The sequence below is a fragment of the Pantoea sp. alder81 genome (assembly GCF_020179835.1).
Lineage (GTDB): Bacteria > Pseudomonadota > Gammaproteobacteria > Enterobacterales > Enterobacteriaceae > Pantoea.
The window spans coordinates 115,147-172,817 of the sequence record NZ_JAIUDA010000005.1 but is presented as its reverse complement, the minus strand read 5'-3'; the positions used below and the strand labels follow the sequence as shown (position 1 = coordinate 172,817).

Annotated in this window: 49 protein-coding genes and 3 pseudogenes (2 of these 52 only partly in view); 27 read left to right on the top strand and 25 right to left on the bottom strand. The window is 52.2% G+C overall.

Annotation, left to right across the window (positions count from 1 at the left end):
- On the bottom strand, positions 1-1,014 hold the 5' portion of the coding sequence (locus tag LBW88_RS15495; protein WP_224933204.1) for a M24 family metallopeptidase. It extends 381 nt beyond the left edge of the window; 1,014 of the gene's 1,395 nt are visible here — the first part of the coding sequence; the start codon lies at positions 1,012-1,014; its stop codon lies off the left edge, out of view.
- Positions 1,015-1,320: 306 nt separating this feature from the next.
- On the opposite strand from LBW88_RS15495, the gene LBW88_RS15490 reads away from it, so the two are divergent.
- From LBW88_RS15490 to LBW88_RS15480, 3 genes are all read left to right on the top strand, one after another.
- Positions 1,321-2,313, top strand: a complete 993-nt coding sequence (locus tag LBW88_RS15490) for a sugar phosphate isomerase/epimerase family protein (protein WP_224933205.1) — start codon at positions 1,321-1,323, stop codon at positions 2,311-2,313.
- 414 nt (positions 2,314-2,727) lie between these two features.
- Positions 2,728-3,375 carry an N-acyl amino acid synthase FeeM domain-containing protein gene (locus LBW88_RS15485; RefSeq protein ID WP_224933206.1) on the top strand — a complete coding sequence of 216 codons (648 nt, stop codon included), beginning with the start codon at positions 2,728-2,730 and terminating at the stop codon, positions 3,373-3,375.
- A 387-nt stretch (positions 3,376-3,762) separates the two neighbouring features.
- Complete coding sequence (locus LBW88_RS15480; RefSeq protein ID WP_224933207.1) at positions 3,763-4,686, top strand: substrate-binding domain-containing protein; 924 nt, start codon at positions 3,763-3,765, stop codon at positions 4,684-4,686.
- 31 nt (positions 4,687-4,717) lie between these two features.
- Here the strand turns inward: LBW88_RS15480 and LBW88_RS15475 are convergent, their stop codons facing one another.
- The gene (locus LBW88_RS15475; RefSeq protein ID WP_224933208.1) at positions 4,718-5,110 is read right to left on the bottom strand and encodes a tautomerase family protein; all 393 of its coding nucleotides are present in this window, start codon (positions 5,108-5,110) and stop codon (positions 4,718-4,720) included.
- 104 nt (positions 5,111-5,214) lie between these two features.
- Between LBW88_RS15475 and LBW88_RS15470 the strand changes: the two genes are divergently transcribed.
- The 3 genes and pseudogenes from LBW88_RS15470 to LBW88_RS15460 all read left to right on the top strand — a co-directional run bounded on the left by LBW88_RS15470 (position 5,215) and on the right by LBW88_RS15460 (position 6,578).
- Positions 5,215-6,093 carry a LysR family transcriptional regulator gene (locus tag LBW88_RS15470; protein WP_224933209.1) on the top strand — a complete coding sequence of 293 codons (879 nt, stop codon included), beginning with the start codon at positions 5,215-5,217 and terminating at the stop codon, positions 6,091-6,093.
- A gap of 16 nt (positions 6,094-6,109) precedes the next feature.
- Positions 6,110-6,334: pseudogene (locus LBW88_RS15465) on the top strand (TonB-dependent receptor domain-containing protein); the annotation flags it as partial.
- 10 nt (positions 6,335-6,344) lie between these two features.
- Positions 6,345-6,578 (top strand): hypothetical protein, encoded by a 234-nt coding sequence (locus tag LBW88_RS15460; protein ID WP_224933210.1) that lies wholly within the window; start codon positions 6,345-6,347, stop codon positions 6,576-6,578.
- Between the two features lies 1 nt (position 6,579).
- Here LBW88_RS15460 and LBW88_RS15455 read toward each other — a convergent pair whose 3' ends face one another.
- The 3 genes from LBW88_RS15455 to LBW88_RS15445 form a co-directional block, all read right to left on the bottom strand.
- A complete protein-coding gene (locus tag LBW88_RS15455) occupies positions 6,580-7,818 on the bottom strand; it encodes an aromatic amino acid transporter (protein ID WP_224933211.1) in 1,239 nt (412 codons plus the stop codon).
- A 111-nt stretch (positions 7,819-7,929) separates the two neighbouring features.
- Positions 7,930-8,718, bottom strand: coding sequence for a hypothetical protein (locus LBW88_RS15450; protein ID WP_224933212.1), 789 nt, complete (start codon positions 8,716-8,718; stop codon positions 7,930-7,932).
- 9 nt (positions 8,719-8,727) lie between these two features.
- Positions 8,728-8,922, bottom strand: coding sequence for a hypothetical protein (locus LBW88_RS15445; RefSeq protein ID WP_034830156.1), 195 nt, complete (start codon positions 8,920-8,922; stop codon positions 8,728-8,730).
- Between the two features lie 71 nt (positions 8,923-8,993).
- Between LBW88_RS15445 and LBW88_RS15440 the strand changes: the two genes are divergently transcribed.
- Entirely contained in the window at positions 8,994-9,221 is a 228-nt protein-coding gene (locus LBW88_RS15440) for a hypothetical protein (protein ID WP_224933213.1), read from the top strand.
- On the opposite strand, the gene LBW88_RS15435 is transcribed toward LBW88_RS15440, so the two are convergent.
- The 4 genes from LBW88_RS15435 to LBW88_RS15420 form a co-directional block, all read right to left on the bottom strand.
- Positions 9,215-10,225, bottom strand: coding sequence for a Gfo/Idh/MocA family protein (locus LBW88_RS15435; RefSeq protein ID WP_224933214.1), 1,011 nt, complete (start codon positions 10,223-10,225; stop codon positions 9,215-9,217). The genes LBW88_RS15440 and LBW88_RS15435 overlap by 7 nt on opposite strands.
- A 33-nt stretch (positions 10,226-10,258) precedes the next feature.
- Positions 10,259-11,080, bottom strand: a complete 822-nt coding sequence (locus LBW88_RS15430; protein ID WP_224933215.1) for a TIM barrel protein — start codon at positions 11,078-11,080, stop codon at positions 10,259-10,261.
- 143 nt (positions 11,081-11,223) lie between these two features.
- Positions 11,224-12,669, bottom strand: a complete 1,446-nt coding sequence (locus LBW88_RS15425) for a sugar porter family MFS transporter (RefSeq protein ID WP_224933216.1) — start codon at positions 12,667-12,669, stop codon at positions 11,224-11,226.
- 320 nt (positions 12,670-12,989) lie between these two features.
- Positions 12,990-18,539: an autotransporter outer membrane beta-barrel domain-containing protein gene (locus LBW88_RS15420; RefSeq protein ID WP_224933217.1), complete on the bottom strand. Its 5,550-nt coding sequence runs from the start codon at positions 18,537-18,539 to the stop codon at positions 12,990-12,992.
- A gap of 576 nt (positions 18,540-19,115) precedes the next feature.
- Here LBW88_RS15420 and LBW88_RS15415 point away from each other — a divergent pair.
- Entirely contained in the window at positions 19,116-20,459 is a 1,344-nt protein-coding gene (locus LBW88_RS15415; RefSeq protein WP_224933218.1) for an MFS transporter, read from the top strand.
- A 136-nt stretch (positions 20,460-20,595) separates the two neighbouring features.
- Positions 20,596-21,753 carry an alpha-hydroxy acid oxidase gene (locus LBW88_RS15410; protein WP_224933219.1) on the top strand — a complete coding sequence of 386 codons (1,158 nt, stop codon included), beginning with the start codon at positions 20,596-20,598 and terminating at the stop codon, positions 21,751-21,753.
- A 217-nt stretch (positions 21,754-21,970) separates the two neighbouring features.
- Here LBW88_RS15410 and arnF read toward each other — a convergent pair whose 3' ends face one another.
- The 7 genes from arnF to arnB are packed head-to-tail and all read right to left on the bottom strand — an operon-like array spanning position 21,971 to position 29,343.
- Complete coding sequence (arnF, locus tag LBW88_RS15405) at positions 21,971-22,339, bottom strand: 4-amino-4-deoxy-L-arabinose-phosphoundecaprenol flippase subunit ArnF (RefSeq protein WP_224933220.1); 369 nt, start codon at positions 22,337-22,339, stop codon at positions 21,971-21,973.
- Positions 22,336-22,668 carry a 4-amino-4-deoxy-L-arabinose-phosphoundecaprenol flippase subunit ArnE gene (arnE, locus tag LBW88_RS15400; RefSeq protein ID WP_224933221.1) on the bottom strand — a complete coding sequence of 111 codons (333 nt, stop codon included), beginning with the start codon at positions 22,666-22,668 and terminating at the stop codon, positions 22,336-22,338. The genes arnF and arnE overlap by 4 nt, the downstream gene beginning before the upstream one ends.
- A complete protein-coding gene (arnT, locus tag LBW88_RS15395; RefSeq protein WP_224933222.1) occupies positions 22,665-24,326 on the bottom strand; it encodes a lipid IV(A) 4-amino-4-deoxy-L-arabinosyltransferase in 1,662 nt (553 codons plus the stop codon). Before arnT ends, arnE begins: the two co-directional genes overlap by 4 nt.
- A 31-nt stretch (positions 24,327-24,357) precedes the next feature.
- Positions 24,358-25,242 (bottom strand): 4-deoxy-4-formamido-L-arabinose-phosphoundecaprenol deformylase, encoded by an 885-nt coding sequence (gene arnD, locus LBW88_RS15390; protein WP_224933223.1) that lies wholly within the window; start codon positions 25,240-25,242, stop codon positions 24,358-24,360.
- Positions 25,239-27,218, bottom strand: a complete 1,980-nt coding sequence (arnA, locus tag LBW88_RS15385) for a bifunctional UDP-4-amino-4-deoxy-L-arabinose formyltransferase/UDP-glucuronic acid oxidase ArnA (protein WP_224933224.1) — start codon at positions 27,216-27,218, stop codon at positions 25,239-25,241. Before arnA ends, arnD begins: the two co-directional genes overlap by 4 nt.
- Entirely contained in the window at positions 27,215-28,201 is a 987-nt protein-coding gene (arnC, locus tag LBW88_RS15380) for an undecaprenyl-phosphate 4-deoxy-4-formamido-L-arabinose transferase (protein WP_224933225.1), read from the bottom strand. Before arnC ends, arnA begins: the two co-directional genes overlap by 4 nt.
- Before the next feature lie 5 nt (positions 28,202-28,206).
- Positions 28,207-29,343, bottom strand: coding sequence for a UDP-4-amino-4-deoxy-L-arabinose aminotransferase (arnB, locus tag LBW88_RS15375; RefSeq protein WP_224933226.1), 1,137 nt, complete (start codon positions 29,341-29,343; stop codon positions 28,207-28,209).
- 516 nt (positions 29,344-29,859) lie between these two features.
- On the opposite strand from arnB, the gene LBW88_RS15370 reads away from it, so the two are divergent.
- Positions 29,860-30,069 (top strand): hypothetical protein, encoded by a 210-nt coding sequence (locus LBW88_RS15370; protein ID WP_034829841.1) that lies wholly within the window; start codon positions 29,860-29,862, stop codon positions 30,067-30,069.
- Positions 30,070-30,091: 22 nt separating this feature from the next.
- Here the strand turns inward: LBW88_RS15370 and LBW88_RS15365 are convergent, their stop codons facing one another.
- The gene (locus LBW88_RS15365; protein WP_224933227.1) at positions 30,092-31,237 is read right to left on the bottom strand and encodes a phytanoyl-CoA dioxygenase family protein; all 1,146 of its coding nucleotides are present in this window, start codon (positions 31,235-31,237) and stop codon (positions 30,092-30,094) included.
- Between the two features lie 150 nt (positions 31,238-31,387).
- On the opposite strand from LBW88_RS15365, the gene LBW88_RS15360 reads away from it, so the two are divergent.
- The 4 genes from LBW88_RS15360 to LBW88_RS15345 all read left to right on the top strand — a co-directional run bounded on the left by LBW88_RS15360 (position 31,388) and on the right by LBW88_RS15345 (position 36,367).
- A complete protein-coding gene (locus LBW88_RS15360; RefSeq protein ID WP_224933228.1) occupies positions 31,388-32,404 on the top strand; it encodes a substrate-binding domain-containing protein in 1,017 nt (338 codons plus the stop codon).
- Between the two features lie 121 nt (positions 32,405-32,525).
- Positions 32,526-33,290, top strand: coding sequence for a prepilin peptidase (locus LBW88_RS15355; protein ID WP_224933229.1), 765 nt, complete (start codon positions 32,526-32,528; stop codon positions 33,288-33,290).
- A gap of 215 nt (positions 33,291-33,505) precedes the next feature.
- Entirely contained in the window at positions 33,506-34,888 is a 1,383-nt protein-coding gene (locus tag LBW88_RS15350) for a diaminobutyrate--2-oxoglutarate transaminase (RefSeq protein ID WP_224933230.1), read from the top strand.
- Between the two features lie 12 nt (positions 34,889-34,900).
- Positions 34,901-36,367, top strand: a complete 1,467-nt coding sequence (locus LBW88_RS15345) for a pyridoxal phosphate-dependent decarboxylase family protein (RefSeq protein ID WP_224933231.1) — start codon at positions 34,901-34,903, stop codon at positions 36,365-36,367.
- Between the two features lie 126 nt (positions 36,368-36,493).
- Here LBW88_RS15345 and LBW88_RS15340 read toward each other — a convergent pair whose 3' ends face one another.
- A complete protein-coding gene (locus LBW88_RS15340) occupies positions 36,494-36,886 on the bottom strand; it encodes a RidA family protein (RefSeq protein ID WP_224933232.1) in 393 nt (130 codons plus the stop codon).
- 131 nt (positions 36,887-37,017) lie between these two features.
- Here LBW88_RS15340 and LBW88_RS15335 point away from each other — a divergent pair, with 131 nt between their 5' ends.
- On the top strand, positions 37,018-37,626 hold the full coding sequence (locus tag LBW88_RS15335) for a TetR/AcrR family transcriptional regulator (protein WP_224933233.1): 609 nt from the start codon (positions 37,018-37,020) through the stop codon (positions 37,624-37,626).
- Here LBW88_RS15335 and LBW88_RS15330 read toward each other — a convergent pair.
- A complete protein-coding gene (locus tag LBW88_RS15330) occupies positions 37,601-38,518 on the bottom strand; it encodes a LysR family transcriptional regulator (protein ID WP_224933234.1) in 918 nt (305 codons plus the stop codon). The genes LBW88_RS15335 and LBW88_RS15330 overlap by 26 nt on opposite strands.
- 97 nt (positions 38,519-38,615) lie before the next feature.
- Here LBW88_RS15330 and LBW88_RS15325 point away from each other — a divergent pair, with 97 nt between their 5' ends.
- On the top strand, positions 38,616-39,473 hold the full coding sequence (locus LBW88_RS15325) for an aldo/keto reductase family oxidoreductase (protein ID WP_224933235.1): 858 nt from the start codon (positions 38,616-38,618) through the stop codon (positions 39,471-39,473).
- 55 nt (positions 39,474-39,528) lie between these two features.
- Here the strand turns inward: LBW88_RS15325 and LBW88_RS15320 are convergent, their stop codons facing one another.
- Positions 39,529-41,022, bottom strand: coding sequence for a PLP-dependent aminotransferase family protein (locus LBW88_RS15320; protein ID WP_224933236.1), 1,494 nt, complete (start codon positions 41,020-41,022; stop codon positions 39,529-39,531).
- 109 nt (positions 41,023-41,131) lie between these two features.
- Between LBW88_RS15320 and gabT the strand changes: the two genes are divergently transcribed.
- Complete coding sequence (gene gabT, locus LBW88_RS15315; protein WP_224933237.1) at positions 41,132-42,394, top strand: 4-aminobutyrate--2-oxoglutarate transaminase; 1,263 nt, start codon at positions 41,132-41,134, stop codon at positions 42,392-42,394.
- A gap of 96 nt (positions 42,395-42,490) precedes the next feature.
- Positions 42,491-43,885 carry a GABA permease gene (gabP, locus tag LBW88_RS15310; RefSeq protein ID WP_224933238.1) on the top strand — a complete coding sequence of 465 codons (1,395 nt, stop codon included), beginning with the start codon at positions 42,491-42,493 and terminating at the stop codon, positions 43,883-43,885.
- Between the two features lie 35 nt (positions 43,886-43,920).
- Here the strand turns inward: gabP and LBW88_RS15305 are convergent, their stop codons facing one another.
- Positions 43,921-44,247, bottom strand: coding sequence for a hypothetical protein (locus tag LBW88_RS15305; RefSeq protein ID WP_224933239.1), 327 nt, complete (start codon positions 44,245-44,247; stop codon positions 43,921-43,923).
- Positions 44,248-44,385: 138 nt separating this feature from the next.
- Between LBW88_RS15305 and LBW88_RS15300 the strand changes: the two genes are divergently transcribed.
- Positions 44,386-45,726 carry a glycoside hydrolase family 10 protein gene (locus LBW88_RS15300; RefSeq protein WP_224933240.1) on the top strand — a complete coding sequence of 447 codons (1,341 nt, stop codon included), beginning with the start codon at positions 44,386-44,388 and terminating at the stop codon, positions 45,724-45,726.
- 47 nt (positions 45,727-45,773) lie between these two features.
- On the opposite strand, the pseudogene LBW88_RS15295 reads toward LBW88_RS15300, so the two are convergent.
- Positions 45,774-46,708, bottom strand: a pseudogene (locus tag LBW88_RS15295) (LysR family transcriptional regulator).
- 146 nt (positions 46,709-46,854) lie between these two features.
- Between LBW88_RS15295 and LBW88_RS15290 the strand changes: the two are divergent.
- The 8 genes and pseudogenes from LBW88_RS15290 to LBW88_RS15255 all read left to right on the top strand — a co-directional run bounded on the left by LBW88_RS15290 (position 46,855) and on the right by LBW88_RS15255 (position 54,435).
- On the top strand, positions 46,855-47,805 hold the full coding sequence (locus tag LBW88_RS15290) for a PDR/VanB family oxidoreductase (RefSeq protein ID WP_224933241.1): 951 nt from the start codon (positions 46,855-46,857) through the stop codon (positions 47,803-47,805).
- Positions 47,802-48,998, top strand: coding sequence for an amidohydrolase family protein (locus LBW88_RS15285; protein ID WP_224933242.1), 1,197 nt, complete (start codon positions 47,802-47,804; stop codon positions 48,996-48,998). Before LBW88_RS15290 ends, LBW88_RS15285 begins: the two co-directional genes overlap by 4 nt.
- A complete protein-coding gene (locus tag LBW88_RS15280; RefSeq protein WP_224933355.1) occupies positions 48,988-49,443 on the top strand; it encodes a RidA family protein in 456 nt (151 codons plus the stop codon). Before LBW88_RS15285 ends, LBW88_RS15280 begins: the two co-directional genes overlap by 11 nt.
- A gap of 14 nt (positions 49,444-49,457) precedes the next feature.
- Positions 49,458-50,336: pseudogene (locus LBW88_RS15275) on the top strand (creatininase family protein).
- A 13-nt stretch (positions 50,337-50,349) separates the two neighbouring features.
- A complete protein-coding gene (locus LBW88_RS15270; RefSeq protein WP_224933243.1) occupies positions 50,350-51,321 on the top strand; it encodes an ABC transporter substrate-binding protein in 972 nt (323 codons plus the stop codon).
- Positions 51,318-52,154 (top strand): ABC transporter ATP-binding protein, encoded by an 837-nt coding sequence (locus tag LBW88_RS15265; protein WP_224933244.1) that lies wholly within the window; start codon positions 51,318-51,320, stop codon positions 52,152-52,154. The genes LBW88_RS15270 and LBW88_RS15265 overlap by 4 nt, the downstream gene beginning before the upstream one ends.
- On the top strand, positions 52,151-52,948 hold the full coding sequence (locus LBW88_RS15260) for an ABC transporter permease (RefSeq protein WP_224933245.1): 798 nt from the start codon (positions 52,151-52,153) through the stop codon (positions 52,946-52,948). The genes LBW88_RS15265 and LBW88_RS15260 overlap by 4 nt, the downstream gene beginning before the upstream one ends.
- 98 nt (positions 52,949-53,046) lie before the next feature.
- Positions 53,047-54,435 carry an FAD-binding oxidoreductase gene (locus LBW88_RS15255; RefSeq protein ID WP_224933246.1) on the top strand — a complete coding sequence of 463 codons (1,389 nt, stop codon included), beginning with the start codon at positions 53,047-53,049 and terminating at the stop codon, positions 54,433-54,435.
- A 69-nt stretch (positions 54,436-54,504) separates the two neighbouring features.
- Here LBW88_RS15255 and LBW88_RS15250 read toward each other — a convergent pair whose 3' ends face one another.
- From LBW88_RS15250 to LBW88_RS15240, 3 genes are all read right to left on the bottom strand, one after another.
- Complete coding sequence (locus LBW88_RS15250; RefSeq protein WP_224933247.1) at positions 54,505-55,464, bottom strand: hypothetical protein; 960 nt, start codon at positions 55,462-55,464, stop codon at positions 54,505-54,507.
- Positions 55,465-55,476: 12 nt separating this feature from the next.
- Entirely contained in the window at positions 55,477-56,373 is an 897-nt protein-coding gene (locus tag LBW88_RS15245) for a hypothetical protein (RefSeq protein WP_224933248.1), read from the bottom strand.
- Positions 56,374-56,716: 343 nt separating this feature from the next.
- Positions 56,717-57,671: the 3' end of an autotransporter outer membrane beta-barrel domain-containing protein gene (locus LBW88_RS15240; protein WP_224933249.1), read on the bottom strand. It continues 1,016 nt past the right edge of the window; 955 of the gene's 1,971 nt are visible here — the last part of the coding sequence; the start codon falls outside the window, past its right edge; the stop codon is at positions 56,717-56,719.

Sequence of the window (57,671 nt, the reverse complement as noted above, 5' to 3'; positions counted from 1 at the left end):
CACATTTTCGATCAAGTCATAAAGCTCACCGCCGGACATACCAACACGGATATTTTCAAGCCAGGCTACCTGCGCGGAAAAGTAAGGCTTAGCGATTCTCTCCAGCCAATCCTTCTGTGCATCGGGCAGTTCGGAAGGATGAGCAATTACGAAGGCAGATCGGCTGGACAGGCCGCCTTTGAATCCCGTGGTCAGCGACAGAGGATCGCCCTGCTGCACCTTTTTGTATGTAGGATAAAGGTTCGCATGATCGAAGCGAACGCCCGTGGCAGCAATGGATACCACAGTGTTGTATTGACCTTCTGCAGCAAGAAGCGCGCCTAAATCAACTTCTCTTACACCCACTTCAACCGCGTCTAGCGCATCAAGGATACAGTTGGATGCCAGATTGTCTCCATATTCATAATGTGCGATTTCATTGACGTTATTGGTCACTCTTGCACCGTTATCTCCACCAATGAACAAATGCGCCGCATTAAGCAATTCAGCCTCTTTGCTTAGCGTGCGTTGCACCGCGTCAACAATAAAATAAGGTACATCGAAATAGGCAGAACCATTGCCTGCGGCTGGGGTGAACATTTTCCATCCCACCAGGCCAACTTTGCCTTTATCACTCAGACCGGCAGATGCCAGAAGGTCTTCAAGTGGTGTTTCGTGGTCCATGGGCTGATTAGGCAGTGAAAACAACGGGCAATGATACAACGTGACAGGCAGGCGTGAAAATCGCGCCAATTTGAGATTCTCATTCCCCAGAATGACGGCGCAATGCCCACTGGCATCAATAATCAGCAGCCCTTCTTCAAAGCGCGGGATGAAACCGGTTAAATATTCAAAATTCCCGCCATGTTCTTTGTCTGCATAAATCACCAGCGCATCAAAACCGGCCTTGTGCATCTCCCGCAAAACCTTATTTTTTCGCTCCAGCATAGTTTCGTCGGTGAGGAAAACAGGTTCAACCTGGATAAATTTTATCGGTGATTTTGTCGGGCCAAGCTGGATTGACGGAGACTTCATGATGAATGACCTCAGGTTAACGTATTGAATGCTTCACTGACGTGCTTTGTATTGGCAGCAGGTTGCCAGATGTTTGAGCAAGTTAGCATCTGCGGATTTTAATTGTGCGCGGATAATGTCATGTGCGGTTCGTTGCCCACTTTAAGATTCGCAAATTTTGTGTGAGGCCACCCTCAATTTCTTCAATCAATGCTGGTTAAGCAAGAAGCTCAAGGCGCAGAATGGAATATATAACCGTTAGTGAATATATATTCAATCCATCATCGTAGCGCCTCGGATTACCCTAATCCCTAAGGAGAATGTCTTATGAGTGGTTACACCTACCCGAAATTTGGTGCCGGTTTATGGCATTTTGCTAACTATATTGATCGTTACGCCGTCGATGGATATGGTCCGGCGCTCAGCACGTTAGACCAGATCAAACTTGCTGGCAGTGTTGAAGACTTATCCTATGTTGATGTGCCCTATCCCTTCACTGAAGGCGTCACCGTTGCTCAGGTAAAAGAAGCATTAGCCGAGGCGGGTCTTAAAGCGATTGGCGTGACACCTGAAATCTATCTGCGCCGCTTTTCACGAGGTGCCTTTACGAATCCCGATCCAGCAGTACGCCAGCAGGCATTCAATCTGATGCATGAAGCCGCCACAGTCGTACGTGAGTTAGGTGCCAACTACGTGAAAATCTGGCCGGGGCAAGATGGCTGGGACTATCCCTTCCAGGTTGACCATAAAAACCTTTGGAAACTGGCAGTTGATGGCATGCGCCAATTGGCAAGTGCCAATCCTGATGTCAAATTTGCCATCGAATATAAGCCGCGTGAACCACGCGTTAAAATGACCTGGGATTCCGCTGCACGCACCTTGCTGGGAATTGAAGATATTGGCCTCGATAACGTCGGTGTGTTGCTGGACTTTGGCCATGCGTTATTTGCCGGGGAATCACCAGCAGACTCAGCCCAACTGATTATCGATCGTGGCAGACTGTTCGGCATGGACGTGAATGATAACTTACGCGGCTGGGATGACGATCTCGTGGTCGGCACGGTACACATGACAGAAATTTTTGAGTTCTTCTATGTGCTCAAAATCAATAACTGGGATGGCGTGTGGCAGCTGGATCAATTCCCCTTCCGTGAAGATCATGTTGAAGCCGCTAATCTATCAATTCGCTTCCTCAAGCATATCTACCGTGCGCTGGATAAGCTGGATATTGCCGCCCTGCAAGCGGCACAGAGTGAACAAAACCCGCTCAAAGCGCAGAGAATCATTCAAAATGCGCTGTTAAGCAGTATTGAAGACTAATCCCGCCGAGCCCGGCATTCTATGGCCGGGCAAGCTCATACCCTCCGATTCCCATCATCGAAATAGATAAATACAACTTACCTGTAAACCTGCGAAAATATAGGGTTTCATCACACTTATAGCTTCAGACCGGGTTTTAACTGGCCCAACCCCACCAAATACATAAGTGGATCTAATTTTTCATCTCAAAGTAATTCCATTGTTCATTTTTGTTTATTATATTAGCGATACTTTAACGTGGATGGGTTGAGGTATACCGTGAATTTATCAAGGAAATCAGTTATTACCAGCGCTATATCTGATGGCGTACTCAATAAGAGAACGCATAGAATCTGTAAAATACTTAATGATATTGATGACAGGATCAGCATTGCGCCTGCCACTGGTTTCATAGAGTTTCTTCAGGGAATGGAAATGACTAACGGCGAATACCGCCGAACTGGAATAGTAAAAGACAGCCGTTCTATTTTTCTCTACAACGAAGGACTGCTTAATCCCAACAGCACCCTATTCCTGGCGCGCAAAGAACAAGATATCCTGGGCACCATCAGTGTGATAGGCCGCCATGAAAACCACATCCCCTGCGCCAGATTATTCCGTGAAGAACTCGATGCACTGCGGCTGGAACAACGCAAGGTCGTTGAGTTAGGAACCCTATCCGTTAAACACCAATCGGAAAGTGAGAATCTGGTGTTTATGCTTTACCTTAAGATTATGATCTACACCATTTTCGTTGAGAAAGTGGATGATATTTTCATTCAGGTTAAGGCCAATGTTGCCTCATTTTACGTGCGTAATTTTTTGTTCAAGAAGGTAGGTAAAAGCAAGCTGCATCCGGATTACAGCAATCTTGAAGCTTCCCTGCTGCGTGTGGATGTGAAAAGTATTCGCGAAAAAATTTACGTACAGAAGTGTTATGGTTCAATGGGTTGGCTGCGCATCCTGAATGAGCTTGGGTTGCTAAAGCAATACAGGGTGATCGCTCACCAATGCCGGCAGTGCTCTCGATTCACGCCGGACAAACGCGATGCAGAGGTCTATCAATACCTGTGTAATCTTTAACTGCCCTTCGATATTTAGCCCTGCTTAAAAATATTCTCTATGCGCGCTTTTGCTGCTGGTCAACTTAATACGGCTCAGTAGCTTCAAGGTGCGTATTTAAGAGTTCACAGCACTGTATGTTGTAACTTTAAAGTATGATGAGCATGAGGACAATGTTACAAACTTTGCACCCGGTAGCATTTCTAGGATTTTCTCTCCATTTATCCATTGGTTTTTGTGATCCGGGTGAAGGAATCGATTTTCACCACGTTGACTAATTTTCAACCTCCCCTGAAAGTAAAGAGGAGTGCTCAGGGCAACGGAAAAAATGCAGGATATGAAATATTATCAGGCATTGATTTGCACCCGGGTGCATAAAACCCCCTCCCACCCTACAGAGATATAAAAATGAATATAATCAAAGCAATAATCATCGCCTGTGGTTTACTTAGCGTGTTTGATGTTCAAGCTAAAACGTACATGGTGGGCGTTGCCCTGGCCAATCTGGATCTTAACTTCGTTTCGATCCTGCGCAGCCAAATGGAAACGCAGTTGAAGGAGAAAGGATTGAACAGCCAGTTTGCGGATGCCAAAGGGGATGTCTCACTGCAAATCCAACAGGTCGACGATTTTATCAATCAGGGTGCGGACGCCATTATCGTCAACCCGGTAGACACGCAAGGTGTCATGCCTGTGATTGCTGCGGCGAAGAAAGCCAATATTCCGCTGATATTCGTCAACCGTAAACCTGAAGTGACATTGAGCGGTAAGATGGCTTACGTTGGCTCTGACTCTGCGTTGAGCGGAAAAATGGAGATTGAAGCGCTGGCAAAACGCATGAACAACCAGGGGAACATCGCCATCCTGATGGGGTCACTCTCCACCGAAGAAGCCCGCCAACGCACCAAAGCGGTCGAAGATTATGTCAGCGCCCACCCCGGTCTTAAAGTTATTCAAAAACAGACAGCCAACTGGCAGCGTAACGAAGCTGTCGATAAAACCCTTTCGTGGCTGCAAGATGGCAACACCATTAATGCAATAGTCGCAAACAACGATGAGATGGCAATTGGGGCGATTATGGCACTGGATCAGTTGAAGAAGAGCGATGTGTTAGTGGCAGGAATCGATGGCACACCGGATGGATTGCAGTTCATCAAGAACGGCAAAATGGCTGTCACCATTTTCCAGGATGCGAAAGGTCAGGCTATCGGAGCAGTCAATGTGGCAAGCGACATGCTGAACGGCAAGCAAACCGAAGCCTATAACTGGATACCCTATCAGACCGTGACGAATGAAAATTATCAGTCGTTTACTGACAAGAATCAAAAATGAGACGGAAGGCGGCCCGCTGGGCCGCCGAGAATTACGGGTGTTGATGACGCCATTCCTGAGTACGGCCACCATAGCCATACGCCGCCGCACGTGCATCAATGAGATGAACATAACTTTCCTGATGTAACTCAGGTCGCAAAGCGCTAAGTGCATTAAAGACTTCTCGCACATAACGCGATTTTTCAGCTTTGGTATTGGTTTCATCGGTGATGCTGATATCCAGATGAAAAGCGCTTCCTCCTGTTTCATCCAGTGCAACTCCGCCGATAAACCACTGGTCGGCGGGAATAAACTCTACAGCGGTTGCCATTATTGCACGATCTTTACCAAGCACTTCTGCGGTTAAATCGTTAATGGTTTTAACTGCCTTTCTCATCAAATCACTGTCACGTTCGCCGGATAACTGCAAAACAATATGTGGCATGTTAATGCTCCTCATTGTGGGTTCATCACCACTATTGCGCATTGCATTACCATCTGTAAAACCGGATTATATGATGTCATCCAACCAATTAACCGATGGATAAAATGAACAGCTTCGATATGGAACAACTACGCAGCTTCGTCACCGCTGTTGAATCCGGAAGCCTGACTGCGGCGGCACCGCTGCGCTGCCTGTCGCAATCAGCACTGAGTGAGCAGCTGCGTAAATTAGAACAACATGCCAATCAAACCTTACTGATTCGAAGTAAAAGTGGCGTTGTTCCCACGGTTGCCGGAGAAAAACTGTTACCGCATGCAAGGCAGTTGCTGGCGCTTGCCGATGCGGCATGGCGCGATCTGCAAGGCGTTTCGCTCAGCGGTGAAATTTGTCTCGGCATCACGGATTATTGTCGACCCGCAGATATGGTGAATTTACTGGCGGGGTTTGGTCGCCACTATCCGCATTTAAGACTGCGAACTTTGATGGGGAAAAGTAGTGATATCGAAAACGCCTGGCAACACGGTGAAATCGACCTCGCGATAGTCATGCGAATTCCTGGGATTCACCCCGCCACCTCTCACCCGCGAGAAGTTTTATTAATGCGTGAGGCTATGATGTGGGTGGGTAACTTACCCGCCGTGGCAAACGAGCCTGTACCGCTAGCCTTATTACCTGAAGGTTGTTCATTGCATCGCCTGGCTTGTCAGACCCTGAAACAGCATCAACGACCCTTTTTTATTCGTCACATAACTTCGGGTGTTCGCGGACTGCAAACAGCGCTGGTCGCTGGGCTGGGCATTGGCTGCCTTAATCAATCAGCTGTTCCCACAGGTTTGCACAACGTTGAAGCAATGAATTTACCTTCGCTTCCGCAGGCAGAGTTTATCCTGCTTCAGGGACCTGATGATGATAGCAGCAAAGCAAAAACGTGTGCCGCTTTCAGTGAGATTTTGAAGAGCACCTTGTCAGGAAGGATGACTTAAAGGCAACCAGAAAGTGAGTGGTGAATTGACCTCTACTGCCAGTCCTTACGATCGCGACAAGCGTTCCGGAACTGAGACGCACGCCTGGTATATTGATGACCGCATTGATATTGGCAACTGGACCATCACGCCTGGCATGCGTTTCGAACACATCAGCTCCTATCAGCGCAATGCGATTCGCGGCACTCAACAGGACGTCAGTTACAACGCGCCACTGCCTGCGTTGTTAGATATCAATCATAATGAAGTTGATGGTGGAACTCAAAGCACAGGTTAAAACCGTGATTACCGTGCTGCATGACCTCAACCAGGCCGGTCGCTATTGCGATCACCTGGTGTTATTGAAACAGGGGCAATTGGTGACACAGGGCACACCGACAGAAGTATTAACGCCACCGGTATTACGTGAGGTTTTTCAGATCGAGGCCAGCGTGGTGGCCGATCCATTATGCGGCGCACCACTCTGTTTATTTCACGATGTCTGAATTAAGCGCTGCCAAAGGTGGGCAGCCAACCCAGCCAGCTCAGTGACCAGGCGAGGATATTCAGCACACCGAAAATCATCACCAGCACAATTGAGAGCGTGGAACGCGGCATCCCGGCAAAACGCTGTTGTGCCTTCCATGCCAGCATCGCCGGGATAAAAACAGCCCAAAGCGTAGCAAACAGCCCCGCAAAGCCAATCGCGGCGACAAAGCCATGCGGCCAGAGTAATGATGCGATTAACGGCGGCAGAAAGGTCAGACAGGCAGTTTTCAGACGTGCAACAGGCGAATTGCCCCAGCCTAAACGATCGGTGATGAAGTCAAACAGTCCGGCGGTTACGCCAAGAAAGGACGCAATCACAGCAAAATGCGAAAAAATGGACATCATTAATGCCAGGGCGCTGACATGCAGATGATTGCTCAGGGCCGCCATCAGCGCGGCGATGTCGCCACCTCGCTGCACGATCGCGGGGAAGGCCGCGCGGGGTAGATTGCCCATGGTGCTGGTAATCCAGAACAAATAGAGTGCCAGCGACATCAGAGTACCTAACACTAGCGCTTGTGTGATATGCCGTTTGTTGCCGTCGTAGTAGCTTACCAATCCGGTGATATTGCCGTGATAGCCAAAAGACGCCAGACAAAACGGCAATACACCGAGGGCATAAGGCCAATAGCTTTCTCCCGTTGGTGCAGTGCTGATTAAGGAAGGCAGACTGACCTGAGTGAGTAAGCCACCGAATAGCAGGATCAGCAGCAGGATTTTCGCCAGGACGCAGAAAGTCATTAAGCGGCTCACGCCGGTCGTGCCAAGCCACACCACGGCGGCAACGCAGAGCGTAAGCGCAATTTTCGCGCCTGCGGTGGAGAGCGGCAGCCCCGCCAGGTTCAGCGAGTGTTGATAAACCGGACCGCTGGCGGAGATGTAGGCATAAGTCAGGATACCTAATACAAATAAAATGCTCAGACCGTTAAGCACTGCCCAACCGCGACCCAATAAATCTTTGGTTAAGGTGTCGTAACCGGATCCCTGTGGATAGTGCAGGCTGGTGCGCATGAACAGCAAACCGGATAGCAACATCGCGCCCCACGTCACCAATAACAGCAGCAGCGCCCAGCCAAACCACGCACCGGCCATCACAATCGGCAATGTGAACATACCCGCGCCCACCACTGTGCCGCAGATAATCATCGCGCCCCACCAAACGGATGGCTGGCGACGGCTAAAGGTTAACTCCGTCATAATTAAATCCCTGCAAACATCAAAGGCGGCGATATTACACGGAAAGAGGCTTGAGGGAGAGGCAACGGCATCAGGTCGTGGTGCGGTGAGTGTCAGCTTAGGGTGACAGCGTCACTCGCTGGTGGCGTGTTCAGACTTGTTGTTGATGAATTCATCGAAACATTGGTAAGTGCTGGTATCAAATAACGAAATGGCTTCAACCTCATTCATTGGAATCACATGCCGGAAATGTTGCAGGTTCAATCCCTTTGAGTCCGCCGTAATCCCCTTCTTGAGATAGAGTTCGTAATAACGATGTTGTTCGTGATAATACAACGTGTCCTTATCCCGGTAGCCACTGATGCAAGGGATGATAGAAAGGTGCTGGGTGAGACTGTGCTCTATACGGGGTGCGGCGACATAACCAATGTAGACCTTGCGTGATTTAAGCGTAACGAAAATCAACATGTCCTCATCAATAGCCTGAACCAGCAGGGATTCAATCGCATCCATGGCAGCCATTTCACGATAGGCGGCCTGACGGACGCGTTCGTCACGCAAGGATTTTTGTGCGGCATCACCTGCCCTCCAGGCGATAAAACATCCTGCACACAAAGAGAGAATGAAAAACAGTGGATATGAGAGAGCCGTTTTGTTCGTTAACCACGAATAGAAGTCTTTGATGCCATAGGTGGACACAAACAGATGGGGAATTGAAATAATGAGACTAACAATCAGTAAAAACAGGTAGATGAACAGAATCAGGCAAAATCCCTGAATGACAAACTTGCAGCCATGCATGGCAACATAAAAGTACGATGTCCAGCCATTAGTTCTGGCCTGGCGTATGCGTGATTGATAATGATTTTCTGTAAACCAAAAGCCACAGACCAATACCACCATAATCACCAACGGACCCATCGTTAATCCTTAACGTTTCGCGGCCAATTCCTTCATGCGAGCCTGCATGGAATCGCGGACCTGCGGATTACTCATATTTAACCAGGCATTACCGTTCGCATCAGTGATAATTTTGCTGTCATTTGACTGCTCAATATCCTGCTGGTTGATTGATTGCATCAATCGCCCCGGCATGCTGAGAAAACGCTCCAGAAATTTTGGCATATGATCTCCTGACTTCACGAAGTTTAAACCGTCAACGGGCATCAACCGTTTCAACATGATGCCTACTCAAAGTGAAAACTCAACCTTTCCTTAAATTTCGACATTTAAATGTGGGCAACATTCAATCTAAGTCTGAAAAAGTAACCCTTTTAGAAGGCAAAACAAGCCATCTCGCTTTAAATGAACTGAATATTTATACAGCACTGAGCGGTGAATCTCCAACGATAAATCAAGCACACTTGCTGACGCTGGCTACTGACAAGGGCGCACCAGGGGTGCGCCCTTGCATCCATCATTGATAAAACGCGGGGCGTGGAGGCATAGTAATCGGCACAATTTCACCGTTATTCTGTGCGGCAACACAAGCATCAGCGGCAACAGCAGCAGCATAGCCATCCCAGGCAGATGGGCCAGTCATGTTGTCAGACAACACATTGTTAATGAAATCCTGCAATTCCACATCATAGGCATCGATGAAGCGCTTTTTCCAGTCGGTCAGAATTCCCGTGGAGAGCTTAGCCGCACTGCGCGTCTGGATAGACATCGGCTCAGGCAAGCTGGCAATTCCGGTTTCACCCACCACTTCGCACTGGATGTCATAGCCGTAGGCGCAGTTGACGAAAATTTCGACGTCAATGCGTACGCCCTTCGCCGTTTCCAGCAGCACTATCTGTGGATCCTTTAGATGGGATGAGGCTTTACGAGTTTTACGCGGATAAATCACCTGAGCACTGACGTAATCGTCTTTAAGCAACCAGCGCAGAACATCCAGCTCATGAATCAGCGTATCGGTAATCGCCATGTCTGTGGTGTATGAATCGCCGACTTCCGGGTTACGATGCGCGCAGTGCAGCATCAAAGGCTCGCCAATTTCACCGCTATCAATCACGTTTTTCAATGCTCGATAACCACTATCATATGGACGCATAAAGCCAACCTGCACCCGTTTTTTCCCCCCGGCGATTTCCGCTTCCACAATATTCATACAGCCCTGCGCTGTCACCGCCAGCGGCTTTTCACAGAACACGGCTTTACCGGCTTTAATCGCTGCCAGCACAAATTCTTCGTGCGTTGGGCCCCATGATGTCACCAGAATAGCCTGCACGTCCGGGGCATTGATCAGGTCATGTGCATTGTCATAGATCTCGGCTTTAAGCCCGAGATCGCTAATGATCTGTTCACAGTTCGCACGGTTGATATCATTCAGTGCAACTACGCGGGCATTTTGCAGTACCTGACTGCAACGGCGAATGTGTTCGCGGCCGATTGCGCCAGTGCCGATTACACCAATATTGAGCGTCATGATTTGTTCCTTCGATCTTCTGTACAAGTAAAATTAATGGTTCAGATAGTCAATGCTGGTACGAATTTCACGCGCGATATCCGCTTCGCTCCACGCATCCATCGCTGACGAGAAGGGTTCGAACGCGTAAACTCCGGTGTAACCCATCTCCTCCAGGCGCTGGACTTGCTGCTTCGATTGCAGCCGATCATCAGCACTGAGCATGATGCGTTCTTCATCGGTCAATACTGCGACTGGACGTGCATCTGTCACGCCCGACAGGTGCACCAATCCGATATTGTTGACGTCAATGCCTCTGGCGAAGTCTTGCTCTGCCCCTTCATACAAATGATGATGGAAGGTATCGAGTACGATTTTGAATGGCACACCCGCCTGCTTAATCAGTTTTTGTGCCAGCGCGGCTGAACGCAGTGAACTCTGCGGAAAGCCCAGCGGCTCCACCAGCCCTTCGATGCCATATTCGTCAAATAGCGGTGCGAGGGTTTTTAATGCCGCCACCGTTTGTTCGCTGGAGATAACCGTGCCGTCATTTAACGGACACAACACCAGCGCTTTCGCACCCGTTTCACGCGCGTCTTCTAATAAACTCCGCGTTTTTTCTAATACCTGATCGGATAATTGGTTAAATGGATAGACGGCATTAATCGTTTCAATAGTGAGTGCGTTTTCAACGGCAAGCTTGCGAATTTCTTCGCCACCTAAACCATCCGTTACACTCCCACCCTTCATATCATTACGAATTTCAACTTTATTTAACCCCAGGTCTTTCACCAGGGTGAAAAACTGATTGATAGTTAAATTAGGTGCAATTTTACGGTTCACACAAAAGCGGTCATTACTTATTTTATACGTCATGATATTTCCTGAAATAATGATCAGTTTTTTAAATTTTTTTCTGCAGCGCTTAACTGATTTGATAGTAATTTATCTTTTTCATCTGTACTGCTTAAACGTTGAGTGATTTACATCAACGTTATGCAGATACAGAATCCTCACCGTTAAGGCTTACCGTCGTACAACGCAAAGAAGTAATGCTCGACCTGTTCGAGACTGCGACCACGCGTTTCCGGGATGGTGCGCAGTACAAACATCGAGCCGCCAATACCAATGATTGCGAAGGTGAGGAAAGCACCAGCCAGACCAAAGGCAGCCAGCAATATCGGGAATGCCATTGAGATAGCAAAGTTGGCCATCCATAAAGCAAATACCGCGCCTCCCATGCAAATTCCACGCATTCGCGCGGGGAAGATCTCCGACAGCAGCAACCAGGTTACCGGAGAGAGTGCGCCTTGCTGGAAGCACAGGAACATCAGCATGCCAGTCAATACCAGATAAGCGCGCAGCAGATTAACCTCTCCGCCCGCCAGATATTCCGGCATGAAGAAGCACACGGCGGCAATAAAGAACAGGCACGCCGTGCAGCCCATTTGCCCTACCAACACCAGTGGCCGGCGGCCGATTTTGCCTATCATCCAAATGCCTACCAGGGTCATCAGCACGGAAATGACGCCGTTCGCTATGGTGGCAAACAGTGCGGCATCATTACTCAGCCCGGTCGCAGTCAGCATAGTTGGCGCGTAATACATAATGGTGTTAACGCCCGTCAACTGCTGGATGGCGGCAATGCCAATCCCTAACAGAAATACCTTACGCAGCCAGGGAGTGCGCAGATCGCGCAGTCGGCCTTTGCCTTTCTGACGGTTTTCCTCAATGGTCTCTTCAATTTCCTCCAACTCCCACTCAACATCTTCAGCCGCACGAGTCTTCTCCAGTACTCGCCTGGCTTCAGGGGTATTGCCTCGCATCACAAGCCAGCGTGGACTCTCCGGCATGAAAATCATACCCAGCCACAACATCACTGCGGGAACCGTAGAGAGTGCCAGCATCCAGCGCCACGTATGTTCACCACCCCAGATTTCATTGAAGGTCGCATTCGAGACATAGGCCAGCAGTTGACCCGATACAATCATCAACTCCTGCAGGGTCACCAGTTGGCCGCGTTTGTTGGCGGGCGCGATTTCAGCGATATAGACCGGCACGGTCGCCGCCGCACCGCCCACGGCAATACCGAGAAAAAGGCGTGAGACAATCATCGACACCACATCCGGTGCAAAGGCGGAACCGACTGCGCCAAGGGCAAAAATAAATGCCAGTGAAATGATGATTTTGCGACGGCCCATGGCATCAGCAAAGTGCCCGGCGAGCAGAGCGCCGAACGCAGCACCAAACAGTAACGAGCTGGTGACCAGCCCGGTAGTAAAAGGGGTTAATTGCAGGTCACTGCGCATAAATAACAGCGCACCCGATACCACCCCGGTATCGTAGCCAAATAATAATCCGCCTAAGGTTGCCACCAGTGCAATAATCTTCACAAAGGGCTCAGTTCGCGTCACGCTATTTGGACCTGACGCGGTGTTCGTCGAGATATACAGTTCTTTTTCCATAACCTCTCCTGGTAAAATGCATTTGGAAATACAGCAGAACAAAACAGAAATGACGCTATCGGTATTTTTATTTCATGTTAATTTTTATTTGAAATTCATTTTTCGAAATGTGACATCAAGCATTCTGGCTGATTTATTTTGATGGTTAAACATCAAAAGGGAGCGTTAATTTAAAGAGAGAGAGGCGAAGAAGGATTCGAATAACCCTGGATTGAGGTGGGCGATATTAATTAATGGCGGCGTGTATGTATTTAAACATTCGAGCGAGGAAATAAGAAAACCCTTACGCCAATGCCTATTGGCGTAAGGGGTGAATAGAATCAGAATTGCCAGCGAACACCGCCGTTGTAGCGCCAACCTTTGGTGCCGTTACCATCAATTTCCTGGCGATAGTCCGCCTCGGCGTACAATGAGAGATTCCCTTTCAGCGCAGCCGTGCCACCGATGCCAACGTCCCACATCTGACCAAACTTCCCGCTGTCAAAACTGACGCTATCCGCGCTGCCGTTAATGCCCGCTCGCGTGGTCGCTGCCCCTCCCCAACCGCGCGTGTAATTGGTACGGATGTAAGGCGTGTATTGCTGCCCAGCTGCATCTTGCCAGCTTCGATCCAAACGCGCGCCAATGCGACCAATGGTTTGATCGTAATCGCCCCAACTGACGCGGGTGTTATCTCGATCCACCAGATCATCCATGTTGAGCTGCAGGTACATTAATTGCGCCTGCGGTTCAAGGCGAATGCCGTTGCCCAGCTGCCATGGATAGCCCGTTTCCAGGGACGCGCCCCAGCCATTGCCTTTCAGTTTGCCCACCTCTTTTTGCCGCGCAATATCGGTATCGCCACGATGCCAGTCGAATGACAGCGCCCCATCAACATAGAAGCCACTGTCACGTAGCCAGGTGCCGTAAAGCGACAAGGTATCGCTATCGAAGCTGGTTGAACTGTAACCGTCCGCTGCATCGGGACGAATACGGGCATTACCGCGGGTATAGGCCACGCCGGCTCGCAAACTGTCGCTGGCGCCCTGCAGATGAATCAGATTGCCGCCCAGTTGCACCGCGCTGTAATCAAGATCGAAATCGTAGCCGTTTTGACTCAGGCTGCGATCCGTCTTGTAAGTCAGATTGGATCCAAGATAACGAATAAACATCTCGCCGCCGTTACCCGCGCTGCTGCCTGAATCCTGGCGCAATTCGCCCAATCGCTTATGCAGATCGTCCATCACCGCCATGTTGTAGTAGGCCAGCCCGACCGGCGCAGAAATATATGATGGCATCTGAGGCGTAAGTTGTGGACGCACCGCATTACCTGCCGCATCGCTGACAAAGTTGCTCGCAAGACGAAAATCCTGACCGGTTCCGTTTGAACTGTTGTAAAGGCCATATTGATAGGGACCGGATGCGACATAGCCATTCGCCAGCACGAAGCTGTTAGCACCGGCGTTGCCTGTCACCTGCGCCAGTGTAATACCTTGCTCCGGCGTAATAACCGCCAGGCGGTTCGCCACCGGGTTAACATCCAGCATTGTGGTGCCGCTGGTATTGCCATTCACGCGCACGCTGTCGCTTACACCATTGTCAATCTGCGTGTTCAGCTTCACATGACCGCCAGCTGAATTGAGATCCCCATCAATGGTCAGCGTGTTGCCCGGCACCCCATTGCCATTGGTCAAATCCAGCGTACCGGCATTATTCACTACCAGCGAACCATCCGTTGCCCCACTCAGTAGTGGATTGACGCCATCACCCGCATACAACGTTGAACCTTCATCGATATTGATGGTGCTGTGCGCCAGTTTCAGATTATCGGTCAACGTCCACTGGGTGTTATTAAAGTTAATGGTGCTCCAGCCGCCGCCAAGATTGGTCCCTTTACTCAAGTCATCGGCAGAGAATGACCCGCCGCGCGCATTGATGTCATTAAAATACAGCGTACTGCCTGCACCATTCTGCGTGGTGATGTGCCGGGTGTTAGCCAAATCTACTTTTTCCACCAGCGCCTGGTTGGTGCCGTTCCCCATAGTCACGCTGCCATTCAGCGTACCGCCAGACACCTGCACGATGTCGTTACCGGCACCGGTATTCACATCCCCCACCACGCTACCTGACATCAGCGCAATCCGGTCGTTGGTCGCGCCGCCCGCCACCACCTCAATATCCGGGAAAGTCGCGCTGATTTGCCCCTGGTTGATAAACAATGTCTGTCCACCGCGCAGATCAATCACTGGTGACACTTTACTGTTTGAAACGATATTGCCCCGGTTAATTACCTCACTGGCCGTGTCAGTAACAATCGCCGATCCACCAGTAAAGTCATACACGCCGATAAAGCCTTCGTTGATCACTTTGCCGGTCGTATTGGCGCGTACACCGGTTGTGTTGGCACCCGAAAGGAAAATGTAATAATTGGGACCGAGGGTTAAATCGTTATGGGTGACAGAACCATCCTCATTGGCAAACAGATAGCCGATGCCCGGCGCGTTGGTCTGGCTGTTACTGCTGACATTGAGATAAACATGGTCGTCATAGCCGAACGAGGTTGCCGAGCGAATACCATTACCGCCATTGACGTCCAGTCGCACATAATTCAGGGCAATATTGCTGGTTTCTGCACGGTTATTAATAAGATTGCGGGCACCACTCAATTCCACATGATCGGCGCTAAATCCTGCGGCACCGTTATCAATCAACACCGTGTCTGCGTCACCGCTGGACCAGATATTGCTGCTGTAGCTGTTGTACTGATCGCCTTGCCCATCCCCAATGATGTTGAGCGAACCGCCATTGCCGACGCGAATGGCAGCCGTTCCTTCAGAATAGATTTGTCCGCTGCTTTGCCGATAAGTCGAGGATCCTGATGAGGCATCCAACGCCACCCCTTTATACGCGGAAATCGAACCACTGTTGATCAGCAGGCCGCCGTCCGTCAGTGCAATCGCGCGGCTGTTATTGCCATTGACGGTGATGGTGCCCTGGTTATTGATATTGCCGTAGCTGCCAGCGCTGAATAACGAGATATTCTCAGCATCCGTCGTCAGATTGGCGCTGTTACTGATGCTACTAAAGCCTTCAAGCGCCTGATAACCGATTTGATTGGCAGCATGGAAGGCAATTTGACTGCCTTCACCAATCTCCACCTTACCGCCATTAGCCGCCTGTGCGCCTACCGCATGTTCACCGTACAAATTAATGGTGCCATTTTGGTATAAATAAGCTGCGTCACCATAAGCCACGCCACCCACGGAAGGCAGTGCCGCGCTGGCATTACCTGCGGAGACATTGATCGTGCCGTTGTTGGTTGCACTTGCGCCAACCGAGTAGGTGTAACCCTCGACGTAAAGCCCGCTACTGCCATTGGTAATCGACACCGATCCATTATTGGTGGCATTACCGCCAAGCGATGCGATCCCGGTGGTGTTGCTGCCTTGCAGCGTGATATCACCGTTATTGATCAACTGTCCCTGGCTACTGGCAATAAAACCAACCTGCCGATCCTGCGAGCCATGGATGTCCGCATTGTTTGTCAGCAAGGTGTTGGTGTAAGGAAGCCTGGTGGAATTGGTAATTAAGCCGTTGAGGTCGGTTCGATTGCCCTGTACCTGAGCCACGATGCTGTGTATGCCATTCATATTAATGGTCGTTGCCGCGTCGATTGTGCCCTGAGCCGCGCCCTCAATACGCAGGCCGATGCCATTTTCGCCGAGATTAAAGATCGCATTGCCGGTGCTGACCGTGGTGTTATCGCCACTGCCAAGAACGGCGGTGGAAAGGTTACCGTTTGAGTTTAGCGTCATGCCACTGCCATCAAAGTTCGCGCCATCCTGCACACGAAATATTGATGCGTTATCACCCGTTACGCCGTAGTGGCCATTCTCGGGCAGCAAGATTTTCGCGTTCGGGCCCATAGCGAGAAAGGTGATTTGATTAGCACCGCTGTTACCCGTAGGAACTGCCGCCTGCGCCACATTGACCGTGGCATTGCCTTCAGCGCGTATCCCAATCGCGCCCGCACCGTTTAAGGTGATCGGTCCGGTGATATCCGCCGAAGCGACGCCGCTATCGATACCTTTCACCCATACTGCGGTGTTTCGTGTCCCTGCTGTGACATTAGCATTCCCGGCAATATTGATTGGGCCACTGGACCAGGCGTGCGCAAGGCCACCGTCATTCGCCGTCACCAACAGGCCGGTGCCGTTATCGCCGTTAAGGTTAATCACCCCGGCGTTGCCCACCTGGCCGCCGCTGCCGGAATCCACCACTGCCAGCCCCGTGCCGCGACCGTTGACATCAATCACGCCATTGTTACGGGTGATAGCATCCCCGCCGCCGCTGACGCTCATCGCCGCGCCACCTTGTACACCAGACCCCATAACGATGTGGCCGTTATTGATTGCACTGGAGTTATCCAATTGAAGGATACCGTTGGCGCTATTCAGCAGAATGTCAGAGGTCGCATCACCCGGGTGATTTTGCGGCGTACGGCCAAGATAGATCGTGCCATTGTTGGTGAAGGTGCTCGCAGCGCCACTCAGCGTCACCGCTGTTGCGCTGCCGTTGTCACCGACCAGATTGATAGTGCCGTTGTTCACACCAGCGCTGTTATCCAGCAGGACGGCTGATCCCGTGCTATTGATAATGCCGTTGTTGATAAAATGACTGTCGCTGGCGTTGACGGCTAATCCGTTTATGCCGAGCGTGCTGTTATCAATCCCAGTGCCATCGGCATTATTGAAGAAACCGCTATTGATCACACCGTTATTGATGCCGCTGCTGCCATTGGTTAAGACCAGCGCATCATTATCGGTGATTCCGCTGCCGGTACTGGCAAGCTTGCCGTTAATGGTTGCGCTGGCACCATTGTCCGCACGCATTGCTCCACCGTTGGCATTGGCCACCTCAAGGGTTTTCCCCGCCTCAACGGTAGCATGCGCATTGGCACCATCCGCGCTGAGTACCACGCGTTCCCCAATTGGCAGGAAGGCTTCATCCTCATCCGGAGTATTCACTCCCCACACCACCTGTCCGCTGCTGAGCGTTACCGCTTTATTAAACTCGTTGTTGTAGTCAGCGGAACTGATTTGGCCGTTTCGCAGTTGATCAATCAGCCAGTCGTTGTAACTTTGCAGGTCACCCAACGACGTCACGTTGAAGTCGGTAGTATCGCCATACAGGCTGGTCACACTGAATGCGCCGTTATAGGTCACCAGATTGTCCACATTCAGGCCCCAGCGCGACACGGCAGGAATCTGCGTCGCGGTGAAAGTAATGCGGTTATCCGAATCCCAGTTCATATTGCCTTTATTACTGGCGGTAAATAAGCGGCTCTGTTTTGCCGCCATCTCCCAGCCATTGGCTACCGTGCTGGCTCCGTCAGTGCCTAATTGTACGTTAATGGTGCCATTACTCACTGAGGCGACACGCGCATCAATGTACTGTTGATTCTTCACCTCTTCGAAATCGGTGACCAGGGTGCTGCTATCGACTGGAGCAAGATTGCTCAACGCGGCAGTGTTGTAAGTCTGAAAATTGCTGTAAGAGCGTTGATCTTCATTAGGCACGGAGATAGTGAAATCCTGCGCACCTAAACTCAGCCTCTCTTTGCCTAATAAGTTGTTATCTGTCACCAGCCTGCCTTGATCCTGCAACTCGCCAATGGAGACCTGCAGTTCGCCACTTTTACCCGGCGCAAATTGCGGCAAACCCGTTAGCGACTGGGTGCTGCCATTACACACGCAAAACACCCCTACTTTGTTATCATTTTTCGCAGGGTCAAAGGGTTGAATAACGGCGGCATTGATTTGCATCGCAGGAATAATAATGCCTTGTGCAGCCAGCAAGCTGATAACCAGCGGTTTTAATTTAAACAACATCCTTTCCTCCAGAGAGAAAATAATATTTATCGCGCGGCAGCCAGCGCCGTGCATGACGGTTCATTTAATAAACGCGAGAACAAGAATGGAGAACGTATTATGTCGAGTTATCTCACCATTTCGTAAAGAAAACGTCTAGCTGGAGTTAAGGTGAATGGAGGGGTTTAAGTCAAATTAAGAATTAACCCTTTAATATCAGAAAGTAATGCGGGATTGATTTGTGATTACCTCCTCATTTATATCAATGTGTTAGCTTCAGTTTAAAGTCCAGGCTTTACTGAAATTATTATGATTTATACATTCTCATTATTAATGATCAAAAAAAACGAAAGGCGTCATTTCCAGTGAAATAGATCCATTCTATTTTTAACTTTAACGTCATTAAGATTAATAAGCGCAGCGCTATGACGGGCCGAAAATAATAGAGACTAACTTGATGACGTGTCGATTTTCGATGAGAGGTTTTAACGCGAGGATGTAAAATCGCGCCATCCTAAATCTGTGATCATTCGCGCAACAAACGAGCAAACATCCTTGTATGGTAGTCTAACATTATAAACCTGCAGGATTTTGGCTATGGCATCTTCTACCCTTACTCAGACCCAAACGGCACAGGGAAATCACACCTCACTTATCCGTCGTGTCGCTAGTGCTTCAGCGATTGGCACCGCCGCGGAATATTATGATTTCTTTGCCTATGGCACGGCTGCAGTGCTGTTTTTTGGCCACCTGTTTTTCCCCAGCCACGATCCTTTGATTAGCACCCTCGCCGCGTTTGCCACTTATGCTGTTGGCTTCCTCGCGCGGCCGATTGGCGGCATTGTGTTCGGCCATATCGGCGACAAAGTTGGGCGTAAAAAAGCATTGGTCGCCACTATTCTGATTGTCGGTCTCGGCACTTTCTGCATTGGCCTGCTGCCAACCTATGAAAAGATTGGCATCTGGGCGCCGGTGCTGCTGATCGCTATTCGCTTGCTGCAGGGTTTTGGCGTGGGCGGTGAACAAGCTGGCGCCGTCCTGATGACCGCCGAATATTCTCAGGCTTCACGACGCGGTTTCTTTGCCAGTTGGGTACAAATAGGTGCGCCGGTGGGGTTCCTGCTGCCGCTGGCATTGTTTGCCATTCTCAATGCCACTCTGAGCGCGGATCAAATGATGGATTGGGGTTGGCGCGTGCCCTTCTTACTAAGCGCACTGCTGGTGATTGTGGGTCTGTTTATTCGTTTACGTATCGATGAATCACCGGTGTTCGCCGCTATTCGTGAAACCAAAGCGGCCGAATCACGTCCTTTAAAAGAAGTGTTACGCGGCAATCCGCGTCTGGTGGTCAATGGTGTGGCCGCTAAGTTAATCGAGGCCTGCGCCTTTGCCCTTTTCACGGTGATCATCCTTGCGTGGGGCAAAGCCAATAACCTCGACGCTGGCATACTGATGAACAGCATGATCGTAGCGGTGATTCTCGAGATATTTGCTATTCCGCTGATGGGTGCCTTATCCGATAGGATCGGCCGCAAACCGGTATACATGATGGGCGCGCTGCTGATTGTGATTTCCATTGTGCCGTTCTTTTATGCCTTGTCGCAAAACAGCTACTGGCTGACGCAAATTGCGATGATTGTGGCGCTGACGCTCGGCCACAGCATGTGTTACGCCCCACAGGCGTCCTGGTTCCCGGAACTGTTCCCGACGCACATTCGCTGTAGCGGGATTGCGGTGATTTGGCAGGTGGGATCGTTAATTGGCAGTGGCGTACTCGGATTAGTGGCGGTGAAAATCCTGCAGGTGACCGAAGGGCACTGGTACGGGCTGGCACTGTATGTTGCGGTGCTGGGAGTCATTTCCGTGATTGGCCTGTTGCGCTTGCCCGAAACGGCACCGGGACGTCGCAATGGCGAATACCATACATGGGAGCAACACTAATTTTTTGATGGGCGCGCTGAGGTGCGCCCATATGCTTTATTCAGATAAACAATTCCACTTAAAGCATTTGTCAGATCCCATCATTGCAATAGCATGACTTTTCACTCTTTTATTCTCTCAGCTGAATCGCTATCTCATGCGCAAATTGCATCAACGTTGTCTCTCATTAAATGACTTCGAGAAATATGCCCAAAAACGTCTGCCCCATCCGCTGTTCGCCTATGTCTCCGGCGGTGTTGAGGACAACATTGCGCTACGTCACACTCAGCAGTCCTATGCCAGCTATGGCCTGATACCGGAAAATATGGTGGATGTATCGCAGCGCAATACAGACGTTGAGCTGTTTGGCCATCGCTATGCTGCGCCAGTCGGTATTGCACCGATGGGTATTTCCGCCATCACCGGTTTTCAGGGTGATATCGCCTTAGCGCGAGCGGCAGCCAGTAAAAACGTGCCCTTTATCATGAGCGGTTCATCTCTGATTCGGTTGGAAGACGTGGCCGCGGTCAATCCGGCGATGTGGTTTCAGGCCTATTTGCCTAAAACACTGGAAGAGATTGATGCATTAGTCGATCGCGTCAAGCGTGCGCACATTCCGGTACTGGTGGTCACGGTGGATACTCCGGTCAAAGCCAACCGGGAGAACAATGTGCGGGCCGGATTTGCGACGCCTTTTCGCCCCAGTCTGGCATTGGCGTGGCAAGGCGTCACACATCCCCGCTGGCTTTACGGCACGTTGCTGAAAACCCTGCTCGCTACGGGCATGCCCTATTTCGAAAACAATAACGCAGTGCGCGGCGCACCGCTGTTTTCAAAAAATGCCGTGCGTGATTTCAGCGGGCGCAGCCATCTGACATGGCAGCATATCGAACATATTCGTCAGCGCTGGACGGGCACCATGGTGATAAAAGGCATTCTCAGTCGCAACGATGCATTACGTTGTAAATCCATCGGCATCGACGGCATTGTGGTCTCAAATCACGGTGGGCGTCAGTTGGATACGGTGATCCCGCCAATTTATGTCTTGCCCGAGATTGTCGCCGCAGCGGGGAATATGACGGTGATGATGGACAGCGGTATCCGGCGCGGAACCGATGTGATTAAAGCGATGGCGCTAGGAGCAAAGGCCTGCTTTGTCGGCCGGCCTTTTAACTATGCTTGCGCAGTCGGGGGGACTTCTGGTGTTGAACTGGCTATTGACCTGATCGTGAATGAAGTGAACCGCGATATGGGCATGCTGGGTACGCCATCGCTGGCATACCTTAATGAAAAGCATTTGCGCAGGATAAAGTGACAATGTCACACAGCCTTACCCACTGATGATGTGTTATGGCTGATGAGCTAATGTGCAATACAACTTTAGCGCCAATATACGTGAGTTAAAAACCGCTGAGCGTCAACAGCCTATGGCTGAGTGACGCAAAAGCGGTCTGTTAGACGTGAAAAAAATTACGCAGCCGCTGGGTGTCCCGAGCGCTTCGGTTTTGCACATGCGAATGAATAACCCGTAGCTATGGCTTACGCGGCAGCGAAACGCACAACAATCCGAAGACAATCAGTAAAACGCCAGCAAAACTGCTCCAGCGGAAAGCTTCACCAAACAAAGAAATGGCCGCCAGCCACACCAGCACATAGCTCAGGCTCAACAACGGATAGAGCCGGTTTAGCGGCAAATGGCGCAGCGCCAGCATCCAGCACAGCATCGATAACGCATAAGCTCCCAGCCCAATACACAGCAGGAGCAGCGGCTGAAGATGCTGCCAGAATTGCGGGCTGAGTAACGCGGCTAATGGCGGGAAATCCAGCATCGCGGCACGCAGAACCAATTGCGCCAGTGACACCAGTAGCACGCTGCACAGCGCAAGAATCACCCCTTTCATAGGTGGCTCCCCATTAGCGCTACCCCGGCAACTATGGCCAGCGTGCCAAACCACTGTTGTAAGGTGTATGTCTCACGCCAGATCAACTTCGCCGCGAGGGCGACTAATACGAAGTTAAGACTTAGCATCGGATAGGCCACACTGACCGGCACCACCCGCAACACCAGCAGCCATAGCAACATCGCCACGCCGAGCAGAAAGATGCTCAGCGCGATCCACATAATGAGCCGTTTTTTACCGTGGCGCGTGCCCAGATACGCCGCCTGCTTTTGACAAAGCTGGGCGGCGCAGCTCAATAGACTAACCAAAAGAATGAGCAACAGATTCATGGCGTCGCGTTATAACCGTAATAGACCAGCCGGCCTTGACGATAGACATCATCCGGCGTTGGCATTGCAGGATCAGGTCCGTTCTCGCCCGAGTTGAGCATCATCACCACGGACACTTTGCCATGGCGACGATGTTCGCGCAGCCAGTCAGCAAATGCAGCACCATCGACATAGCGCGTTTGCGCATCGGGATAGCTGAGGCCGTATTGCAGTTCGCCCTTGGCATCGTAGAATGTGATATCACTGCGCTCTGTTTCCCACGCCACCGCAGCTGCGATGCCTGGATTGTCAGCCAGCAGATAGCGGCTGTCTGCCAGTTGATGATGCACTGCCCTTACAAAACTCTGTGGCTGTTTGGAATCACGAACTTTCTGCGGTATGGCAAAGCCCACCAGCAGCGCAAGCGCTAACGGGCAAACCGCCGCCAGTTGCCAGCGACAGGCACCCGGTTTAAGACTGAGCCATCCCATCATGCCCCAGCCTACAAAGGCCAGTACGCCACAGATCAACGGCAGTATTTCATCATGGGTGTAAACGGGCTTGTGCGCCAATCCCCATGGAGCAATCACCACCAACAGGACTACGGTTGTGATGGCGCCAAACAGCAGGTTGATCCAGCCATTAACTTTAAACACCTTCACTAGTTGTGCAGAACCACTGTAAGCGTAATGCGCCATTAACAGCGCCAACGGTGCAAAACACGGCATTATGTAGGTCGGCAACTTCCCTTTGGCGATGCTAAAGAACAGCAGCGGTAAGATCACCCAACTTAACAGGTAAACACTACCCGCATGTTGACTACGCTTGCGCCACGCACCCAGAAGTGAACCCGGCAGCAGCGCCAGCCACGGCAGACATCCCGCCAGCAACACCGGCAGGTAATACCAGAATGGCGCTTTGTGCTGCGCATCTTTCTCGGCGAAGCGTTGAATATGTTCGACCCAGAAGAAGTAATGCCAGAAATCCCCTTCCTGACGATAAATGGCCAGCGCCCACGGTGCACTGAGCAGCGCAGCAACGATGATTGTCAGTGGGCCCCAGCGCAAAAGCTCACCGAAGCGTTTTTGCCAAATCGCCCAGGGCACTATTGCCAACACCGGCACCGCCAGCGCGAGAAAGCCCTTGGTCATAAAGCCCATCGCACAGGCTGCGCCCAGCAGGACATAGCCACACAGGCGCTGTTGCGTGGTGGAAGCTTGCGCTACCATCCAATAACTGCACATCGCGGCGACCATCCATAACAGCAGGATCGGGTCGAGCACCGCGTAAGTGCCAATGCCATACACCAGCAGCGAGGTGAGAAAAATGATGCTGCCCGTCAGGGCGATTTTCCGGCTGGCAAACATCTGATGACCGAGCCAGTAAATCAACACGGCACTGAGCGTGATACAAAAAATTGAACCGGCGCGAACGCCAAAGTTGGTATGACCAAACAAGAGCTGGCCAATATTATTGACCCAATAACCCGCTATCGGTTTTTCGAAATAGCGCAAATCAAAGAAGTGCGGTACCACCCAATTGCCATTGACCAGCATTTCACGGCTGATTTCAGCATAGCGTGTTTCATCCGGCTGCCATAAGGCGCGGAATTCAATTGGGATAAGATAGTAGAGCGCGAAAAGCGCCAGCAACAGCGCCGTTTTGGTGCCTGTACGCATCCGTGGTTCCTATAAAGTTTCCTGTTAACGTCTAGCTCTGGCAGCCAAGCCAGCCTTCACGTCCGGGTATATGCCCACGCACCAGATTGCCCTGAGGCAGCGTGCTGAGATCGTCCGGCAACAACTCGCTCAGAGGGCAAAAGTGAATGCCCTGTTGCTCAGCGCGGGTTAATAGCTCGCCAAAAGCCTTAGAACCAATAATGCCTTCGACTTCAGCATGAATGGTGTACACCGGCGATCCTTCAGCTGCGAGCATCTGTTCAAGGATGAAATCGTTGTAGTCAGCAGCGCTAACCGACTGTCCCACCACTTCATCCCAGGTTGGCAACGTCACGGGGATTTGTACCGTGCCTAAGCTGCCATCACGCAGACGCGGCAAGAAAGGTCCGGTGCCACGACAATCGCTGTTGTAGCTGAAGCCAAAGGTTTGCTTAGCTGCAACGACACGACCATCCGCACGCCATCCCGCAACGGCGGAACAAGTGACGCTGTCACCTATAATCGATTCCAGCGCGGCTTTACCGCGTGAAATCTGTTCCAGTAGTTTCTGTTCTGGCCATACGCCAGCCCAGGTTTGCCACGCAAAGTGATCCCAGGCATGCAGACCGACTTCGTGATGGTCAGCCGTAGCACTGATGATCTCCTCCAGGCCACGACCAATCTCGCGTCCCGGCCAGGCCGTGCCAGCTAATAAAATATCCCAGCCGTAGAGAGAAGCTGCGCGTGAGCGCAGCATTTTCCATAAGAAGCGCGGTTTCATCAGGCGCCACAAGTGGCGCCCCATGTTATCCGGCCCTACGCTAAAGAAGAAACTGGCCTGCAACTGGTGCAGGCTAAACTGCTCTAGCAGCGCCGGAACGCCGAGTTTGGTTCCACGCCAGGTATCAACATCTACGCGCAAACCAATTTTCTTCATGGCTTATCCTGCAACTCAACGGTGCGCAGGAAGAAATCCAGCGTGTTATCGATCGTGGTATCCATCTCGATGGTCGGTGTCCAGTCAATCAGGCGACGTGCATTTTTGATCGACGGTTTACGATGTTCGACATCCTGATAACCTTTACCGTAATAGCTGCTGCTTTCTACTTCACGGAAACCTGCAAACGGCGGGAATTGGTCGCGCAGCGGATGACGTTCAAAGCTTGCCAGCAGACGTTCAGCCAGTTCTTTGATGCTCGCCTCGTTTTCCGGGTTACCGATGTTGACGATCTGACTGTCGCAGTTGTTGTTTTTGTTCTCGATAATGCGGAACAGCGCTTCGATACCATCGCGAATGTCAGTGAAGCAGCGCTTCTGTGCACCCCCGTCGATCAACTTGATCGGCGAACCTTCAACCAGGTTGAGGATCAGTTGGGTGATGGCACGGGAGCTACCAATACGCGCAGCGTTCAGGTTATCGAGACGCGGGCCCATCCAGTTAAATGGTCGGAACAGCGTGAAACGCAGCCCTTCTTTTTCGCCGTACGCCCAGATCACACGATCCAATAGTTGTTTGGACACGGAATAGATCCAGCGCTGTTTGTTGATCGGTCCCACCACCAGATTGGAGTGATCTTCATCGAAGTGCTTATCGGTGCACATGCCGTACACCTCCGATGTGGATGGGAAGATGATGCGTTTTTTGTATTTTACGCAATCGCGTATGATCTTGAGGTTCTCTTCAAAATCGAGTTCGAACACGCGCAGCGGGTTGCGGGTGTATTCAATTGGCGTAGCAATCGCCACCAGCGGCAACACCACATCACATTTTTTGATGTGATATTCGATCCATTCCGAGTGAATGCTGATATCACCCTCAACAAAGTGGAAGCGCGGCTGATCGAGGAAACGGCTGATGGCATCCGATCCAATATCCAGACCGTAAACTTCGAAGTTATCATCCTGCAGCAAGCGTTCGGTCAGGTGGTTACCGATAAATCCGTTTACACCCAGGATCAACACGCGCGTACGACGTTTAACGGCCGCAACCGGCTGAGAGTACAACAGTGCGCCCGGCACCATCCCCAGACTTTGTGCCAACTGGCTGCCGTTCATATAGACGCCGTTTTCACTTTGTCCGGTCACCACTTCCAGGGCGCCTTCACCGCAGGCAATCAGGAAAGGTTCAACGGAAATCACCGTGCCTGGCTTGGCTTTAGGCGCATCGGCATGTACGCGCCCTTTCCACACCACAAACTTCACGGTTCCGGCGAAAGCAAATGCACCCGGCCATGGATCGGTAACCGCACGCACCAGGTTGTTGATTGACTGTGCGGACTGTTCCCACTTAATGCGACCATCTTCTGGCGTGCGACGTCCCACCACTGTCGCCTGGCTATGATCTTGAGGCGTCGCCACAATCTCACCACGCTTCATCGCCGGCAATGCCTGCTCCAGTAGTTGTGAAGCACAGGTCGTCAGTTTGCGATGCAGAGTTAAGGCGTTGTCTTGCTCATCAATGGCGACACGTTGCTGTGCCACGATATCGCCCGCATCCGCGCGTTTCACCATGCGATGCAAAGTCACACCCGTTTCGGTCTCACCATTCACCAGTGCCCAGTTCAGCGGTGCGCGCCCACGATATTTAGGCAGCAGTGAACCGTGCAGGTTGAAAGCACCCAGACGGGCGCTGCTCAGGATGCTGTCATTGAGCAGATTGCGATAGTAGAAGGAGAAAATGTAATCCGGCGCCATGGTTTTAATGCGATCGACCCACAGCGGATGGTTGGCATCTTCCGGCGCATACACCGGGATACCTTGTTCAGCCGCCAGACGGGCGACCGAACCAAAGAAATGATTCTCAGTGGCAGAATCAGCGTGGGTGAAAATCGCACTGATTTCAAAACCCGCATTTAACAGCGCAGTAATACCTGCACAGCCCATATCGTGATAGGCGAAGACGATAGTTTTCATTGCTCAATTTCCTGTACAGAGGAGACATCTTTCTGCGAGTTAATAACACGTTGAATGAAGTAGCGCGGACGAGCGCGGACGTCGTTGTAAATTCGGCCGATGTATTCGCCGAGTAAGCCCATGCCGATAAACTGCGCGCCGACAAAAATAAACAGCACTGCAAACAGCATGAACACACCGTCCCCGGCCCAGTCGGCACCGAGGAACAAACGCAACACAATCAGCACCAGTGAGAAGGCAAAACCGGACAGCGCAATCAGGCTGCCGACGATACTCAGCAGGCGCAGTGGCGTGGTGGTCAGGCAAGTCACCAGGTCGTACATCAGGTTAATGAGCTTCATAAAGCTGTACTTCGAGTCACCAAACTCGCGCTCAGCATGGGCTACAGGCAGCTCGATAGTGCGGCGTGCAAAGGTGTTCGCAAGGATAGGAATAAAGGTGCTGCGCTCGTGACAGTTGAGCATGGCATCGACGATGTGACGGCGATAAGCACGCAACATACAGCCGTAGTCGCCCATGGCTTTACCGGTGACGCGTTGAATCAGCTGGTTGATGGTGCGTGAAGCGCGGCGACGGAACCAACTGTCCTGACGGTTTTGACGCACGGTGCCGACCACGTCATAACCCTGCTGAGCCGCTTTGACCAGATTGGGGATCTCTTCTGGCGGATTCTGTAAATCGGCATCCAGTGTGATGATCAAGTCACCTGACACATGGTTAAAACCGGCCATGATTGCCGAGTGCTGACCGTAGTTACGGTTTAGCAAGACGCCAACCACGTGGCTGCCCGGCATATCAGCGGCTTCGGCAATCATCTCTCCAGAGCGGTCGCTACTGCCGTCATCCACCAGCAAGATTTCGTAATCCAGATTCAGCACAGCACAAGCCGCATCGGTGCGACGCACCAACTCTGGCAGGCTCTCCTCTTCGTTATAAACCGGGATCACCACGGAGACTTTACGAATGATTTGTTCTTCAAGCATGGCAATCAAACTCCAGCGATATGACGTAATACGCCGATCACGCGGCTGACGTCTTCATCGCGCATATCAGGGAACAGCGGTATTGAGCAGATGCGATCGCTATTCCATTCCGTGTTTGGCAGGGAAAGTTGCGGATAACGTTCGCGGTAATATTTGTGGGTGTGCGCGGCACGGAAATGCAATCCAGTGCCAATGTCCTGCGCTTTCAGTGTTTCCATCAGCGCGTCACGGCTTAAACCGCAGGTGGCTTCATCAGCGCGGATGATAAACAGATGCCAGGCATGTTGATGCGACCATTCAGGTTGAGCGAGCGGTAAGAAAGGTGTATCCGCCAGCTCGGTCAGATAGCGCTGCGCAATCTCCGCACGACGCGTATTAATGGCAGCCAGCTTGTTTAGCTGCACCAGCGCAATCGCTGCGCTGATATCGGGCAAGTTGTATTTGAAACCCGGCATGATCACTTCAGCCTGCGGTTTACGCCCGTGGGTATGGCGATCATAGGCATCCACACCCAAACCATGGAATTTCAGGCTGCGCATACGATCGGCTAGTTCAGCGTCGTCGGTGACGATCAACCCCCCCTCTGCACAGGTCATATTCTTAATGGCATGGAAGGAGAAAATGGCCGTACTTTGCTGGCCAACGTGCTGACCTTTGTAGTAGCAACCTGCGGCATGTGCAGCATCTTCTATGACGGCAATGCCGTGGCGCTCGCCGATAGCGCGAATCGCATCAATATCCGCAGGTGCTCCGGCATAATGCACCGGAATAATGGCGCGGGTGCGAGGGGTAATCGCTGCTTCAATTTGCTCCGGTGTAACCATCAGCGTATCGCGATCAATATCAATCATTACCGGCGTTGCGCCGAGTAACGTAATGATGTTAATCGTCGACACCCACGTCAGTGAGGGGGTAATAACCTCATCACCGGGTTGAATATTTAACGCAAGAAGCGTGACGTGCATTCCAGCAGTCGCTGAGCTGACGGCAATCGCATGTTGATTACCGGTTAGCTGGCAAAAGGCTTGTTCCAGTTCCGCATTTTTAGGACCGGTGGTGATCCAGCCAGATTCAAATACTGCTTTTACCGCCGCTAACTCTTCCTCGCCCAACGACGGGCGCGAGAATGGAAGAAAAGTCATAAGTTTACCTTAACGTTTTACACTCAAAGTTGCCTGCAACAGGACCAATTGCAGTGTGCAGTGATTCAGTTCCCTAACAACATTCAGTAACTTGCTGTTTAACCGTAGATTAAGCGGTCCCAATTCGGTAGCACGAACTGTTAATTTTTTAATCTGGCGCAAAAAACTTAAGCACACCTGTCATATTGCCTCGTAGAACAAAATACGGAGGAAAACTTAACGGAACATTAAATGGCAGTAAGACAAGATGAGTTATTTCTTAAACGTTGATGATCGGTAGAGAAACCTGGCGGGTAATGTCCTCCTGAGAACAATATTCATCAATTTTTCATTAAATATTCAAAATAGATTAATCAACGCAAGAGCGGAGGAAAGAGGATTAGGGAGTTTCTATTTAAATCAATGATAAACATAACGATAAAAAATTAACCTATACTGTTCTTAAGGTTAAATTAATATTCCAGCCTTACTCTATGTTGGGAAATCTAACGGCATATAAATGGAGGAGGATACGCAATGAATACTGGAGCCGACAGACTCGCTCAGGCAGCGCTGCGCCGCCACCATATCGGAGTGAAAACCAAGGGTTTGCGATTTCGTGGTGATTTGTATGTGTTTCGCTACAACGCAGGCCATTATGACGTGTTTCTCAATAATGACCGCGTGATGTCTCTGGCCACCAGCAACGTGCAGGAAGCCATTCAAATGTTCAAACAGCAGTCCTAAGTCTGACTGCTGTTCTCAAAGGCTACGCTCGACGTTTTTCAGTATGTGCATCCAAAGCCGCTTCAAATTCCGCTGAACTCCAGCCCGCTTCCAGTGCCTCACTCACCAACTGTTGCTGCGTTTTAGGAACCATTCCGCCAACCGGTGGATCGGTATCTAAATTGGTTGGGAATGAATAACCGCGCGCGGCAACGGCGATGGCTGCATTAAGATCGGCTGCATTGAGACGCGCCTCGCGCAACACCGGATAAACCCATTTAAGCAACTGCTCATGGTTAACCTCTTCCATTGGCACGCCGAAAGCAGAGGAGATCTGCAGCAAGTTCGCCGTTCGGACGTGATCCTCGGTGGTGTTATTACCCGCAGCATGGAATAACGCCGGATTGAAGAACAACCCGTCGCCCTTCTTCAACGGCAATTGTACGAAGTTATCGGCAAAATATTGGGCAAACTCTGGACGTCGATACGCAATGTAGCCCATCTCATATTGATGTGACCAGGGCAGCAAACGGGTGGGACCCGATGCCAACGGCATATCACTGTGCGCTACCGCACCCTGCAACGTCAGGTATTGCGAGAGAATGTGAACGGGAATCGGAAACTCAGCCGCGAAAGCACTTTGCTGGAAACCCAGATGATAGTCGCGGTGCGCCTGTTGCGCTTCGCCTCCGGGGCGAACCTGATTGACCTGAGAAGTCATGCTCCACGCCGGCCCCAGCCACGCCTGACAAATTAATCCCAACGTCGGGTTAGCATAGTAGTCAATAAAGACCTGAGGGTTTGCCTGTGCCAGCTTTTGCAGCGCATTCCAGATGCGTCCGTTATTGCCCGCTTTGGAGAAGTGATCGGACTGAACTTTCGACTTTGCCTCTTCATGCATGATGGCTTCAAAAACTTGTGATGCCCGGTCAACGCATGCCAGATCGGTGTACAGCCCACGAACCACAAAAACGCCTGGGCCGTAAGAGAGCGCTTTGTGCAACTCACTCAGGACGCCCTTTTTATCCGTGACTGCCGCGTCATCCAGCACGTCACGATCGTAAATCAGCACTTCAGAGATCACCTCACTGGCGAGCGGATAATCCTCAGCATTCACTGACTGTGCGCAAAATTCTCGCAAGTCTCCCAGCGCGGCCTGGTCTTCATTTACAAAGTAATGTGATGTCATGATGACCTCATCGTTATGTCCGTTTACAGGGGATGTTCTTGTCGCCTAACACCGGCAGTGACTGCCTGACACGACTTGATACCCCACAAACTAGCAGCTACATTACGTTAACAAAACATCAAAAATACCTCATAAACACCTCATAACATCATGGGAAAATTTACCTTAAAGCAAATTGCGGCACAGTCAGGATTAAGCCTGGCGACAATCGACCGGGCACTGCACCATCGTGGCCGAGTGCATCCACAAACCGAGCATCGTATTCAACAGGCCATTGCCGATCTTGAGTTGCTGCGTAAGACGGGGCTGGCGCAAGGCCGAACGTTGTATTTCGATATCATCATGCATACGCCGGCTCGCTTCAGTGAGTTAGTACGTGAGGCATTCACCAGCCAAATCTCCAGCTTCGGTGCTTTTCGTTTACAACTGCGATTCCACTGCCATGAAAATATGACCGTTGAAGAAGTGGATGCACTGCTGAAAAAATGCGCATTAAACAGTCACGGCATTATTTTGAAAGCCATCAATGACGACCGCCTGTTGCCAACACTGGAAAGCCTCAGCAAACAGCGTATTCCTATCGTGACGGTAGTGACTGATATGCCTGCCAGCACACGCCTGCGTTATATCGGTATGGATAACACCAGCGCGGGAAAAGCGGCGGCGTTCCTGATGTCAAAATGGTTGCGAATCGATAAAGCACATATCGCCGCTGTTATCGGCAGTCAGGACTTTGTCGGCGAACAGGAACGTATTGATGGTTTTATTGCGGGCATGGCGCAATTAGCGCCTCAGCATCAGGTCAAGCTCATCGCTGGGGGATTTGGTATCGATCAACTGATGTACCAATGTGTACACGCCTTCCTGTCACAACAGCCAGATATTCATGCGGTTTATACCGTAGGGGGTGGAAACGCGGGGATCCTGCGCGCCTTTGATGAACACAATATCCAAATCGACGCTTTTATTGGTCACGATCTCGATCGGGAAAATCGCGCGCTGATGCAAGCTGGACGAATCGATGCGTTGATCGACCATAGCTTACAGCAGGATGCGCAGCAGGCTTTCCGTGCCCTGCTCGAATTCCACGGTTTTTTACCTGAAACTGCACTGCCAGCGCCCTCTTCACGCATCAACATCATCACGCGTTTCAACATGTACAGTTGAATCGTTGAAACTGCTCTGAAATCGAACTGAAAACCGATGAAATGTCCGCTTAAAACTCGCTCACTTTTCCATTCGGGCGTAGCCTCTCTTGCCTCATGCAAAGGGATCGCCGAGGTTAATCATGGAGTGGATGTTGTGGATAGTGATGTGGGTGTTGGGATCAAGCGTTGGCAGCTTCATTAACGTCGTGGTGTACCGACTCCCCAGAAAATGGCAGCACCTGGAAGAGCGGATGAGTTTGTGGCGACCCGCTTCACACTGCCCGAAATGCAAACAGGCGCTGCGCTGGCGAGATTTGCTGCCCGTTATCAGCTGGCTGCTTTTACGGGGTAAATGTCGAGATTGTCACTCTGCAATCAGTGCACGTTACCCCGTGATCGAATTTTTCAGCGCATCGGTCAGCCTCATCCTCGTCTTCTTCTTTCCTGTTGACGGACATTTCGCCATCACGCTCCTGCTGTTTTGGGCGCTGCTAACCCTATCGCTGATCGATATTGACCATTATTTGTTGCCGGATGTGATCACCCTGCCATTGCTGTGGTTTGGACTATTATTAAAAGCAGTCGGATGGCTACCGGGCTCACTCAATGATGCCGTGTTTAGCGTGGTGTCAGGGTACAGTGCACTTTGGTTAATAAGCCATTTATATCAATGTTTTAGTGGGAAATTGGCACTAGGTATGGGCGACGCAAAGTTAGTGGCAGCATTGGGTGCATGGCTGGGTTGGGCACTTTTGCCCTATGCGCTGATACTGGCTTGTGTGGGCGCAATTTGCGCACTATTTTTCGCCAAAATTTGCTGGCAACGTGACCTCTCTCAACCCCTTGCTTTCGGTCCCTGGATTGCTCTGGCGGGCATAAGTCTTTTTATTAACACGATTATTTAATAACCACTTCATCTGCTGGCGCTAAAATAGGCGGCCAATTAGTGGCCAACGCCCTGATTACTATATGAAAAGAATAAACAATTCTAAACAAAATTAATCATTGTGATGTAGGTCAAAAGGCTCTATATTGGCCGCGTTTTTTAAACCACTGATACTTTTTTGTTCAACTAGTCAATCGGCCAGCCATCACGAGCCCCGGTTGAAGGAGAGATATGATGACGGATAAAGTCCGTATTGATAATTTTGGTGCCAACGCATTCAATGGAAACAACGACGCCTTCTTAGCCCGTCAGGCTGAGTTTGAATCAAACGTCAGGAGTTACCCGCGCAAGCTGCCTTTAGCGATAGCTAAAGCTAACGGCGTGTGGATTACAGATGTTGAGAACAAACAATATCTGGACTGTCTGGCTGGCGCAGGGACGCTGGCACTTGGTCACAACCATCCTGATGTTCTGCAGAGCATCCAAAATGTCATTACCAGCGGCTTGCCGTTACATACTCTTGATCTGACGACACCTCTGAAAGATCAATTCTCAGAATCTCTGCTCTCGCTGCTGCCTGGCCAGGGTAAAGAATATTGCCTGCAATTCACCGGTCCTTCTGGTGCGGATGCGGTTGAAGCAGCACTGAAGCTGGCGAAGAAAGTCACCGGCCGTAGCGGCGTGATCAGCTTCTCTGGCGGTTACCATGGTATGACCCATGGCGCGCTGGCTGTTACCGGCAATCTGTCACCGAAAGAAGCCGTTAACGGTATGATGCCAGAAGTGCAGTTCATGCCTTACCCGCATCTGTATCGTTGCCCACTGGGTCTCGGTGGTGACGCCGGTGTTAAAGCCCTGACTTACTACTTCGAAAACCTGATCAACGACGTGGAAAGCGGCGTACGCAAACCTGCGGCTGTTATCCTGGAAGCGGTTCAGGGTGAAGGCGGTGTGAACCCGGCTCCGGTCGAATGGTTGCAGCGCATCCGTAAAGTGACTCAGGAACACGGCATTCTGCTGATCCTTGATGAAGTCCAGGCTGGCTTTGCCCGTACCGGCAAATTCTTCGCCTTCGAACACGCTGGCATTCAGCCAGACATCATCGTGATGTCTAAAGCTGTGGGCGGCGGTCTGCCACTGGCTGTTCTGGGTATTAAAAAGCAGTTCGACGCCTGGTCTCCTGGCCACCACACTGGTACCTTCCGTGGCAACCAGTTGGCGATGGCCACCGGTCTCGCCACTCTGAAAGTCCTGACCGAGCAGAACATCGCCGGCAAAGTGGCTGAGCAAGGTGAATGGCTGAAAGCACAGCTGGCTGAGATGCAGAAACGCTTCCCGGTTATCGGTCACATTCGCGGCATGGGTATGATGATCGGTATTGAGATCGTTAAACCAAATGAAGCGGCTGACCATATGGGTAGCCTGCCAGCTGATGGCGAGCTTTCTGCGCTGCTGCAGAAGAAGTGCTTCGAAGCAGGTCTGATTCTGGAGCGTGGCGGTCGTCACGGTGCAGTACTGCGTCTGTTGCCGTCACTGCTGATCACCAACGAAGAGCTGGCGATTTTCCTGGATAAATTTGAGCAGGCGCTGATTGGCGCTGGCGTCAAACCTGTTTGATTGGAAGAGTAAATGTCTGAAGTAAACCCGATTCTGGCCGCCTCTGCACAGAGCATTGAGGCGTACCAGCAGGCGATTGCCCAAAGCAGCGCCGCGGTTGTGCAGTGGCTGCAACAGCCTGAGATGTATCAAGGCAAAAGTGTTGCCGAACTGCGCGAGCGTATCACGCTCGACTTCAATCCAAACGGCCTGGGTAACCAGGCCGCGATTGAACGCGCGATTGAGTATTTCCTGAAAGACAGCCTGTCAGTGCACCACCCACAATGTGTGGCGCACCTGCACTGCCCGAGCCTGGTGGTAAGCCAGGCCGCTGAAGTGCTGATCAACGCCACCAACCAGAGTATGGATTCGTGGGATCAGAGCCCTTCTGCCACCATCATTGAGGTCAAATTGATCGAATGGTTGCGTGCGCAAGTGGGTTACCCGGCGGGCGATGCTGGCGTATTCACCAGTGGTGGTACGCAGAGTAACCTGATGGGTCTGATGCTGGCACGCGACGCCTTCTTCGCGCGTCAGGGTCACTCTGTTCAGCAGGATGGTATCACTGGCGATCTGCGTAAGATCAAAGTGCTGTGTTCTGAGAACGCGCACTTCTCTGTGCAGAAGAATATGGCGCTGCTGGGCCACGGCTATCAGTCAGTTGTACTGGTGAAATCTGATGAATTCGCCCGTATGGACGTGAATGACCTGAAAGCCAAGCTGGCTCAGGCTGATGCGAACGGTGACCAGATTCTGGCTATCGTGGCAACGGCCGGTACCACTGACGCTGGTGCTATCGACCCACTGCGTGAAATCGCGGGTATTGCTGCACAGCGCAATATCTGGGTGCACGTTGACGCAGCCTGGGGCGGCGCACTGCTGCTGTCAGAGAAGTACCGTGACTACCTGGACGGCCTGGAGTTAGTGGATTCCGTCACCCTGGACTTCCACAAACAGTATTTCCAGACCATCAGCTGTGGCGCATTCCTGTTGAAAGACGAGCGTCACTACGAGCTGATGCGTTATCAGGCGGCTTACCTGAACTCTGAGTTCGATGAAGAAGCCGGTGTTCCTAACCTGGTATCTAAATCTCTGCAGACCACGCGTCGTTTTGATGCATTGAAACTGTGGATGGGTCTTGAAGCGCTGGGTCAGAAACAATACGCAGCGATCATCGATCACGGCGTGACGCTTGCACAGGAAGTGGCGAAGTTTGTGACTTCAGAACCACGCCTTGAGCTGGTGATGCAGCCACAGCTGGCAAGCGTACTGTTCCGCTACCGTCCAGAGCAACTGACCGATACCGCGCAGATTGCTCTGTTCAACCAGCGCATCGGCGATGCTCTGCTGGATTCAGGCCTCGCTAACGTTGGCGTGACTGAAAACCAGGGCGTTACCTGTCTGAAGTTGACGCTGCTGAACCCAACCGTGACGCTGGAAGACATTAAAGTCTTGCTGGCGCTGGTTGAGAAGACCGCGAATCAGTTGCTGAACGCGTAATCTCACATGATGCGATAAAGCCGATAACTGGCAACGGTTATCGGCTTTTTTATTGCAGTTGATGTTCTGCCCTTCCTGAGACGCCCCCGCTGATGCCCGGTGCACCTCCCTGTGCGGCTAGGCTGCTTACTGCGGAATACGCGCAATCACCTTAATTTCAAAATCAAACCCCGCCAGCCAATTGACACCTACGGCTGTCCAGTTTGGATAAGGCGGTTCACCGAAATGACGCAAACGCACTTCGTTCACAATTGCGAACTGGTTTTCAGGATCGGTATGAAAACTGGTGACATCCACCACATCATCCAGGGTGCATCCTGCCGCTTTTAAGACTGCCTGCAAATTCTCGAACGCAAGATTGACCTGGCGTGCAAAATCCGGTTCCGCAGAACCGTCTTCCCGGCTGCCAACCTGCCCCGATACAAACAGCAGATCTCCCGAACGGATGGCCGCGGAATATTGATTGATTTCATACAGCGCCTGACGCCCTGCTGGAAAAATCGCGTCGCGTTTGCTCATAATGACTCTCCTGATGGAAAAATGGGGTGATAGCCGGTTAGCTAAGCCAGCAATCGCTTTAACATACGCTGCGTATGTATTACTATGGATAACATACGCAGCGTATGTCAATGCAATTTTAAGGAGTCTTTATGGCGGCCAAACGACGAGCAGATCAGGTAGAAGAAACCCGCGCCAAATTAATTGAAGCCGCCAGACGGGCATTTGCGGAGAAAGGTTATAGCGCTGCATCAATGGATGATCTGACCGCTGAGGCAGGTCTGACGCGAGGCGCGCTATATCATAATTTCGGCGACAAAAAGGGTTTATTGCAGGCTGTTATTGACCAGATCGACGCTGAAATATTGATACAAATGCGCGCAGCAGGTCAGCAATTTGAGTCGAAATGGCATGCATTTTTGGCAGAAGCCATCACCTATATTGAGATGTCGCTAGAACCTGAAGTACAACGAATTATGCTGTTAGATGGCCCGGCCGTTCTCGGTGATCCTTCACAATGGCCTAATCAAACCGCGTGTCTGCGCACCACTGCCGATATGCTGGAAAATCTGATTGCAGAAGGCACGGTGAAGCCGATGGATACCGAAGCGGCGGCGCATTTAGTCAATGGTGCCGCACTGAATGCCGCTCTGTGGATTGCCGCCTCCCGCGAACCGGTAGCCGCACTCCCACGGGCAGTTGAAGCCTTCCGCGTGTTGATGTCGGGTCTTCTGGTCAATCCACCCGCGGCGGCGCATTAAGTTCGCGCACATAATCAAGAAACGCCTGCAGCGGTGCCGGGATCAAGCGGCGATCGTTATAGTAAAGCCACAATCCTGAAAAACTCTGCCACCACTCGCTCAGTACCGGTTGCAGGCTGCCATTATCCAGCGCGGGTTTGATCCAATCTTCAAACAGGTACACCACCCCTGCGCCGGATACTGCAGCTGCGACGGTCAGATCCATGGCCGCGCCAATACTGCATATGAGCGGCCCCTTAGGCTGTAAACGCACCACCTCTTCGCCCTTCTCGAACTCCCAATCCGCAATCACGCCCGTGGCATAGCGGCCATACAAACAACGATGCTGTAGCAAATCACGTGGATGTTGTGGCGTGCCAAATTTCGCCAGATAGGCGGATGAAGCCGCTGCCGCAAAACGCTGCACGCGAGGCCCAATCGGTAAAGCCACCATATCCTGCTCCAGATGATCGTCGTAACGAATCCCGGCATCACAGCCGTCGCGGAAGATATCCTGCACATTGCTTTCCGCCACCACTTCCAACTGTATGTCAGGATATCGCGCCAGGAAGCCGGGCACGATAGATGGCAAAACCAAGCGGGCCGCGCTGACGGGCACATTGATTCGTAACGTGCCACCCGGCGTAGTGCGGAAATGATTGAGCGAATCGAGTGCCGCATCCACTTCATTCATTGCCGGCATTAAACGCGTCATTAACGCCCTGCCTGCTTCGGTGAGTGCAACGGTGCGCGTGGTACGATTGAACAACCGCACGCCTAATTGCTCCTCGGCTCGCCTTACCGCATCGCTTAAGCGTGAAGGATTGCTACCGGTCATGCGAGCCGCTTCACGAAAGCCACCCGCTTTTGCCACCGCCACCACCGCATGCAGCAATGCTATATCCAATGCCATTGTTCGCCTTTCCGTACACTGTGTCCCGATTTCACCGGATAGTTGCACAGTAATCTGTCGATTACAATCTGTACACACATCGACGAAGGAGGTTTCCATGTCCCACAACGTAAAGACTTATACTTTGGGTGATCGTCAGGTTAAACGCCTCGGTTATGGCGCCATGCAGCTCGCCGGCAAAGGCGTGTTCGGCCCGCCAGCCGATGAAAATCGGGCATTACAAGTGCTACGTGATGCGGTGGCTGCTGGCGTCAATCATATCGATACCAGCGACTTTTATGGCCCGCACATTACTAACCAACTGATAAAGAAAGCCCTGCATCCTTACTCCGACGACCTGGTGATCGTCACTAAAGTCGGCGCACGCCGTGATGCGAAAGGAGGCTGGTTGCCCGCTTTCTCGCCCGATGAGTTGACACAGGCGGTAGAAGATAATCTGCGTCATCTGGGTCTGGAGGTGATGGAAGTGGTGAACCTGCGTTCAATGCTCGACGTGCACGCACCCGCAGAAGGCTCACTGGAACCGCAGGTCGAAGCGATGATCAAGCTTAAAGAGCGCGGCCTGGTCAAGCATATTGGTATGAGCAACGTGACGGCCAGACAAGTGGAAGACGCGCAGAAAATGACGCCGATAGCCTGTGTGCAAAACCTCTACAATCTGGCAAATCGGCAGGATGAGGCGCTGGTCGATCAACTAGCAGCGCAAGGTATTCCATACGTGCCTTTCTTCCCGTTGGGCGGTTTCTCACCGCTGCAATCTGAACAGCTTACGGAAGTGGCAAACGAGTTGAATGCCACCACGTTGCAGGTCGCGCTGGCCTGGTTACTTCAGCGTTCGCCCAACATTCTGTTGATTCCCGGTACTTCATCACCAGAACATCTCCAGCAGAATCTTGCCAGTGGCGATCTGGTGTTGAGTGCCGAAGTCGTGCAGCGTTTAAACGGCATCGCGTAGTCCTGAGTGACGCGGCCTTCGGGCCGCACATCACCATGATTGCAGGCGTACACGTCTACGAACGCGATAAAATCCCGCTCTCAACCAGACATGCCTTCAATACACCAAACGCATCCTGACACTGACGTTCATCCACGCACGCATAACCCAGCAGCAAGCCACGTCGCTCCTGCTGGTGCATGTAATATTGCGACAGCGGCCTGACCTTCACACCGCGGCGCAGCGCCAGTGCGGCAATCGCCACATCATCACATCCAGCCGGTAAATTAACCACCAGATGCAAGCCCGCCTCATGATTGACGCGCGGCATAAAATCAGCGCCAAGATAACGCTCAATCAGCCCCGCTAAAAAGCGACGACGCTGGCTGTAGAGTTTGCGCATACGGCGGATATGCGCCATGTAATGCCCTTTCTGGATAAACTCCGCCAGCGCACGCTGTACCAGTAAATGCCCACCACGATAGAGTTCCGCCGCCGCCACGCGCAAAGGTTGCGCCAGGGCTTTCGGCACCACCAGATAACCGAGTCGCAACGCGGGATAAAGCGTTTTGCTGAACGTGCCCATGTAAATCACCGGCGCATCGGGCTCAAAGCCCTGCAGCGAGGGAAAAGGCTGGCCGGCAAAACGAAATTCACTGTCGTAATCATCCTCCACCAGCCAGGTTTTATGTTTGCTGGCCAAATCCAGCAACTGCTTACGTCTTTCAAGGCTAAGGTGAACGCCTAGCGGATATTGGTGTGACGGTGTCACAAATATCACTTTTGGTGCCCGCGCTCGCGAAGGTAAATCAGGGATAATACCCTGGTCATCGACCGGCATGGCCTGGATTTTCAGGCCGTTAATGCGCAAAAGATTCCGCGTGCCCCAGTAGCCAGGCTCTTCAATCCACGCCGTGTCCCCGGGATCGCAAAGCACGCGCGTCACCAGATCAACCGCTTGATGGATGCCTTCCGTGATGATGATTTGATCCGCATCTGCCCGCACCGATCGGGCCACGCTGAGATAATCCGCCAGCGCCTGACGTAAATGCGGGCAGCCGCCATTACTGCTGTAAATCAACCGATCAATATCTGGCTCGCGATTCAATCGCGCCTGGATCTGACTAAAGAGTTTGTGCGGGAACTGGGTGACATCTGGCGCGCCGGGTACAAACGCGCCCCACTGATAAGGTGAGGCGTTGGCATGACCTAACAACGATGCACCGCGTTTTGAAATCGCCGCCGTTTTCACGCTCAGCGGCAGCGTCAGTTCATCACTGCGCGGGCTATTCAGACAACCTTCGGGCAGCGTTTCGGCGATCCAGGTTCCGCTGCCGGTGCGCGCCGTGACATAGCCCTGTGACATCAAATGTTCATAGACGTTAAGTACGGTATTACGCGATACCGACAACTCGCGCGCCATATCCCGCGTGGCCGGTAATCGCGTCGCGCGTGGAAAGATCCCCTCTGCAATCGCCGCCTGCATACACGCCAGCAGACGCTGCTGCAACGTCCCTTCCGGCATAAACTGCAAACGCTCTAATACATGATCTGCGTACAAACTCCGCAATTGGCTCCATCCTTTTCTGTAAAAGTGGCTCTGGCAACAAACCTTAGCGCAGGGATAAATAAGCGTGTTTGTCGTGATTTGTAAAGACGCTTATCGCTAAGGAAAGGTTATGGAAGGTAAAAACAGCCAGCTGCAACAACGTAAAGATGACGCACTCCCACGTGGCACCGGTAATCTCTGCCAGTGGTATGTCGATCAGGCAGAGAATGCCACGTTGCGTGATGTCGAAGGCAACAGCTGGATTGATTTCGCCGGGGGTATCGCGGTGCTCAACACCGGCCACCGTCATCCGCGCATTGTGAAGGCCATCGCGGAACAGTTAGAAAAATTCACCCATACCGCGTTCCAGGTGACGCCTTACGAGAGCTACGTCGGCCTGGCAGAGCGCATCAACAGCGTGGTGCCAATCGCCGGTAAAGCCAAAACCGCCTTTTTCTCAACCGGTGCAGAAGCGGTAGAGAATGCTGTCAAAGTTGCGCGCGCCGCCACACGCCGTCACGGCATTATCACCTTCGGTAACGCGTTCCATGGCCGTACGTTTATGACGATGGCGATGACCGGCAAAGTGGCCCCGTATAAGCGTGACTTTGGCCCAATGCCCGCTTCCGTGTGGCACGCTCGTTATCCCAACAGCGTGACCGGCATCAGCATTGAAGATGCCATGGCGAGCCTGCAAGACATCTTCACTCAGGACATCGCGCCGCAAGACGTGGCAGCCATTGTGCTGGAGCCAGTACAAGGCGAAGGCGGTTTCCACATCGCCCCTGCAGAATTTTTCGTCCGCTTGCGCCAGCTGGCCGATCAACACGGCATTTTACTGATTGCCGATGAAGTGCAAACCGGCTTTGGTCGTACCGGCAAACTGTTTGCCATGGACCATTACACCGTCAAACCAGACTTGATCACCATGGCGAAAAGCCTGGCGGGCGGCATGCCGCTGTCAGCGGTGAGTGGTCGCGCAGAGATCATGGACGCGCCGGGTCCAGGTGGATTGGGTGGCACTTACGCCGGAAACCCACTGGCGATTGCCGCCGCGCATGCGGTACTGGATATCATTGCTGAAGAACAACTGTGTGACCGCTCAGTGAAACTGGGTGCGCAACTGGTCGAATTCCTCAATGAAGCACGTCGCCACTGCTCCGCGATCACCGATATTCGCGCATTAGGTTCAATGGTCGCGGTGGAATTTGCCGAAGCGCAAACCGCTCAGGCCATCCAGCAACAGGCGATGGCGCAAGGTTTGCTGTTGTTGACCTGTGGTCCGCATGGCAACGTGATTCGCTTCCTCTATCCACTCACCATTCCGGATGCGCAATTCAGCCAGGCGCTGGAGATTCTCAGCCACGTGCTGAGCGCGCACCAGGATTCGTAGGCCCTCAGCTTAGCCAGCCCGTATGCGGGCTGGTTATCCACCTGCTGCAGCCAGGCTGTGCCAAGTCACAGTCCGAGAGACAATCTGGAGAAAACAATGAGTTCACAGAATGCCGATGCGCTTGCGCAAGGCTTAAAGCCGCGTCATGTCCGAATGCTATCCATTGCTGGTGTGATTGGTGCCGGACTGTTTGTCGGTTCTGGTCACGCCATCGCCGAAGCTGGCCCCGCCGTGTTACTGGCCTACATCGCAGCAGGTGCGCTGGTGGTGCTGATTATGCGCATGTTAGCGGAAATGGCCGTTGCCTCACCGGACTCCGGCTCCTTCTCCACCTACGCAGATAAGTCGCTGGGACGCTGGGCCGGATTTACCATTGGCTGGCTCTACTGGTGGTTCTGGGTATTGGTGATCCCGCTTGAAGCCAATGCCGCAGGCACGATATTGCACAGTTGGTTCCCGCAGATTGCCGTCTGGGAATATACCCTGGGGATCACCCTGTTCCTGACGATTAGCAACCTGTTCAGCGTCAAAAATTATGGTGAGTTCGAATTTTGGTTTGCTCTGCTAAAAGTGGTCGCCATTGTCGCCTTCCTGATTGTCGGCGGTCTGGCTATTTTTGGCCTGATGCCGGGTAGCAGCACGCAGGGCATTTCTCATCTCTATGACACGCACGGCTTTATGCCAAACGGTATCAGTGCCGTACTGGCCGCCATTCTGACCACCATGTTCTCCTTTATGGGAACAGAAATTGTCACTATCGCGGCAGCGGAATCCCGCGAGCCGAAAAAGCAGATTACTCAAGCGACCAACTCCGTGATCTGGCGTATTGCGCTGTTCTATCTGATGTCGATTTTCATTGTCATCGCGCTGGTGCCGTGGAATACCCCATCGCTAATGAAAGCCGGTTCCTATCAAACGGCCATGGAGATGATGAATATTCCTTACGCACGTCAGATCGTCGATGTGGTGGTGTTGATCGCGGTGTGCAGCTGTCTTAACTCTGCGCTCTATACTGCTTCACGCATGTTGTATTCACTTTCCCGTCGTCAGGATGCACCCGCCGCGGCATCAAAAACCACCCGTAGCGGCACACCCTGGGTGGCGGTGATCGCCTCTACTGCCGCTGCGTTCCTTGCGGTATTCGCCAACTATTTGGCACCGGCAGCGGTATTTGAATTCCTGCTGGCCAGTTCAGGTGCGATTGCACTACTGGTTTATCTGGTGATTGCGGCTTCGCATCTGGTATTACGTAAAAAGCGTGAGGCGCGGGGAGAGACGTTAAGCTATCGCATGTGGCTGTTCCCAGGCTTAACCTGGGCAACCATGGTGTTCATCGTGGGTGTGTTGATCTCGATGTTGTTTATGCCGGCGCATCGCTCTGAGATCATTGCTACCGGTTTACTCACGATGGCGGTGTTGATCACCAGCCGCATCGTGCATCGTAAGCGCGCCTTACGGGAACGCGAGGCCTTAGTGGCTGTACGTTCATAACGCCAAAGGATTTCGGGCAAGGATGCCCGGAAACCTTACTCATATTGCACGTCAATGCTGATCGACTCTTCCGGCACGTTAATCACCACCACGCACTTATTCCACACCGGCTTGCCTTCGGTCATATCATGCTCAACGAAGTAGTGTTGAAAATCTTTCAGCGCTTCAGTCAAATCGCCAATCGCCTGTGCATCCGGTTCAAACCAATCTGGCTCGCCTTTTTCATCCAGATAATCGAACTGGTATTCGCCGCCCTCGTCATCGGCAAACAGTTCAGCTTTTACGATCAGTTCGCGTGCACCTTGCGGTCCACAGCTAAAAACAATCATCGCGATGCGGCGGTAAAGATCTTCATATGTCATAGCAGTGTATTCCTGTTTTAAGTGAGTTCCCGCGCGCAGCGTTTGCCATAGATGGCATGACGACGTTACCGAGGGCTCTTATTGACTTTATAGCTGATGAGAAGAGAATGAGGCTCTTCGAACAGTAAATTGAAAGAAATGGAGTTTATCATAGCCTGTTCCGCGCGTTTCCCCCGTGTTGCCACCCTGAAAAAAACGGCCTCCTTATTGGCTGCTGCACTGCTATTGGCTAGCTGCAGTTCTGAACCACCTAAATCCCTGGTCACACCGTTTCCGACTGTGACGCCGAAACCGCATCCCGTTCAGCCGGTCGTTAACGCTGAGCCAGTGCGCGGGGTCTGGCTCACCACGGTGTCGCGTCTTGACTGGCCGCCCATTGCCTCGGTCAATGCCAGCCCGGCAAATCGCATCAGCCAACAGCAAAAGGCGCTGACCGATAAGCTGGATAAGCTCAAGAGTCTCGGCATTAATACCGTCTTCTTCCAGGTCAAACCCGATGGCACGGCGCTATGGCGATCTAAAATATTGCCATGGTCAGATATGATGACCGGAAAGATCGGGGAAGATCCCGGTTACGATCCGCTGCAGTTTATGCTGGATGAAGCCCACAAGCGTGGCATCAAAGTGCATGCATGGTTTAACCCTTATCGCGTCTCTACTAACGTGAAACCTTCCACCGTAACGGAACTCAACAACACGCTTTCCCTGCATCCTGCCAGCGTGTTCGTGCTGCACCGTGATTGGATCCGTACCGCAGGTGACCGTTTTGTGCTGGACCCCGGCATTCCTGATGCCCGCGACTGGATTACCAGCATTGTGGCGGAGGTGGTTGCAAATTACGATATCGATGGCGTGCAGTTTGATGACTATTTCTACGCGGAATCGCCTGGCTCAACGCTGAATGACAGCGCCACTTTCCGACAGTATGGTCAGGGATACGCCTCCAAAGCGGACTGGCGACGTCACAATACTCAGCAGCTGATTGAGCAAGTGTCTCGCACCATTAAACAGCTAAAACCGAATGTCGAATTCGGTGTCAGCCCGGCCGGTGTGTGGCGCAACGTATCACACGATCCCGCGGGCTCAGACACGCGCGGCGCAGCGGCCTACGATGAAGCTTACGCAGATACACGCAAATGGGTGCAGATGGGTTTGTTAGATTACATCGCACCGCAGATTTACTGGCCGTTTTCACGCCAGGCTGCACGTTATGATGTGCTCGCGAACTGGTGGGCCAATGTAGTCACACCCACGCATACCCGCCTCTATATCGGTGTAGCGCTGTATAAAGTGGGTGAAACCTCTAAAATGGAGCCAGACTGGACCATCAATGGCGGCGTGCCGGAACTGAAAAAACAGCTCGACCTTAATGAATCGGTGCCACAAATCAACGGCACCATTCTGTTCCGCGAGAATTATCTTAACCAACCGCAAACGCAGCAGGCAGTGAATTATTTGCGCAGCCGTTGGGGGAGTTAATCGCTCGTCCTTATTCTGGCTAACCTCAGGCGGCCTAATGGCCGCCGCTACGCTTTATGCTCCACACCCGCCAAAGCCTCTTCGCTCTGCATCAATGCAAAAAACGATTCCAGCTCGCGCAGCATCATCGATGCGGCAATCGACAATTGACGCTGTGGCGCCACACACAACGACAACGTGAAGGGTTTCAATACCGTGTCGATTAGCGGAATGAATTTCAATTCTCCCCGGCGATACTCGTCAACAATATCCAGCCAGCACATCAAACTGATGCCCACCCCATCACGGACCAGTGAACGCAGCATATGAATGTTATTGGTGCGGCCAACTTCATTCAGGCGAATACCGGAACTGTTTACCAGAGCTTCCAGCGGATCGGCCAACATCAGGGGCGCGGCAGGAACGATAAACGGCCAGGATTCACAGTGGCTGAAACGGATAGATTCCATATTTGCCAGCGGATGTTGACTGCTCACCACAATACCCAGACGTAAATCAGCAAATGACTTCACCAACAGTTCTCGCGAACTTTGCGGATTTAACATGATGCCGAAATCCGCATCACCGGCGATCAGCGCATTGGCAATATGGATATTGCTCATGGTGGTAAGTGTGAAGGAAATGCCGGGGTACTCTTCGCGAATGCGTTGCAGGATAGATGAAAAAAAACCGCGATTTATCGCGTCAATGGTGGCGATATGCACATGCCCGTGGCGTAAACCGCGCAAATCATCCAGTTGGGTACAAACCCGACCAAACTCCCTCTGCCAGTTTTTCGCCGCATTGAGCAAAATCTCCCCCGCAGCCGTCATACGTAATCCTGATGGCGTTCAAACAACGGCATATCCAACTGCTCCTCAACGCGCAGAATCTGTCGATCTATGGATGAAGCTGAAACGTGCAACACCTCCGAAGCCTTGCGCAATGACCCCTGACGCGCCACTTCGGTGAAATACAGCAAAAATCGGGAGAAGGCGAACATAGTGGGTGCTCTCTTTTTTGCAACACATCATGCGAATTAAACAGATGGACGCTTACACGATGGCAAAATAATAATCGCAGCCAGGATAAAAACAAGGGTATGCGCGGCTTTAATGCTAGTGACATCCCTGTTCAGACAGGCTGATTATGAAATCAACACACCTGGCTGTCACCGTCATCGCAAAGCAGTTAAACGGTGCTGGCAACGTATTACTCACGCTGGACAGTGCTAGCGACCAACCGCTACCGGCTTTTACGCCGGGAGCGCATATTGATGTGTATCTGCCCCTCGGCGGAACTCGCCAATACTCGCTGTGCTCGACTGCCCACGCAGCGCATTATGAAATTTGTGTACGCCTAGATCCCGCTTCCAAAGGTGGTTCGCAGTGGCTGCATCATCAGTTGCACATCGGCGATGTGCTGACCATTTCGACTCCTCGCAATCATTTCCCATTGCCACATGCCCCGCGCACCCTGCTTTTTGCAGCAGGAATTGGCTTAACGCCGCTGTTAGTGATGGCGGAAGCGCGAGCTGTGCAGAAGGCTGATTTTGTACTGCACCTTTATCTAAAGCGGCAGGATGAACTGGCTTTTGCTCCGCGTCTGGCACTTCTCGGCGACCGCGTGGTGATCCATTACAGCACCGAGGGCGACAGTCTTCGGACTCATCACCCTACGGAGCTGGGTTCACCGGGAAATGGTGTATTGGTGGCCTGTGGCCCTGCGGGTTTTATGTCCCACCTGCAAAGTCTGGCGCTGGAATATGGCTGGCACAGTGATCAGATGCACAGTGAACGCTTCAAACCGGACGTGGTCCCTCGCCTTCCAGGCGACAGCTTTGAAATTGAGATCGCCTCCTCTGGGGCTCGTTTCACCGTTGGCCAGGCGCAAAGCATCGCTGAGGTATTGGAAAACGCGGGCATTGAAATTGAACTCTCATGTGAACAAGGCATGTGTGGAGCCTGTATTACCGGCGTGTTGTCGGGCGAACCGGACCACCGTGATGAGGTGTTGAGCCAAAAAGAGCGCGCGGCCAATGATTGCATCGTGCTGTGCTGCTCACGCGCCCACTCGTCCGTCCTGGTGCTGGATTTATGAAAGTCTCTGCAGGTGTAACCGGGGCGCGATTACCCCGCTGGCTATTAACCGACAACTGGCCGATGCATAACGGTGCGCCACAGCTCGCTACCTTGCATTTCTCCTCTGAAGGTCTGCAATACGAGCCTGAGCAGAGTGCGCATCACGACTATTTACCGCTGCATGGCGCTCTGGTGCTGCCCGCGTTCATCGAACCTCATGCACATCTGGATAAAACCTTCACCATTCAGCGCAGTCCAGCACAGCAGCCGGGCTTGCTGGCCGCTATTACCGCAATGCATCAGGACCGTGTGCACTGGAGCCATGACGATCTGCTGCAACGCGCCCGGCAGGCCTTAAACTGGGCTGCGGAAAGTGGTGTTAGCCAGTTGCGCACACACATTGACTGGTTTACTCCCGATGCACCGCTCGCCTGGCAGGTCATCGGCGATCTCGATCACCCACTGTGCCAGATTGAACGCGTAGCGCTGGCGCCACTGAGTTTCTTTGCCAACGCCGCAGATGCCCAACACATTGCGGCACAGGTTGCCGTGAGCGGTCCGGGTGCGCTGCTCGGCGGATTTATTCACAGCAGCAACTGGGATGCACAAGCCTTTACCCACTTGATGCAGGCCGCCGAGCAGTGGCAGTTGGATATTGATCTGCACATTGATGAAGAGCTAAACGCGGATGCGCAGGGTATGCGCTGGCTGGCGAACTACCTCCATCACCACCCTTTCAGTGGCAGCATCACCTGCAGCCACAGTTGCGCGCTGTCGCAACAGGACGATGCGTTGCAGATACTTGACCAGCTAGCCCAGCAGCGTGTGACGATGATCGCCCTGCCGCTGACCAATTTACTGCTACAAGACGCCGTTCCCGACCGCACGCCGCGTCAGCGCGGTTTAACACTGGTGAAAGAGGCGCTAGCGCGTGACATACCGGTACTGCTGGGCGCCGACAACGTGCAGGACGCCTTTTGCCCTTTTGGCAGTTACGACCCGCTGGATACGCTATTTAGTGGCTTGTTGAGCCTGCAGCTGGGGGCGGCCTTCGATGAAGCTTCCCAACTTATCTGCCATCCGCAGACTTTTTATCACAACGATCTAGTGATCTTTCCGCAGGCCGATGCCGCCAGCTGGCCGTTGCGTCAGCGTCAGCGCTATCGGTTAAAACAGGGTGTGCATTATGGAGACAAAACCAATGGCGCTTGATGAGGGAGCGGGAAAACCGCTGGCAAAATATGCCGCATGGCGACGCGTGGGCGACTTTATCTTTCTCTCCGGCATTATTCCGGTGAACCCGCAGACTGCCACCATCGTGCGCGGTTACGGCGATATTCCGGAAGCAGCCCAGTTATTGCTGGGTCGCACCGGCGAGTTCTCTACGGATATTAAAGAAGGCCCGATTCTGGCGCAGAGTTGGTACGTGCTGGAGAGCATCCGCACCACTATTGAAAGCGCCGGTGGCCAGATGAGCGATGTATTTAAGCTGGTGCAGTATTTCCGCAATCTCGATCACTTCCCCCATTACAGTCGCGTGCGTAAGCAATTTTTTCCCGATGAATCGCCAGTCTCCACGGTGGTGCAGGTCAGTGAAATGCTGCCGAGTCCGGACGTTTTAATCGAAGTTGAAGCCACGGCGTGGTTGCCGCAATAACACGAGGATTTTGTATGTTGCATGGTTATATTCCGGCAAACCGCTTTTTGCCGTATCTGAGCTGGACTGACATTGCCACGCTGGATGACAAAGCGAATACCGTTATTGTCCTGCCCACTGGCGCGATTGAGCAGCACGGTCCTCATCTGCCGTGCGCAGTAGATAGTGTAATTTCCTCTGGCGTGGTCGGGCATGCGCTGGCACGTTTACCGGCGGCAATCCCCGCCTACGCCATACCGCCCATCACCTACGGCAAATCCGATGAACACCTGCACTTTCCCGGCACGCTAACGCTAACCGGTGAAACCTTGCTGCACACCATTTTGGAGATTGGCGAGTCACTCTATCGCGCCGGTTTTCGCAAGTTTTTAATGGTAAACGGCCATGGTGGACAACCGCAGCCGTTGCAGATGGCGGCGCGCGAACTGCGCCTGCGTCATGGCGATATGATCATCATCATGCAGGACACCTTCAAAGTCCCGAACTGCGCCGAAAGCTTTATGGATGACAAAGAGCGGCAAATGGCGATGCACGCCGGACACGCTGAAACCGCACTAATGCTGGCGCTGGCACCCGACACCGTCCAGATGAGCAAAGCGGTGTCGAATTATCCGCCTGAATTCCCCTGCCCGACACTCTCCACCAACAAGCCGATGGCGGCCTGGGCTTCTTAGGATTTTGGTCCAAGCGGTGTGATTGGCGATCCGTTGCCTTCCACCCCTGAGCAAGGCGCGGCCATTCTTGATTCTCTCGCCGAAAGCTGGGCGCAGGTGATCACTGAAGTGCACCAGATGGTCTGGGTGACACGCGCCGAACCAGCGTGGGGCACAGGCCAATGGCAGGGCAAGGTATTAGATCACAACGACGCTGCATCACTATTACAACCGCGCTAAAAGGGGATCGACGATGATAAAAAAATTGAGCATGGTAGCCGCACTTTCACTGGCGCTGTCGGCCCAGAGCATGGCGGCTGAACCCTTTACCTTTATGACCAACTGGTATGCCCAGGCGGAACATGGCGGCTTCTATCAGGCGCAGGCACAGAATCTGTATAAAGACGCTGGCCTGGACGTCACAATTAAAATGGGCGGCCCACAGGTGCACACCATGCAGTTGATGGCGGCGGGTCAGGCGGACTGTATCATCAGCGATAATATGCAAGCGCTGGAATCGTGGCAGCAAGGTGTTGAAGCCGTGCCCGTCGCCACCACTTTTCAGCACTCAGCCATCGCATTTCTCACCCATCCCGATGTGAAAGATAAAGCCGATCTGCAAGGCAAAACCTTCCTGCTCGCTGCTGAAGCCTACACCTCCTATTGGCCATGGGCACAAAGCGCGCTGAACCTGAAAAATGCCCGCGTACGTCCATACACCTTCAGTATTCAGCCGTTCCTCGCGGATAAAACGCTGGTGCAGCAAGGCTATATCACCTCCGAGCCGTTTGCGGTGCAGAAAGCCAATGCCCAGGCCAACGTTTATCCGATCAGTGATTGGGGCTATCCACCCTACGGCAACAGTATTGTTTGCATGAAGTCGACCATCGAGAAGCGGCCACAGGCTGTTGCCGCGTTCGTTAAAGCCTCGATGCAAGGCTGGAAGAATTATCTGCAGGATCCTGGCGCTGGCAATGTGTTGATCAAGAAAGAAAACCTGCAGATGAGCGATGAACAGATTGCCTTTGGTATCGCCCAGATGAAGAAATACCAGATGGTCACCGGCGGCGATGCGCAAACCGGAGGGATTGGCATTATCACCGAGCCACGTCTGAAACAGACCTGGCAGCTGCTGGTGGACAATAAGCTGATCGATCCGGCTAAAGTACCGTTTGAGGGTAGCTATACCTTGCAGTTCATTAAAGACGTCAAGGTCATACCATGAACACCGCCAGCAAATTAACGCTGAGAAAGCCGGATAGCCAACCGGTGCCGCTGCCTGCGGCACCCCCAGCGATTGAGGTGCTTTCAGCGGAGAAAATTTACCCCAATGGCACACGTGCGCTGCTGCCAGTGGATCTCACCATTCGTCAGGGTGAATTTGTCTCGCTGCTGGGACCCTCCGGCTGTGGCAAAAGCACCCTTTTGAAAATGATCGCCGGGTTGATTGAGCCGACCGACGGCAAATTAATGCTATTTCGCCGCGATCGTCGTGAAAATCAGCGTGATCTTCCGCTCTCTTTTGTTTTCCAGGAAGCCACGCTGATGCCGTGGAGCACAGTGCATAAAAATGTGCGCCTGCCGCTGGATTTAGCCGGCGTGCCACGCGCTGAGGCGGATACGCGCGTACAAGAGATTCTCGAACTGGTGGGACTGGGCCAGTTTGGTCACGTTCTGCCGCGCGAGCTTTCGGGCGGCATGCAGATGCGCGTGTCGATTGCGCGCGGTCTGGTCACGCGCCCCAAAGTGCTGTTAATGGATGAACCCTTTGGTGCACTGGATGAGATTACGCGCAACAAACTCGACAGTGACCTGCTCGATTTATGGCAGGAACAGAAACTCACCGTGGTGTTCGTGACTCACTCGATTCAGGAAGCGGTGTTCCTGTCGCAGCGGGTGATCATGATGGCAGCGCGTCCAGGGCGCGTAGTGGATGACATTCGCATTGAAACCACTCAGCCGCGCGACGATGAATTCCGCGTCAGCCAGCCCTTCACCCACTATGCGCAACAGTTGCAACGTGGCTTGTTGGCAGCCAGTCAGGAGAGCAAATCATGAAACCACTCGCCACCAGTTTCAAATTCCAGCAGTGGCTTTTCCCGGCAATTGTTGCGATTGTCATGCTGCTGTTATGGCAATTTCTGGTGACCACCTTTAAGGTGCCAACCTTTCTGGTGCCTTCACCGATGGTGGTCGCGCAAAGTCTGGTGCAAAACTTTCCAACGTTATTTATGTCTTTGCTGTATACCCTGAAGATCACCGTGATCTCCTTCACGGTCGCCATTGTCATCGGCTCGATCATTGCCTTTCTGCTGGTGCAGAACCGCTTTATTGAAACCGCGTTGTTTCCCTATATCGTTTTTCTGCAGGTCACGCCGATTGTCGCCATCGCACCACTTATCATCATTTGGGTGAAAGACACCACGCTGTCCCTGGTGGTGTGCGCCACACTGATGGCGGTGTTCCCGATCATTTCTAACACCACGCAGGGTCTACGCAGCGTTTCACCCGGTTTGCTGAGCTATTTCAAACTCAACCATGCATCACGCATGCAAATTCTGTTGCGTCTGCGCATTCCTTCAGCGCTGCCCTACTTCTTTGGCGCGTTGCGCATCTCCAGCGGTTTATCGTTGATTGGTGCCGTAGTAGCGGAGTTTGTCGCGGGCACCGGTGGCACAGACACCGGGCTGGCTTACCAGATTTTGCAGGCCGGCTATCAGCTTAATATTCCGCTGATGTTTGCCGCACTGCTGCTGATCTCTCTGGCTGGATTCCTGCTGTTTGCCTTGATGTCGTGGCTGACACGTCGGGTGCTGGCCGCCTGGCACGAGAGCGAGTTGAGTCCAGGTTAATCGACGTGGCGGCTGATGATTGCCGTTGCACATCGCTCTGATTTTCATAGGGCGCAGCCTTCTGGCCGCCCTCCCCAAAATATGCATAGGATGTCGACATGTCTGATTCCGATCGCCAGTCTGCACTGGCGGCGCTGGTCGCGGCGTTGCCTGAACTTGACTGGATTAAAGAAGCGCCCAAGGTTAAACGTCTGTCACGTGATTTCCACTGGTTCAGTCCGGTGCTGAAGCCGCAGTTGGAGGAGAAATTTGCCGAACTGGCAGTGCGCCCGCGCGATGAGACTGAACTCGCTGCGGTGGTCGCCGCCTGCGCCAAAGCCCGCGTACCGCTTAATCTGCGCGGAGGTGGCACCGGTAACTATGGCCAACTGATCCCACTGCAAGGCGGGGTGATGGTGGATATGACGCGCCTCAATGCCGTTACAGCGATGGGTATAGGCACGGTGCGAGCACAGGCGGGCATTCGGCTTGGGGATTTGGAAGCTTATACTCGCCCGCATGGCTGGGAGTTACGCTGCATGCCATCCACCTGGAAACTGGCTACGCTGGGTGGATTGTTTGGTGGAGGATTTGGCGGTGTAGGATCGATCAATTACGGGCCGTTGGCCGCACCGGGCAACGTGTTGTCGGTAAAAATGATGACCATGGAAGAGACGCCACGTGTCATTCATTTGCAGGCCCCGGATGCGCTGCTGCTGCATCATGCCTATGGCAGTAATGGTATTGTGCTGGAGATCGAACTGGCGCTCGCCCCGTGCCACGACTGGATTGAGCGGCTTGATACCTTCACCGATTTCGCTGCAGCGATGGCTTTTGCTGATGCGCTGGCGCGTTCACCGGGCCTGGTGAAGCGCCAAATCGCGGTGTTTGCTGCCCCGGTGTTGGATTACTTCAGCGATTTGGCCGATAACAAAGTTGCCGGCAAGCACGGTGTGATTTCAGTGGTGGGTTGCGAAAGTGATGCCCTGCTGCCTGCTATGTTGGTGCAGCATGCGGGACACAACGTCTTGCACTATGCCGAGGGTCAGAACAGCGGCCATTCTCTGATTGAATATTGCTGGAACCACACCACGCTACAGGCGCTAAAGACCGATAAAACCCTGACCTATCTGCAAACTGCGTATGCGGCTGACAATTACCACCAGCAGGCGCTGATGATGGAAACACATTTATCCGATGAAGTGATGTCACACATTGAGTTTCTGCGCGATATGAACGGCACACTGACCTGCAGCGGATTGCCGCTGGTGCGTTACACCACGGAAGCACGCCTGAATGCGATCATGGACATTTACCGTAGTAACGGTATTAAAATTAATAATCCGCATGTGATTCATATTGAAGATGGCAAACAAGGCATGGTCCGCGCCGATGTGGTCGCGATGAAACGCGCCTGCGATCCTTATAATTTATTAAATCCCGGCAAACTACGCGGCTGGGAAGTGCGGGAGACGTTACCGGCAGTGCATATTCAGGGTGTGAATTAATTCTTAGGATCACTCTATAAAGCTGATCATCCAATGATCAGCTTTATCTTTTCCTTTAAACAAACCTAGTTAAATATAGGGTTCTGTTGCGCTATTTAGAGGAATGCTCCATTCGTTACCATTGACCCGCACTTTTAAATAACGACGGGTACGCCATTTACCCGGCTCGTACTCTTCAGCCTTACCGGTGATAACCGTCCCATTTAACAGTAATTCCTGATCGTTGTTATAGCCGATCCCCACTTTATCATTGCCAATCCAGTGCTGTTCAAAGGCTACAACAGGGGCTGCATCGCACTTCTGCGCATCGGCTTCAGAACAAGCGGTATAACTTTTTCGGAAAATAAAACATAACCCTGCCCTGTAGCGGTCTTTGCCATTAGTTTCTACCTGTGCGGTGGCAAAACCAGTATACTGTGCCAGTTTGACGTAAAGCTTAGTGCGGGTTGCGCCGCCCTCGATGTGGACTTTGGTCACCGGGCAGGAACCTTCACCATACCAGCTGCCAATGGTATTGGCATTGTTGCGCGCCTGGAGATAAATATTTGCCACGCCTTCAGGGGTTCGTCCGGAATATTGGGTTTGGGTTTCACCCTGAGATAAGATTTGCGATGTGCCTACCACACGCACATGAATTTGTGTTCCTTCATCAGAGAAATTAAATTCACCGATATAGAACCATTTCTCTTTATCGCTGCGATTATCCATATGATGTTGCGAGGTAATATAATCGTAGTTAAGCGACCCCTGAATCACCGCGCCCCAGTCTGATATTTCCATCACCCCACGATCGCCTTCTGATATTAATGACCAGGCAGTCAAACCTTCGGTACTGTAATCAAAACCGGCGCTCTCATTATGAATACTTTTCTGGATGATCAACGCACGGCAATAACCCAGTTTCAGTGGGTTTTTGGTCGACTCAATCGCCAGCCCTTCAAGCACCCATTGTCCATTGGTTAAATCACCCGCGTAATCAGAATGCTCGATCCAACCATTGCGGATAAAGGATTGCGTGCAGCGTGGCAAATCCAGCACCGGTTAGGTGTAACCATATTGCAGATTGAAGTTCGATAACTCTATGGCAGTGGAATGATCCCAGGCACCCTGCTCTCGATCTGACCAGCGCGCATAGACGATACTTTCCTGGCATCCATAGGCGTAGAATTGGTCGATCTTGCAATCGAGTGTATCGATCAAATCCAGTGCTCGTCCGCCAAGGTAGCGAAACTCCATACTGCTCACGCGCAGAAACTGACCGCCGGTAATGATGTTGGCAAAGAATCCCACGCTGTTCGTTGCTGAGCCACCATCGCCATTCCCCGCCATGCCGGATTTATAACTCATCCCCTTAACCACAATTCCCGAAATTTCGGTATAGCGCGCATTCACTTTGAAAAAATGGAGCCCTCGGGGCTGCGTATCCCAGTTGAACACCAACGTGGTGGTGGGGAAGTAGCCAAAATTGACATTGGCACCCGAGACTTTAAACCGGTTTATCTCTGTGTTTGAGATGTCGAATGTGGACATGCTAAACACGCCTGCGGTAAAACGGATGCCGGCAGCAGGCAGCACACGCTGTGACCAGGTATACATGCGTTTGACGGCCGCAATACAATCCGTCTTGCCATCGGCTATCGCACCAAAATCCAGCACGGTGACAGAGCTGTAATCCTGTATAACCCGCTTCCAGCGTTTTTTCCCTGCGGTGATAAAGACAATCCCTCCATCGTCTTCACTGGTGGTATCGGTCGCGTCATGAACAAACACCCCACCGCCCATTTTGCTGCCTTTGGTGTACTCCAGCACCGAAGCAATTTCCCCTGCGGATGTCGGTTCGGTAGCACGTAATTCATCAATGGTTTTTAACTGAACAACAGTACCCGTTGCGGCGTTGACGGCATTTTGTGGCGTGGTGTTACTGGACGCATTAACCATGGTGTACCCCTTAAATATTAAGAGAAAATAACTGCCCCCATGCAGTATAAGTAGCTGATAGTTAATGTGTTGATACGTGCCAGTGTGATTAGAGGTGTTTTCCATCCCGCCGCTAAGTGGGATAAACCAAGATAATGATTGCAGAAAGAAAGCGCAGCGGTAAGACGGGATTTTACAGAATAATCGTAGGCACATTATTGCTTATCGCGGCCGCAAAAAATGACCGCCTGCCGCAAGATTCCGAACGAATACCTTAAGCCAGTAACTGTTTCATTCACTTATTTGTGAAGGTTAAGTGAAGCTAAAACGGTGCCAGCAAGCCAAGACTTGCTGGCACTCCACCTTAAAATGTGGCATTCACCCCGACGTTCCAGGTCACCTGATGGTAATCGCTGTTTCTGGCTACGGTGGACACGCCAGCAAAGGCATTGACCGTATCGCCCAACGGCACATTGGCACCGACCGCCACGTCGAGCCAGTTCTTATCCCCGGCTTCCACCGTCCGCTCAAACGAGGTTTGGGTGGATTTAAGACCCGCGCGTACCGTGGAGTCGGTATCACCAAACTGATGGTTATAAGTGACCTGTGCCCACGGATTGACCACCCACTGCCGGCTATCGATGCGCCAGCCAATTGAACCGATCTGCGAGTGCAGCGTTTGATCTGAGAAGCGCATCGAGGTGCTGGTATTGCCATTTTCCTGATAGCCGCCAACACGACCATAATCCAGTGCATAACTGGCAACCGGGCCGGTAGTGATGTGCGAACCCAACGGTAAATCCCAGCCGGTTTGCACGCGCATGCCCAGTAATTTCCCGCTGCTGCTGCCTTGTTCAGTCCGGCTAGCTGGGCCGATGTTTATGTTACGTTCGATACTGTCGAAATCGAGATCGGCATAGTGGAGATCGGCATTGATCCAGCCTTGATCGAACAGGGTGAGCTGACTGTAAAGCGCCACCAGATTACCGCGCAGCTTATAGTCATAGTTTGATGAGGGATCCATGCGCTGATTGCTGTTTGAGAACAGCAAACCGGTTTGCCAGTTATCGGTCAGCTGATAGCCAATACCCAACGTCAGATTGGTAGTGTTTGCATCACCATTGCTCCAGGTATCACCTTGATAATCGACGTGCTGTCCTGCATAACCGCCAAACACCGTAAACTGGCCCACGCTGGCCGGTTGCTGACGCTGCTGTTGCAAATGACCATCCAGCGTATTGTGCATGTCGCGCGCCATCAGCAGCGTGGATTGCGACAGAGCCGCCACCTGCGCCGGCGCATCAAGGATTGACTGAATA

Bases quoted from the DNA above. Each gene is read 5' to 3' on its own strand.
- gabP (WP_224933238.1), top strand. From the start codon at position 42,491: ATGAGTTCACAGAATGCCGATGCGCTTGCGCAAGGCTTAAAGCCGCGT.
- LBW88_RS15445 (WP_034830156.1), bottom strand. From the start codon at position 8,922: ATGCCAAAATTTCTGGAGCGTTTTCTCAGCATGCCGGGGCGATTGATG.
- LBW88_RS15330 (WP_224933234.1), bottom strand. From the start codon at position 38,518: ATGGCATTGGATATAGCATTGCTGCATGCGGTGGTGGCGGTGGCAAAA.
- arnD (WP_224933223.1), bottom strand. From the start codon at position 25,242: ATGAAGAAAATTGGTTTGCGCGTAGATGTTGATACCTGGCGTGGAACC.
- LBW88_RS15410 (WP_224933219.1), top strand. From the start codon at position 20,596: ATGCGCAAATTGCATCAACGTTGTCTCTCATTAAATGACTTCGAGAAA.
- arnA (WP_224933224.1), bottom strand. From the start codon at position 27,218: ATGAAAACTATCGTCTTCGCCTATCACGATATGGGCTGTGCAGGTATT.
- LBW88_RS15455 (WP_224933211.1), bottom strand. From the start codon at position 7,818: ATGACGGAGTTAACCTTTAGCCGTCGCCAGCCATCCGTTTGGTGGGGC.
- LBW88_RS15450 (WP_224933212.1), bottom strand. From the start codon at position 8,718: ATGGGTCCGTTGGTGATTATGGTGGTATTGGTCTGTGGCTTTTGGTTT.
- LBW88_RS15265 (WP_224933244.1), top strand. From the start codon at position 51,318: ATGAACACCGCCAGCAAATTAACGCTGAGAAAGCCGGATAGCCAACCG.
- LBW88_RS15335 (WP_224933233.1), top strand. From the start codon at position 37,018: ATGGCGGCCAAACGACGAGCAGATCAGGTAGAAGAAACCCGCGCCAAA.
- LBW88_RS15285 (WP_224933242.1), top strand. From the start codon at position 47,802: ATGAAAGTCTCTGCAGGTGTAACCGGGGCGCGATTACCCCGCTGGCTA.
- LBW88_RS15480 (WP_224933207.1), top strand. From the start codon at position 3,763: ATGAATATAATCAAAGCAATAATCATCGCCTGTGGTTTACTTAGCGTG.
- LBW88_RS15260 (WP_224933245.1), top strand. From the start codon at position 52,151: ATGAAACCACTCGCCACCAGTTTCAAATTCCAGCAGTGGCTTTTCCCG.
- LBW88_RS15290 (WP_224933241.1), top strand. From the start codon at position 46,855: ATGAAATCAACACACCTGGCTGTCACCGTCATCGCAAAGCAGTTAAAC.
- LBW88_RS15270 (WP_224933243.1), top strand. From the start codon at position 50,350: ATGATAAAAAAATTGAGCATGGTAGCCGCACTTTCACTGGCGCTGTCG.
- arnT (WP_224933222.1), bottom strand. From the start codon at position 24,326: ATGCGTACAGGCACCAAAACGGCGCTGTTGCTGGCGCTTTTCGCGCTC.
- LBW88_RS15430 (WP_224933215.1), bottom strand. From the start codon at position 11,080: ATGACGTATAAAATAAGTAATGACCGCTTTTGTGTGAACCGTAAAATT.
- LBW88_RS15370 (WP_034829841.1), top strand. From the start codon at position 29,860: ATGAATACTGGAGCCGACAGACTCGCTCAGGCAGCGCTGCGCCGCCAC.
- LBW88_RS15245 (WP_224933248.1), bottom strand. From the start codon at position 56,373: ATGGTTAATGCGTCCAGTAACACCACGCCACAAAATGCCGTCAACGCC.
- LBW88_RS15435 (WP_224933214.1), bottom strand. From the start codon at position 10,225: ATGACGCTCAATATTGGTGTAATCGGCACTGGCGCAATCGGCCGCGAA.
- LBW88_RS15345 (WP_224933231.1), top strand. From the start codon at position 34,901: ATGTCTGAAGTAAACCCGATTCTGGCCGCCTCTGCACAGAGCATTGAG.
- LBW88_RS15365 (WP_224933227.1), bottom strand. From the start codon at position 31,237: ATGACATCACATTACTTTGTAAATGAAGACCAGGCCGCGCTGGGAGAC.
- LBW88_RS15280 (WP_224933355.1), top strand. From the start codon at position 48,988: ATGGCGCTTGATGAGGGAGCGGGAAAACCGCTGGCAAAATATGCCGCA.
- LBW88_RS15300 (WP_224933240.1), top strand. From the start codon at position 44,386: ATGGAGTTTATCATAGCCTGTTCCGCGCGTTTCCCCCGTGTTGCCACC.
- arnE (WP_224933221.1), bottom strand. From the start codon at position 22,668: ATGAATCTGTTGCTCATTCTTTTGGTTAGTCTATTGAGCTGCGCCGCC.
- LBW88_RS15355 (WP_224933229.1), top strand. From the start codon at position 32,526: ATGGAGTGGATGTTGTGGATAGTGATGTGGGTGTTGGGATCAAGCGTT.
- LBW88_RS15485 (WP_224933206.1), top strand. From the start codon at position 2,728: ATGACTAACGGCGAATACCGCCGAACTGGAATAGTAAAAGACAGCCGT.
- LBW88_RS15470 (WP_224933209.1), top strand. From the start codon at position 5,215: ATGAACAGCTTCGATATGGAACAACTACGCAGCTTCGTCACCGCTGTT.
- LBW88_RS15255 (WP_224933246.1), top strand. From the start codon at position 53,047: ATGTCTGATTCCGATCGCCAGTCTGCACTGGCGGCGCTGGTCGCGGCG.
- LBW88_RS15475 (WP_224933208.1), bottom strand. From the start codon at position 5,110: ATGCCACATATTGTTTTGCAGTTATCCGGCGAACGTGACAGTGATTTG.
- LBW88_RS15360 (WP_224933228.1), top strand. From the start codon at position 31,388: ATGGGAAAATTTACCTTAAAGCAAATTGCGGCACAGTCAGGATTAAGC.
- arnF (WP_224933220.1), bottom strand. From the start codon at position 22,339: ATGAAAGGGGTGATTCTTGCGCTGTGCAGCGTGCTACTGGTGTCACTG.
- LBW88_RS15425 (WP_224933216.1), bottom strand. From the start codon at position 12,669: ATGGAAAAAGAACTGTATATCTCGACGAACACCGCGTCAGGTCCAAAT.
- gabT (WP_224933237.1), top strand. From the start codon at position 41,132: ATGGAAGGTAAAAACAGCCAGCTGCAACAACGTAAAGATGACGCACTC.
- LBW88_RS15340 (WP_224933232.1), bottom strand. From the start codon at position 36,886: ATGAGCAAACGCGACGCGATTTTTCCAGCAGGGCGTCAGGCGCTGTAT.
- arnC (WP_224933225.1), bottom strand. From the start codon at position 28,201: ATGCTTGAAGAACAAATCATTCGTAAAGTCTCCGTGGTGATCCCGGTT.
- LBW88_RS15490 (WP_224933205.1), top strand. From the start codon at position 1,321: ATGAGTGGTTACACCTACCCGAAATTTGGTGCCGGTTTATGGCATTTT.
- LBW88_RS15415 (WP_224933218.1), top strand. From the start codon at position 19,116: ATGGCATCTTCTACCCTTACTCAGACCCAAACGGCACAGGGAAATCAC.
- LBW88_RS15420 (WP_224933217.1), bottom strand. From the start codon at position 18,539: ATGTTGTTTAAATTAAAACCGCTGGTTATCAGCTTGCTGGCTGCACAA.
- LBW88_RS15325 (WP_224933235.1), top strand. From the start codon at position 38,616: ATGTCCCACAACGTAAAGACTTATACTTTGGGTGATCGTCAGGTTAAA.
- LBW88_RS15305 (WP_224933239.1), bottom strand. From the start codon at position 44,247: ATGACATATGAAGATCTTTACCGCCGCATCGCGATGATTGTTTTTAGC.
- arnB (WP_224933226.1), bottom strand. From the start codon at position 29,343: ATGACTTTTCTTCCATTCTCGCGCCCGTCGTTGGGCGAGGAAGAGTTA.
- LBW88_RS15350 (WP_224933230.1), top strand. From the start codon at position 33,506: ATGACGGATAAAGTCCGTATTGATAATTTTGGTGCCAACGCATTCAAT.
- LBW88_RS15460 (WP_224933210.1), top strand. From the start codon at position 6,345: ATGGTGGAACTCAAAGCACAGGTTAAAACCGTGATTACCGTGCTGCAT.